This is a genomic window from Methylobacterium soli (assembly GCF_008806385.1).
GTDB classification, from domain to species: Bacteria; Pseudomonadota; Alphaproteobacteria; order Rhizobiales; family Beijerinckiaceae; genus Methylobacterium; species Methylobacterium soli.
This window is the reverse complement of record NZ_VZZK01000010.1, coordinates 54,959-110,549: the sequence shown is the minus strand read 5'-3', so window position 1 is coordinate 110,549 and position 55,591 is coordinate 54,959. Positions and strand designations below refer to the sequence as shown.

Sequence of the window (55,591 nt, the reverse complement as noted above, 5' to 3'; positions counted from 1 at the left end):
CACCTCGCGCCCGAAGATCGTGCCGCTCAGCCAGGCCAATGTCTGCGCCTCGGCCCGCAACATCCGGAACGCCCTCGCCTTCACGGCGCAGGATCGCGGCCTCAACATCATGCCGCTGTTCCACATCCACGGTCTCATCGCCGGCATCCTGGCGCCGCTCTCGGCGGGCGGCCAGGTCTGCTGCACCCCAGGCTTCAGCGCGCTCAAGTTCTTCGGCTGGATGGGCGAGGCGCGGCCGACCTGGTACACGGCGGTGCCGACCATGCATCAGGCGATCCTCGGCCGCGCCGGGCGCAACGCCGAGACCATCGCGGCAAATCCGCTGCGCCTGATCCGCTCGTCCTCCTCCTCCCTGCCGCCGCAGGTGATGGCGGCGCTGGAGGAGGCCTTCGGCGCCCCCGTGATCGAGGCCTACGGCATGACCGAGGCGGCCCACCAGATGGCCTCGAACCCGCTGCCGCCGCGCCCGCATTGTCCCGGCTGCGTCGGCCTCGCCGCCGGCCCCGAGATCGCGGTGGTCGGTCCCGACGGCGAGCCCCTCGCCTCCGGCGAGACCGGCGAGATCGTCATCCGAGGCGACAACGTGATGGCGGGCTACGAGAACAACCCGGCCGCCAATGCCGAGGCCTTCACCCGCCAGGGCTGGTTCCGCACGGGCGACCAGGGCAGCCTCTCGCCCGAGGGCTACCTCACCATCACGGGACGCCTGAAGGAGATCATCAACCGGGGCGGCGAGAAGATCTCCCCGCGCGAGGTCGACGAGATCCTGATGGATCACCCGGCGGTGGCCCAATGCGTCACCTTCGCGGTGCCCCATGACAAGCTCGGCGAGGAGGTCGCGGCCGCGATCGTGCTCCGCGAGGGTGCGGATGCGAGCGAGGCGGAGATCCGGGCCTTCGCGGCGAGCCGCCTCGCGGGCTTCAAGGTTCCGGCCAAGGTCCTGCTCCTCGACGAGATCCCGCAAGGCGCCACCGGCAAGCTCCAGCGCATCGGCCTCGCCCGCAAGCTCGGCCTCGGCTAGGGGCCGGGCATCCCGGCCTCCGCGCGGGCGATCCCGGGCGCGCGTGGCCGCGCCCAGGCCACCCGCGGCCCGCAGGCGCGGTCAGATCTCGATCTCGGTCCCGACCTCGATCACCTGCCGGGTCGGCACGCAGAAGAAGGCGCCGGTGCGCTCGCCGTTGCGCTGCATGAAGGCGAAGAGCTTCTCGCGCCAATCGGACATGCCGCGATGGTCGCTCTTCGGGATGATGGTCTCGTGGCCGATGAAGATCGTCAGATCGTCGATGAAATGCTCGGGCAGGAGCCCGCTGCGGACGGCGCAGGCCAGCCCCTCGGGGATCGAGGCATCCTCCATGAAACCGTAGCGCAGGGTCAGCCGGTAGAAGTCGGGCGCGATCCGGCTGATCTCGGCGCGCTCCGATTGGGGCACGGTCGGGCTCTCCTCGTAGAGGGCCGTCACGATCAGGATCTGCTCGGTGAGCGCGTGGCTGCGCTCGACGAAGCGCGACAGGTGCAGGGGGATGCCGTGGGTCGCCGACGACAGGAAGGCGGCGGTGCCGGGCAGCCGCACCGGCGGGTTCGCCCGCAAGCGTTCGAGGAAGACGTCTTCCGGCAGGCGCAAGGCCACCCGCGCCTCCTCGACCAGGGCCGTGCCCTTCTTCCAGGTCAGCATCATCAGCGCGACGAGGCCGGCGAGCACCAGGGGAAACCAGCCGCCCTCCAGGAGCTTGACGCTGTTGGCGCCGAGGAAGACGAGGTCGATCATCAGGAAGAAGCCGTTCAGCGCCACGACCGCGATGGGGTTGTAGCCCCATTTCAGCGCGATCAGCGCGGCGAGCAGCGTCGTGATGGCCATGAGGAGCGAGACCGCGATGCCGTAGGCGCCCGCCAGCGCATCCGACGAGCCGAAGATCACCACCGCCGTCAGGGTGCCGGCCGCCAGGAGCCAGTTCACCACCGGCACGTAGATCTGGCCGCGCTCGTCCTGCGCGGTCTGGATGATCCGCATGGTCGGCAGGAAGCCGAGCTGGATCGATTGCTGGGTGAGGGAGAACACGCCCGAGATGATCGCCTGCGAGGCGATCACGGTGGCGAGCGTCGCGAGCCCGATCAGCGGGTAATGCGCCCAGTCGGGCGACAGGCGGTAGAACGGGTTCTCGATGGCGTCGGGCTCGGCGAGCAGAACCGCGCCCTGCCCGAAGTAATTGACGACGAGGGCCGGCAGCACGAGGCCGAACCACGCGACCCGGATGGGCTTGGCGCCGAAATGCCCGAGATCGGCATACATCGCCTCGCCGCCCGTGACCGCCAGGAAGGCGGCGCCGAGCATCGCGAAGCTGACATGCCAGCCCGCATGGGTGAGGAAATCCACCGCCCGCCAGGGATTGGCCGCCGCCAGGATCTCCGGATGGTGGACGATGCCGCCGATGCCCAGGAGCGTCAGCACGGCGAACCACACCAGCATCACCGGCCCGAAGATGCGGCCGATGAAGGCGACGCCCTTGCTCTGCACCAAGAACAGCCCGATCAGGATCACGAGGGTGATGGGCACGACGTAGTGGCCGAGCGCCGGCGCATCGACCTTCAGGCCCTCCACCGCCGAGAGCACCGAGATCGCGGGCGTGATCGCGCCGTCGCCGTACAGGAGGGCCGCCCCGACGAGGCCGACGACGAGGAGCAGCGCCTGCCAAGTCCCGGGCCTGGCATGGCGGGCGCCGAGGAGCGCCAGCATCGCCACGATGCCGCCCTCGCCGCGATTGTCCGCCCGCAGGATCAGCACCGCGTATTTCACCGAGACGATGATGATCAGCGCCCAGAGGATCAGCGAGACCGCGCCGACGACCGCGGCCGGCTCGGCGCTCGTCCCGCCGGCGCTCGCCGCCCGCACCGCCTCCTTGAAGGCGTAGAGCGGGCTCGTGCCGATATCGCCGTAGACGACGCCGAGCGCACCGAGCAGCAGCGCCGGCTTGACCCGCCCGGTTCCCTGCGGACCGCCCTCCCCCGCTTGGGGTTCGACATGGCTCACGGGCTGGCACTCCGGTGCGGCGGGCGGCCCCGGCGGGGCGGGCTTGGCCGTTTCTCAGGAAGGTAGAAAGAGGGGAAACGCCGTCCAGGGGCGCCGGACCCTGTCCCCGGCGGATTCAGGCGTCGTCGCCGTCACGGTGACGTGTGCGTCGCCGTCACGGTGACGTGTGCGAGCCCGCCCCTCAGCCCGGGAAGGCCCCGGACCAGTCCGCCCCGCGCCGCAGGCAGGCGACGGCTGCGCCGGTCCGGGACCGGATCGCCTCGGCGACGATCTCGGGGGGCGTCGGCGCCCCGAGACTCTCGCTGACTGCGACCGCCGCGAGGGGGAGCGCGTGCGCCCGCAGGGTCTCGATCGCGGTCAGGGCGTGGCTGATCGCCCCGAGATAGCTGCCGGTGACGAGGACGACCGGCAGGGTCTCCGCGCGCGGGTCGTTCAGGCGCTTGAGCCAGTCGAGCCCGGTGGCCGTCGGCGTGATCGGGCTCATCAGCCCACCGACCCCCTCGATCAGCACGATCTCGTCGGCGGATGCCTCCGCGAGCCGCGCGCGGCACCACGCGACGAGGTCGTCGAGCGCGAGGCTGCGGCCCTCCCGGGCGGCGGCGAGATCGGGCGCCAGGGCGGCGGCGTAGCGCCAGGGCGAGCAGGCCTCGACCGCCTCCGGCGTCAGGGGCAGGTCCTGCGCAGCGAGCAGCCGTCCGGTGTCGCTCTCGGGAAAGGCCGGATCCCCGACAGGCGGCACCCCGCTCGCCAGGGGCTTGAGCGCGCGCACCGCCCTGCCCCCCGCCCGCCGGTGCCGCGCGAGGGCGGCGGTGACGTAGGTCTTGCCGATCTCGGTGCCGGCCCCGGCGACGAACAGCGCCCGCGTCATGGTGTGGACCTGCCTGATGGCTTGCGAGATCCGGATTTGCGAAGCCTGGATCCGGGCTGTGTCTCCCGGATCGCGGGGTTACGCGGGCGTGGGGAAGGCCGGTCCGGCAAGAACGGCGGTAAGGCGCGCCGGCCATGCCGGGCGCGCCCTTGTGGGGACGATGCGTGCCCGCGCTACTTCTCCACGAAGGCCTTCTCGATCACGTAATGGCCGGCCTCGCCATGGTTGCCCTCGACATAGCCGCCATTGGTCAGGAGTTCGCGGGTGTCGCGGATCATCTCCGGGCTGCCGCAGAGCATGAACCGGTCCGCCTCTACCGACATCGCCGGCAGGCCGATATCGGAGAACAGCTTGCCGGAGACCATCAGGTCGGTGATGCGGCCGCTGTTGCGGAAGGGCTCGCGGGTCACGGTCGGGTAGTAGATCAGCCCCTCCCGGATCGCCTCGCCCAGGAATTCGTGGTTGGGCAGGTCCTGGGTGATCGTCTCGCCATAGGCGAGTTCCGAGATCTGCCGGCAGCCATGGACCAGCACCACCTTCTCGAAGCGCTCGTAGGTCTCCGGATCCTTGATGATCGACATGAACGGGGCGAGCCCCGTGCCGGTGCCGAGCAGGTAGAGGTGCCGGCCGGGCAGGAGGTTGTCGAGCACCAGCGTGCCGGTCGGCTTCTTGCCGACCATGATCGGGTCGCCGACCTTGAGGTGCTGCAGCTTCGAGGTGAGCGGGCCGTTCGGGACCTTGATCGAGAAGAACTCGAGTTCCTCCTCGTAATTGGCCGAGACCACGCTGTAGGCCCGGAGCAGGGGCCGGCCCTCGACCTCGATGCCGATCATCGTAAACTCGCCGTTGCGGAAGCGAAACGACGGATCGCGGGTCGTGCGGAAGGAGAACAGCGTGTCGGTCCAGTGGTGGACCGACAGAACGCGCTCCTCGTTGTACTTGCTCATCGGTGAAGGTGTCCCGAATCTCACGGCCTTTTGGGGCGTCTTCTCGCACCTGCGGCATCCCCGTCAAGGCATGGCAGCACCGCAGGCGCAGGATGTCTCTTCTGTCTGGAACAAGTCTTAAATCGAGGGTCGACTGGTCATCGATACTCAGAGCGGCTTCAGCCCGGCCTCGATCTCGGCCCGGCGCGGCTCCAGGAAGGGCGGCAGGGCCAGGCGCTCGCCCAGCGCCTCCAGGGGCTCGTCGGCGGTGAAGCCGGGGCCGTCCGTGGCGATCTCGAACAGGATGCCGTTCGGCTCGCGGAAATAGAGGCTGCGGAAGTAGTAGCGGTCGATCGGCCCGCTCGACGGCATCCGGCGCGCCTTGAGGCGATCGGCCCAGGCGCCGTAATCCGCATCCGGGATCCGGAAGGCGACGTGGTGCACGGCCCCCGCGCCCTGGCGGGCCGGTGCGGAGCGGTCGGCCAGGAGCTGCAGCTCGGCGGCCGGGCCGCCGGTCCCCATGCTGAAGACGCGCACCTCGCCCTCCGGCAGCAGGAAGCTGCGGTCGTGGCGCATCCCGAGCACCTCCGTCAGCACGGCCTCCGTGCGTTCCGGCTGCGCCACCGAGAGGCGGATGGGCCCGAGCCCGCGGATCTGGTGCGCCTCCGGCACGGGGCTCTGCGCCCACGGATGCGCCTCCCCCTGTCCGCCATCGTCGACGAGGCTGAGGCGCTGGCCCTCGCCATCCGCGAAATCGAGGGTGAGGCGCCCGTCCCGCTCGATCGGCGGCGTGTGCGCGATGCCCTGACGTGCCAGGTGCTCGCGCCACCAATCGATCGCTTCAGGGCCGGCGACGCGCAGCCCCGTGCGGGAGATGCTGTTGCTGCCCCGCTGCTCGGGCGGCGCCGGCCAGTCGAAGAAGGTGAGGTCGGTGCCCGGCGCCGCGACCCCGTCGGCGTAGAACAGGTGATAGGCCGAGACGTCGTCCTGGTTCACCGTCTTCTTGACGAGGCGCAGGCCGAGCACCCGGGTGTAGAAGGCGAAATTGTCCGCGGCCCGGGCCGTGATGGCGGTGAGGTGATGGATTCCGGTCAGGTGCATCGCGCGTCTCCGGTCACGGGGCCCGTCCCTCAGATGGGTCGCGGGCACGGAGGCGGAAGGGCCCGGCGCGCCGGGCATCGGCCGGCCCCGGACTCATCCCGGGGCCGCGCCGGCGCCGCCCCGGGATGAGGCCGCGATCGGCCGGACCCGGCAGCCTCAGAAATCCGTCGGCCGGCCGGCGGCGACGACGAGCATCTTGCCGTCCGCGAAGGTGCGGCTCGCCGCGCGCCGGATATCGGCCTGCGTCACCGCCGCCACCATGTCGTTGCGGCGTGCGATGTAATCCATGCCGAGGCCCTCGAAGGCGATCTGCACGAGCTGGTGGGCGATCTTGGTCGAGGTGTCGAAGCCCAGCGCGTAGGATCCGGTGAGGTAGTCCTTGGCCTTCTGCAGTTCCTCGTCGGAGGGGCCATCGCTGATCAGGCGGCCGATCTCGTCGCCGATGACCGCGAGCGCCTCGCCGACGCGCTCGTTCTTGGTGGCGGTGTAGCCCCAGGTCATGGCGGCGGCCCGGTGGCTGACCAGCGAGGTGCCGACCGAGTAGGCGAGGCCGCGCTTCTCGCGGACCTCTTGGAACAGGCGCGAGGTGAAGGCGCCGCCGCCCAGCACGTGGTTCAGCACGTAGGCCGGGATGAAGTCGGGATCGCGCCAGGGCACGCCCGCCATGCCGAAGCGGATCACCGATTGCGGCACGTCGAGATCCACCACGACCCGGCGGCCGAGATCCTGAACGGTGGTGTGGGGCACCGCGCGCAGGGGCCCGGCCTCCGGCAGGGCACCGAAGGAGCGGTTGAGGGCCTCGGTGAGACGCGCGGCGTCGATGGCGCCGACGGCCGCCACCTTCACGGCGCCGCGGCCGAGGATCTGCGCATGCATCGCCACGAGATCGTCGCGCGTGATCGCCGCGATGCTCTCGGTCGTGCCGGAGGAGGGCCGGCCGTAGGGATGGGCCGCGAAGGCCTCCTTGAAGAAGCGGCGCGAGGCCATCACGCCGGGATCGTTCTGCTGGTAGCGCAGGCCCGCGAGGGTCTGGGCCCGCACGCGCTCGACCGAGTCGGGGTCGAAGCGGGGCTTGGCGAGCGCCAGCGCCAGCAGGTCGACGGCCTCGTCGGCATGCTTCAGCAGCATCTTGAGCGAGCCGCCGATGGCGTCGGGCCCGGCATGGAAGCTGAGCTCGATGGCGCGCGCGGCCAGGCGCTCCTGGAAGGCGTCGGAGGGGAGATCGCCCGCCCCCTCATCGAGGAGGCGCGCCAGCATCTGGGCGCAACCGGCCTTGCCCTCCGGGTCCTGGGCCGCGCCGCCCTCGAAGGTGAAGGCCAGCGCGATCATCGGAACGATGGGCGATTCGACGTGCCACGCCTCGATGCCCCCGGTGGTGGCGACGGGTTGCGCCTGGGTCGGGGAGGTCGCGGTGCGGGTGGCAGTCTCGGCCAAGTTCATGGGAACCTCTTTGTTCTTGTGCGGGTCCGCGGCTGACGCCGCGGGCCGGTCATGGCGTCCCGGAGCCGATCACCCCGGATCGCCGCCCCTATTCGGCGGCGAGCGCGCGCGGCGCGTCGGGGTCGCGGGTCTTGATGAGGTAGCCGGTCACCGAGCGGGCGGGCGTCAGGTAACGCTCGGCCGCGGCCGAGAGGCGCTCCTTCGAGACGGCCTCGATGTCGGTCGGCCAGCGGCGCACCTCGTCGATGGTCTCGCCGATGGCGAGCGCCGAGCCGTAGATGCGGGCGAGCGAGGATTGGCTGTCGGAGGAATAGACGGTCTCGGCCACGAGCCGGGTCTTGGCTCGCTCGATCGCCTCGGCATCCAGGGCTTCGGCGGGGGCGCGGCGCAGGATCCGGTCGAGCTCCTCCTCGAGCCGCTCCAGGCTCACGCCCTCGGCCGGCACCGCGTAGACGGAGAAGCGGGTGTCGTCGATGGCCGAGCCCATGTACCAGGCGCCGGCATTCACCGCGATGCCGAGCTCCATCACGAGCTTGCGGTAGAGATAGGAGGTGGCGCCCCCGCCCAGCACCTCGGCCAGCAGTTCCAGGGCGTGGCACTCGCCGTCCCGCGCGGTGATGCAGGAGGGGGTGAGGTAGAGGCGCTGCAGGGTCGGCTGCTCGACCTTCGGGTCCGCGACGCTGAGGCGGCGCAGAGCCTTCGGCTCCGGCTCCCGGGCGCGCAGGCGCAGGGGGCGGGCGCCCTGCGGGGTCACGCGGCCATAGGTGCCCTCGGCCAGGCGCCGCACCGCGTCCGGGGTGACATCGCCGGCCACCACCAGGATGGCGTTCTCGGGCGTGTAGAAGCGCTTGTAATAGGCGAGGGCGTGCTCGCGGTTCAGCTCCTCGATCTCGTGCATCCAGCCGATGATCGGGATGCCGTAGGGATGATGCACGAAGAGCGAGGCCGCCATGGCCTCGGAGAGCTGGGCGGATGGATCGGTCTCGACCCGCATCCGGCGCTCCTCCAGCACCACGTCGCGCTCGGGCGCCACCACGGCGTCGTCGAGGACGAGACCGGTCATGCGGTCGGCCTCGAAGGCCATCATGGTCTCGAGATGGTCGCGGGCGACGCGCTGGAAATAGGCGGTGTAGTCGTAGGAGGTGAAGGCATTCTCCTGGCCGCCGAGCCCCGAGACGGCCTTCGAGAAGGCGCCGACCGGATGCGTCTCGGTGCCCTTGAACATGAGGTGCTCGAGGAAGTGCGCGATGCCCGAGCGGCCGAGCGGATCATCGGCCGAGCCGTTGCGGTACCAGATCATGTGAGTCACGACCGGGGCGCGGTGATCGGGGACGACCACGACGTCGAGGCCGTTGTCGAGGCTGAACGAGGAGACCTCGGGACCGCCGGCCTCGGAACGCCCGAAGGGCGCGGCCTCCAGCCGGCCGGCATGCGCCGTGTGGCCGGTCGGGAAGAGGGCGGGCGTGGCCTTCCTGAAAAGATGCATTCCGTTGTCCTTGGTGCGGCCCTTCGCGTCGAGGACCGTCCGTTTCTGGCCCATGCCCGGGAGCGAGGCTCCGAAGAGCGCTCAGGCCGGGCAAATCTCGTACCGGAGCCGCTCCGCGCGGGGCCGAAGCCCCGGCGTCACTCAGCGACCCTGACCGCGTAGATAGGCACCCGGATCCGCTTCTTCCCGTTCGCGGCTCGCATTGTTGATCGGATCGCTGTTCGTCGTCACGACCTTGCGGGGCGCCTTGCGGTATCCGGTCGGGGGCTGCGTGAGCGTGTCGCGGGTCGGCTCGACCACGGAGGGCTCGGCCTTCGTCTCGCCGACGCCGCGCATCAGCTCCAGCGGGTTGACCCAGAAGGAATCGCGGTTGTTGTCGCCGGGCTTGCGCTCGGGGGCGGTCGGGATCTGCGCGTCGGCGCGGCGGCCGGAGCGCATCTCGTCGATCGTGGCGGTGGCGTTGTTGTCGTTGTAGCGGCCCTGAATCTGGTTGCCGCGGGGCAGGCGGCGCTCGGCGTCGTCGCGCTCGCGCTGCACAACCTCGGGCTCCTTCGGCCATTGCGGCGAGGCGGCCCGGGCCCGCGGGGTCGGCAGGGCCTTGCCGTCGAGCTTGGGCGGCATCACCAGCGGCGGACGCTCGTGGTAATTGATCGCGGGCTGCTCCTTCTCGAGGAGGCCGAGATTGCTCAGCGTATCGCGCATCAATTCGCCGCGCTGCTGGGCCTGGACGGGGCCGGCCATCAGAGCACCGAGGCCGGCGGCGAGAAGGATCTGGCGATACCGGGTCATGGCGCCCCACAGGTTTCAGCCGGGCCCGGGCCTCGCCTTCGAGGTCCCCGGCGATCGCACGCGAGGCGACCTGATCCGACCCTCTCGGCCTGATCCCGGTTTCGGGCGATCGTATGGCGCCTTGACCGCGCTGCACCAGCCGTCCGAGGCGAGAGAGCGCCGATGTGGTTTACGGATCACAGGCGCGAGGCATTATCGGGTCGTGCGTTCTCGGTCGGAACCGTCTCGCCCGGAGGCTCGAGCGGCGCGGCGTCCCGCTCCGGCGTCAAGCTGTCTAGGATCAGCCCGATCACCCCCGCGACGATCGCGGCGTCGGCGATATTGAAGACGTACCAGGACCACCGGCCCGCATGCAGGTGGACGAAGTCGAATACCGCCCCGTAGGCCGCCCGGTCGATGGCATTGCCCAAGGCCCCGCCCGCGATCAGGCCGAGCGCCAGCCCGAGGAGGCGGGTGCCGGCGCGGCGCATCCAGAGACCGAGCCCGAGGGCGGCGGCGAGCGAGAGGGCCACCAGCAGCCAGCGCCCGAGCCCGCCCTCCTGCTGGAACAGCCCGTAGGACACGCCCCGGTTCCAGACGACGACGAACTCCGCGTAGGGACCGAAGCGCCAGGGCTGCGTCAGCACCAGGTCGGTGCCGAGATAAAGCCAGAGCTTGGAGGCCTGATCGAGCGCGAGGGTCGCCACGAGGGCAACGAGGCCGAGGCGGAACGGCGTCATCGGGAGCGCCTCGCTGGACGGGCTTGATCCATGATGCCGCGGCCGCGCCGCGCCTCAATTCCCCGCGCCCCGAGGTGCCGCGCGCGACCGGACGGATCGCGGGCAGACATCACGGGGCGCGGGGCGTTCAGAGGCGTGCGGGCGCGGGGCATCTCACTGCGCGGCGGCGGCCGTGCCCTGCGCCGCGTCCCACTCGCGCAAAGCCCGGGCATCGCGCGGGGTGACGTCGGGATACGCGGCATCCATCCCGACATCCGGGGTGACGCGCCAGGATCTGGCGCATTTGCGGCCGGGCGCCGGGGCCGGCACGACGGCGACGCCGCGCACGTCGTCGAGCCGGAAGGCGTCGGCCGGGCCCTCGCCCGCCTCGACCCGGATCGCCGAGGTGATGCAGATATCGGCGAAGTCGACGCCGTCGAGGGCCCCGAGCAGGTCCGCGTCCGAGACATGGACGGTGGGCGCCGCCTCGAGGCTCGCTCCGATGCGCTTGGCGGCCCGCTCGATCTCGAGGGCCCCGGTGACGACCCGGCGCACCCGGCGGATCTTGTGCCAGCGCTCCGCCAGGGGCTCGTCGCGCCACGTCGCCGGCGTGTCGGGCAGGGTCTGGAGATGGACCGAGCCGGTTTCGGACGGGTAGCGGTCGAGCCAGGCCTCCTCGGCCGTGAAGGCCAGGACCGGGGCCATCCAGATCGTGACGCGCCGGAAGGTCTCGTCGATGACCTGGAGCGCGGCGCGGCGCGCCTTCGAGGAGATCGGGTCGCAGTAGAGCGTGTCCTTGCGGACATCGAAGTAGAAGGCCGAGAGGTCGCCCGTCATGAAGCCGTTGAGGAGCGCCACCACCCGCTTCGTGTCGAAGCTGCGATAGGCCTCGCGGATCTCGCCGTCGAGCTCGGACAGGCGGTGCAGGATGAAGCGTTCCAGCTCCGGCATGTCGGAGACCGGCACGTCCTCGCCGGGCACCCGATGGGCCAGCGAGCCGAGCATCCAGCGCAAGGAGTTGCGCAGCTTCCGGTAGGTCTCCGCGAAGGTCTTGATGATCTCCGGGCCGATGCGCAGGTCGTCGGCATAGTCGGAGGCCGCCACCCAGAGGCGCAGGATGTCGGCGCCCGAATCCTTGATGACGTTCTGGGGCGCCACGACGTTGCCCTTCGACTTCGACATCTTCAGCCCCTTCGGGTCGAGGACGAAGCCGTGCGTGAGCACGATGTCGTAGGGCGCGCGGCCCCGGGTGCCGGCCGATTCGAGCAGCGAGGACTGGAACCAGCCGCGGTGCTGGTCGGAGCCCTCGAGATACATCACCGTGTCGGCACCGCCGTCGCGGCGGCGATGCACGCCGGCCAGCCCCGGGAAGGCCTCCGGGTCGTCGAGCACGAAGGCGTGGGTCGAGCCCGAATCGAACCAGACATCGAGGACGTCCGTGACCTTCTCGTAGGCGGCCGGATCGTAATCGGGCGCGAGGAAGCGGGCGCCGTCGGGGTCGGTGAACCATGCATCCGCGCCCTCATTCCGGAAGGCCTCGACGATGCGGGCATTCACCCGCTCGTCGCGCAGCACCTCGCTGGTGCCCGCCCGGACGAAGACCGTGATGGGCACGCCCCAGGCGCGCTGGCGCGAGACCACCCAGTCCGGCCGGTTGCCGACCATGCCGTTGATGCGGTTCTTGCCCTGCGGCGGCACCCAGCGGGTGTCCTCGATCGCCTGCATGGCGACCTCCCGCAGGGTCCGGTTGCCGAGCGCGTCCACGGGCCGGTCCATGGCGATGAACCATTGCGGCGTGTTGCGGAAGATCACCGGCTTCTTCGAGCGCCAGGAATGCGGGTAGCTGTGGCGCAGCACGCCGCGCGCTACGAGGTTGCGGGCCTCCGTCAGGGCGGCGATCACGGCCTTGTTGGCGTCGCCCTTCTCGCCCTTATGGTTAAGAACCAGTTTTCCCGTGAAACCGGGCGCCTCCGCGGTGAGCGCCCCATCGGCATCCACCGTGTAGGGGATGCGGGTGTCGATGCCGCGCTGGGCGAGCGCCCGGCCATTCGCCATCCAGATCTCGAAATCCTCGCGGCCGTGGCCCGGCGCGGTGTGGACGAAGCCGGTGCCGGCTTCCTCCGTCACGTGCTCGCCGTCGAGGAGCGGCACCGCGAAATCGTAGCCCGGCACGTGGCCGCCGAGGGGGTGCGACAGGGTCAGGCCAGCGAGCGAAGCCGGCGCGACGTCGCGAAGGCGCTCGAAAGCCTCGACGCGGGCGGCCCCGAACACGCCGGCCGCGAGGGCGTCGGCGAGGATAAAGGTGTCGCCGACCTTCGCCCAGTTGTCCTCGGCGGCTTGCGTGACCCGGTAGAGGCCGTAGGCGACCTTCTTCGAATAGGCCACGGCGCGGTTGCCCGGCATGGTCCAGGGCGTCGTGGTCCAGATCACCACGCGCGCGCCGACGAGGTCGTCCTCGGCGCCCTCGCGGATCGGGAAGGCCGCGAAGATGGTGTCGCTGACGTGGTCCTCGTACTCGACCTCGGCCTCGGCCAGCGCCGTCTTTTCGACGACCGACCACATCACGGGCTTCGAGCCGCGATAGAGCTGGCCCGTCATCGCGAAGGTCATGAGCTCGCGCGCGATCGCGGCCTCGGCCGGAAACGCCATGGTGGCGTAGGGGCGGTCCCAGTCGCCGGTGCCGCCGAGGCGCTTGAACTCCGCGCGCTGCACGTCGAGCCAATGGGCCGCGAAGGTCCGGCATTCCTGGCGGAACTCGATGACCGGCACCTCGTCCTTGTTCTTGCCCTTGGCGCGGTACTGCTCCTCGATCTTCCACTCGATCGGCAGGCCGTGGCAGTCCCAGCCCGGCACGTAATTGGCATCGAGGCCCAGCGCGCCCTGGCTGCGGACGATCACGTCCTTGAGGATCTTGTTGAGCGCCGTGCCGATATGGATGTTGCCGTTGGCGTAGGGCGGGCCATCGTGCAGCACGAATTTCGGTCGCCCGGCCGCCGCTTCGCGGATCTGGCCGTAGAGGTCGATGCGGGCCCAGCGCTCGAGGAGCTGCGGCTCGCGCACCGGCAGGCCGGCCCGCATCGGGAATTCGGTGCGCGGCAGGAACAGGGTCTGCGAATAGTCGCGGGCGGCGGGTGCTGCGGCGTCGGTGGTGTCGCTCATGGGGTCAGGCGTCTTGCGCTCGTCTGGGCACCGGATGCGCGGGTCTGGTCGCGGACAGGTGCGAAATCGAAGGGGAATCTCGGTCGGGCCGGTGCGATCGATCCGGCGGGGTTCGCGCTCCCGGCATCCGGAAGGCCCCGCGCAGGCGCGGACCTCACGCGGAGGCCGGGCTCGTAATTCGAAGGCGGCTCAGGCCGCGCGGGAGGCAGGCGGCGCGCATGGAACCGGCTTCTAGCAGCGGCCCGCGCCGGATACCAGCGGGCTCGCACGCACGTGCCGTTGCAAGATCATCTGCAAGGTCATCACGAAGACCGGCCGCGCCTGCGTCGGCTGCCACCTTTTTCAAGCTCGACCGTTGTTGCAGCAACCTCCCGTCGCGGGCCCTCGGGCGCGGACCGAGGAGGTGCCAAGAGATGAGCCAAGAGAAGAATTGAGGAAAACCGACATGAAACGCGTTCTGATCGCCGCCACTCTGGCCCTGTCCGCCCTCACGCTGTCTGGCGCCGCCGAGGCGCAGGGCCTGCCCGGCGGCATCCGCCGCGGCGCGGCCGAGGGCGACCGGGTCGCCGGCCCGGTGGGCGGCATCGTGGGCGGTGCGGTGGGCGGTGCCGTGGGCACCGTCAACGGCGCGCTCGGCATCGATCCGGGCCGGCGCGCCTACCGCACCAACATGCGCTCGCGCCACCACCGCCACCACCGCCGCCATTACCGGTGAGAGGCGGCCCGCGCGCCGGCTGGCGCGTCAGGCGATCCCGGCCGGTCCGCCTCAGGCGGCCGGCCGGTCCGGCGGGCGCAGGCGCTCCTGCGCCAGGAGGTAGAGGCCCGAGGCCACCACGATCGCCGACCCGAGGACGGTGAAGCGATTCGGCACGTCGCCGAAGATCAGGTAGCCGAGGAGCACCGACCAGAGCAGCTGCGTGTAGATGAAGGGCGCCAGCACGTTGGCGGGCGCGCGCGCATGGGCCAGCACCAGGAGCCAGTGCCCGATGGTGCCGAACAGCCCGACCCCGACGAGGAGCGCCCAGACGAGCCAGCTCGCCGGCTGGGTCCAGATCCAGGGCAGCAGCGGGCTCATCAGGGCGCGGCCGGAGAGTCCCGAATAGAACATCGTCGTGGCGGTCGAATCGGTGGCCGCGAGCTTGCGCGTCGTGATGATGTAGAGGGCGTAGCAGAGCATGTTGCCGAGGCTGAACAGCACGGCCGGATGCATGGTGCCGACGCCCGGCCGCACGATCACGAGGACGCCGAGGAACCCGAGCCCGATCGCCGCCATGCGGCGGGGCGAGGACCACTCGCCGAGCAGGGGCCCGGCCAGCAGCGCCACGGCCAGGGGCGCGGCGAACTGGATCGACAGGGTCTCGGCGAGCTGAAGGTGGCGCAGGGCCACGAAGTTCAGGGCCGACGAGCCGAACAGCAGGAGCGAGCGCACCACCTGCAGGCCGAGACGGCGGGTCCGGGCCACGTGGGGCGTGGTGATCGGGTTCACGAAGAGGGAGATCAACCCGACGCTCACCGCGTAGCGCATGAAGGTGGTGAGCAGCGGGTCGACGCCGAGGCGCGCGAGGCTCTTGGCCGAGGCATCGAGGCTGGCGAAGAACAGGACCGTGCTGCACATCAGCCCGATGCCGACGAGGCGCCGCCGGTCCGGCAGACCCGGCGCCCCTTCGGTGACCGCCGCGATCGGCACCCTCCCCTCCCGGTTCGCAACCACGCTCCGTCCCCGCGCCTCAGAGCCGATTCCCGGCCGCCCGTCATAGGCCTTGGCGCCCGGATTTGGGCAGTGGCAGGGCCGCGGGAGCAGGATTGCGCGACAGGTGGGTGCCCGGTGTTCCAGCCCGGGCGCGCCCGAGGCGGCGGCGCGCTCCGATGCGCTCAGAGCGAGCGCAGGACCGCCTCGTCCGGCGCGATGAGGGCGGGTTCCGCCTCGTCGTCCTCGCCGTCGATCTCGGCCTCCGGCTCGTGGCCGGTGACGCCAGCGGCGTCCGCGAGGTTGCGGGCGGCCTTGCGCAGGAGCTTGCGCAGGCGGCGACGCTCCTTGTTGTCGAAGCCGTCGAGGATCTCGGCCTCGACCTCGTCCCACAGGCGCTCGATGGCCTCGGCCTTGGCGAGCCCCGTCTCGGTGAGGCGCACCCGCACGATGCGGCCGTCGCCGGATTCGGCGCGGCGCTCGACGAAGCCGAGGGCGGCGAGGCGCGAGATGGTCTTCGAGGCGGTGGGCGGGCGCACCCGCAGCGTTGCGGCGAGGTCCCCCATCGTCATGGTGCCGGCGGCGGCGAGCGCCTGGACCACCTGCTCCTGGCCGGCGAAGAGATCGAGGGCGGCGAGGCGGTCGCCGATGCGGGAGCGGTGAAGGCGGGCAGCCTGGACCAGCGCCCAGCCGACGCTCTTGGCGCCCGGCGGGCGCATCCGCCGCGCGGCGTCCTTGGCCGACTTGGCGGCTTCCTTGGCCGCTTCCTTGGCCGCTTCCCGGGCGGCGTCCCTGGCCTCCCCGTCGGGATGGCTCTTGCCCGGCTTGCTCTTGCTCTGCTGTGTCTTGCTCTGCGGTATCTTGCCCGGCTGTGTCTTGCCCGGCTGAATCGGGCCGGGCTGGCTCTTGCCGTTCGCGTGCATCAGGACATCGCCGCTCGGTGCAGCCGGAGGGTCCTCAACCGCTGCCATCGCACTCACCCTCTCACGCCGCGTCCAGAACGGAAACCCCGGCGCCCAAGGGAGCGCCGGGCCTCGACCCGGATGGCATGTGACGCGATCGTGTGAAGCTGCGATGACAGCGGCGCCGGTTATGCGCCGGCCCCGGCTCAGCAGGGCAGCAGGCGCTTGAGCTGATCGAGGATGTCCTCGCCGCTGCAGGGGCGGGCGATGAAGCGGGCGCCGGGGGGCATCCGCTCGGGGTCGGGGGCGGCGCGGCCCGAGACGATCACGATGGGGAGCTGCGGGCGCGCCTCCGCGACGGAATTCGCGAGGTCGAAGCCGTTGGTGCGGCCCGAGAGCTCCACGTCGGTCACGAGGCCGCAGATGTCGGGCCGGGCCTGCAGGATGCTGAGGGCGCGCTCGGCCGAGGCGCATTGCACCGTGTCGTAGCCGCCGCCCTCCAGGACGTCACCGAGATCCATGATGGTCAGGGCCTCATCCTCGACGAGGAGAATCACGGGCCGGTCGTCTGAGGGGCTCGGCATCTCGTTCGTCACGATGTGGGTCCTCCAGCGTGCCGGTTCACGGGAGGGATCGGCCCCGGCGCGAACCGCGTCGAATTCCCAACTGTGCAAACGCCGTCCGGGTTGCACCCCTGGCGCGCGGAACGCGCCCGCGGGCCCTCGCCGCGTCAGGCCCCCCATGCCTCCGCGCGCACGCTCGCGACGAGGTGGTCGAGGTCGGCCTCCCCGATGCTGAGGGCCGGCGTCAGGTAGAGGATGTCGCCGAAGGGGCGCACCCAGGTGCCGCGCCGGACCAGCCGGTCCTTCAGGGCGGCGAGGTCGGGTGATCGCCCGAACTGCACCACCCCGATGGCCCCGAGGACGCGCACGTCCCGGATGTTGGGCCGACCACGCAACGGGGCGAGCCCCTCGGCGAGGCGATCCCCGATGGCGCGCGCCTGGCCAAGCCGGGGCTCCCGCTCGAACAGGTCGAGGCTCGCTTGGGCGGCCGCGCAGGCGAGCGGATTGGCCATGAAGGTCGGCCCATGCATCAGGGCGGCGGCGGGATCGTCCGACCAGAATCCCGCGAAGACCTCCCGCGTCGCGATCGTGGCGGCGAGCGCCAGCGTGCCGCCGGTCAGGGCCTTCGACAGGCAGAGGATGTCGGGCACGACCTGCGCCTGCTCGCAGGCGAACATCGTGCCGGTGCGCCCGAAGCCGGTGAAGATCTCGTCGAGGATCAGGGGCAGGCCGTGGCGGCGGGCGAGGCGGGCGATCGTGGCCAGCACCTCGGGCTCGTGCATCCGCATGCCGCCCGCCCCCTGCACCAGGGGCTCGACGATGACGGCGGCGAGCTCGTGGGCGTGGCCGGCGAGCGTCGCCTCGAGCGCGGCCTCCTGCGCCCGGCTCCGCGGCAGGTCGCAGAAGAGCTGGGCCGGCAGGTAGGCGCCGAAGCGCCGGTGCATGCCCTCCTGGGGGTCGCAGACCGACATCGCCCCGAGGGTGTCGCCGTGATAGCCCTCCCGGAAAGCCAGGATCCGGCTGCGCCCGGCGACGCCCCGGTTGAGCCAGAGCTGCACCGCCATCTTGAGGGCGACCTCGACCGCGACCGAACCGGAATCCGTGAAGAAGACGTGGTCGAGATCGCCTGGCGCCAGGGCGGCGAGGCGCCGGGCGAGCCTCTCGGCCGGCGCATGGGTGAGGCCGCCGAACATCACGTGCGGCATGGCGTCGAGCTGGGCCGCGACGGCCGCGCGAATGTGGGGGTGGTTGTAGCCGTGCACCGCCGTCCACCACGAGGCGATGCCGTCCACGAGTTCGCGCCCATCCGCCAGCACGATGCGCGAGCCGTGGGTGCGCACGGCCTCGAGGGGCGGAGCCGCCCCCTTCATCTGCGTGTAGGGCCGCCAGAGATGGCTGTCATGCGCGGGCATCGGCGCGGGATGCGCGCGCGCGGGCGGGAGGTCAAGCCGACGCGCCTCCTCATCCGATCTTAAGCGGACGGCGCGATCCTCCCGCTTGGCCCCGGCAGGCGGCGAAGCGGAGGCGAGGCGTGGAGCGCAGCGGCATCGAGGCGGGTCGGGCGGAGACGCGCAGCCCCGCGCGCGCGGGCACGCTTCCCCTCATCCTGTTTGCAGGCCTCTTCGTCCTGGCGCTCCTGCCGGTGCTCGCTGTGCCGATCCCCGCGATGGCCGACTACCCCAACCATCTCGCCCGGATGTATCTCCTGGTCCGCGACGGGACGCCGGCCGAGAGCCCGATCTATCGGGTCGTCTGGACGCTGGCGCCGAATCTCGCCCTCGATCTCGTGGTGCCCCGCCTCGCCCGCGTCATGAGCGTCGAGGCCGCGACCCGGCTGTTCCTCCTCGCCAGCCAGGTCCTGACGGTGACGGGGGCGGTGGCGATCGAGCTCGCGGTGAAGCGCCGCTTCGCGCTGAGCGGCTTCATCGCCCTGATGGTCCTCTACAGCGTGCCCTTCGCCTGGGGCTTCCTGAATTTCCAGTTCGGCCTCGGGGTCGGGCTCTGGGGCATCGCGGCCTGGCTGGCGCTGCCGGAGCGGGCGCGCCTGCGGCGCTTCGCCCTCCACGCCCTCGTGGTGGGGGTGCTGTTCGCCGCGCACCTCTTCGCCCTCGGGATCTACGGCTTCACCCTCGGCCTGCACGAGCTGTGGCGGGCCTGGAGCCGGCGGGCGCCGCGCGGCGAGAGCGCGCTCCGCTTCGGGACGCTGGCGCTTCCCGCCCTCGCGCTCCTCGGCCTGATGCTGGCCGCGGGGGGCACGGTCGGCGAGGCGGGCAACCGCTGGCATCTCGCCCTCAAGCCGTTCTGGCTGTTCGCCTCGCTCAACGGCTACAGCCTGCCGCTCTCGGCCGCCTGCAGCGCCGCCCTGGCCATCCTGATCTACGCCCTCGCCCGGGCGGGCGCCCTGCGCCTCGCGGAATCCGGCGCCTGGATCCTCGTCGGGCTCGGCCTTCTCTACCTGGCGGTGCCCTCGACCCTGCTCGACACCGCCTTCGTCGACCTGCGCATCCTGGTGGCGGCGGCCCTGATCCTGCCGGCCTTCCTCACCGTGGTCCCGCCGAGCCGGAGGCTCGCCCGCGGCGCGGCGCTCCTCGTCCTGGCGGTCATCCTCGCCAATCTCGGCCTCGCGCTCACGGTCGCGCTCTCCTACCGCGCCACCTACGCGGCGCTGATCGCCGGGTTCGGGCGGCTGGAGAAGGGCGCGCGCGTGCTGATCGCCGAGAGCGGCGAGGGCGGCAATCCGCCGATGGCCGACCTGGCCGCCTATCCGATGTACAACGCGCCGACCCTCGCGGTGCATTACGCCGACGCCTTCGTGCCGACGCTCTTCACCTCGGCGGGCAAGCAGCCCCTCGCCCCGCGCGAGCCCTATCTCCGGCTCGCCGTGCCCTACGGCGCCCCGATCCCGGTGACACGGCTGCGGGACCTCGCCGAGGGGGCGAGCCCGCCGGACGTCCCGGCCTATGCCCGGTTTTGGCAGAGGGATTTCACGGATCTCTACGTCCTCGGCCCGGCCGCGCCGAACCCGATGCCGGACCGCCTGGAGTTCCGCGAGGCGGATCCGCGCTTCACGGTCTACCGGATCCGCAGGGCGGAGGGCCTCGGCCGCTGAGGCCGCCCGCGCTTGACATCGGACCGGGCCTCGGGGCCTTGAGGCTCGATGTCCAGCCTCGACACCTTCGCGCGGCAGAAGCTCGCGGATCTCGACGCCGCCGCCCTGCGCCGCACCCTGCGGCCCACCTTGCGGGGCGCGAACGGGCGCGCCTGGCGCGACGGGCAGGACCTGATCTCGTTCTCCTGCAACGATTACCTCGGCCTGTCCAACGACCCGCGGGTGATCGCGGCGGCGCAGGAGGCGCTGGCGACCTACGGGGCGGGCGCCGGCGGCTCGCGCCTCGTCACCGGCAACCACCCGCTGCTCCCGGCGCTGGAGGCGCGCCTCGCCCGCCACAAGGGCATGCCGGCCGCCCTCGTCTTCGGCAGCGGCTACCTCGCCAATCTCGGCATCACCCCGGCGCTGGTCGGCCCGCGCGACCTGATCCTGGCCGACGCCCTCTCGCATTCCTGCCTCTGGGCGGGGGCCCGGGTCTCGGGCGCCGAGGTCGTGCGGGTGCGCCACAACGATCTCGACGACCTGCGCGCCCTCCTCGACCGGCACCGGGGGCGGCACAGGCGCGCCCTGATCCTGACCGAGCGGGTCTTCAGCATGGACGGCGACCGGGCGCCGCTGCCCGCGCTGCTGGAGATCGCCGAGGCCTTCGACGCCTGGACCCTCGTGGACGACGCCCACGGCCTCGGCGTGGTCGAGGCGGGATGCCGGGCGCCCCTGGAGATGGGCACCCTGTCCAAGAGCCTCGGCTCCTACGGGGGCTATCTCTGCGCGGCGCAATCGGTGGTCGACCTGCTGACGAGCCGGGCCCGCAGCCTCGTCTACACCACCGGCCTGCCCCCGGCCTCCGCGGCGGCGGCCCTCAAGGCCCTCGAGATCCTGGAAGCGGAGCCCGCGCGGGCGGCCCGGCCGCTGGCGCTCGCCCGCCGCTTCACCGCCCGCCTCGGCCTGCCGGAGGCCGAGAGCGCGGTGGTGCCGGTGCTGGTCGGCGCCGCGGAGGCGGCGCTGGCCCTGTCGGCGGCGCTCGAGGCGCGCGGCTTCCTCGTGGTGGCGATCCGTCCGCCGACGGTCCCGGCCGGCACCGCGCGCCTGCGGGTCGCGGTCTCGGCCGCCCACACGGAGGCGCAGGTCGACGCGCTGGCCGATGCCGTGGCGGAGCTGCACCCGCGCCGCTGAGGGCGGCTCACGGCCCCTCCCCTGCGGGCGCGACTCGCAGCACGGTGCCGTCGAGGCCCGTCACCCGCACCCGGGTGCCGGCGGGCAGGTCCGGGCCCGCGACGCGCCAGAGAGTGTCGTCGAGGCGCAGATGCCCCTCCCCCCGCACGATCGGCTCGGCGAGCACGCAGACGCGCCCGATCAGGCCGCGATCGGCCCGGTTGAGGACCGACAGGGGCCGGCGCATCAGCCGGCTCGCGAGGGCGACGCTGACGACCGCGAGGCCGGCGAAGATCAGCACCTGCGCCTGCCAGGGCAGCGGCAGGCCGGCGCTAGGAAACCCGTCAGGAGAGCGGCGAGCCCGAACCAGACCAGGAACATGCCGGGCGCGGCGAGCTCGGCGCCCATCAGCACGAGCCCGGCGAGAATCCAGATCCAGGCCGACCCGATCTCGGCCGCGAGCCCCGACAGCATCGCCTCAGGCCTTCGGGACCGGGGCCGCGCCGCCCCAGGGCGTGCCGCCCGTGCCCGCCCCTGCGCCGGACGCGATCCCGCCCGAGCCCGGCCCGGCGCTCGGCGGCAGGCCCGATCGGGTGCGCGGCGGTCCGCCCTCCCCGAACACGCTGCGGGTGATCTCCGCGATGCCGCCGAGCGTCCCGGCCAAAGCCGCCGCCTCGATCGGCACCACGACGACGCGCTGGTTCGGCGCGGTCGCGATGGCCCGCACCGCCTCGATATACTTCTCGGCCACCAGGAAGTTCGCGGCCGCGAGATCGCCCTTGCCAATCGCCTCGCTCACCAGGGCGGTCGCCCGCGCCTCGGCCTCGGCGCCGCGCTCGCGCGCCTCCGCATCGCGAAACGCCGCCTCCCGGCGCCCCTCCGCTTCGAGGATCGCCGATTGCTTGCGCCCCTCCGCCCGCAGGATCTCGGCCTGGCGCGCGCCCTCCGCCTCCAGCACCGAGGCGCGCTTCTCGCGCTCGGCCTTCATCTGGCGCGCCATGGCGCCGGCGAGGTCGGCGGGCGGCACGATGTCCTTGATCTCGATGCGGGTCATCTTGACGCCCCAGGGCGAGGCGGCGGCATCCATCACCCGGAGCAGGCGCTCGTTGATCTCATCCCGGTGCGAGAGCAGCTGGTCGAGGTCCATCGAGCCGACCACGGTGCGGATATTCGTCATGGTCAGGGTCATCATGGCGACTTCGAGGTTCGAGACCTCGTAGGAGGCGCGGGCCGGGTCGAGCACCTGATAGAACACCACCGCGTCGATGGTGACGCCGGCATTGTCCCGCGTGAAGGCCTGCTGGCTCGGCACGTCGATGACCTGCTCCATCACGTTCACCCGCCGGCCGATGCGCTCGACATACGGCACGATCAGCCCGAGCCCGGATTCGAGGCTGCGCGCGTAGCGGCCGAAGCGCTCGACCGTATAGACGTGGCCTTGCGGCACGATGTTGATGCCGATCGCCAGCGTGACGACGACGAGCACGGCGAGCGCCACCGCGAAGGCGCTCAGGCCGATCGAGAGATCCATCTTTCGCCCCCAGAGGCGCGCAGCCGCGCCCCCGCCATTGAGGCGAAGCCTCGCGTCATGCGCAAGGGGGAGGCGCGGCTTGGCAAAAAGGCCGGCCGCGCGGCGCGGCTTGGCAAGTAGGCCGGCCGCGCGGCGCGGCTTGGCGCAAGGAAGCCGTCAGCGCTTCCAGACGCCGAGGCGCTCGGTGCGGGCGTGGTCCTCGGCGGCCACGAGATCCGGGGTGGCCTCGGGCGAGGCCCGGCCGCCGCCGTTGAACAGCACGACCTCGGAGAGGTCGCGGCCATCCACCTGGCAGAGCACGTTCTGGCTGCCGGTGACCGACTGGCAGATCACGACCCGGCCGGCGAGGTACTTGGTCAGCTCCTCGGCCTGGCCCCCCCGCACCCACTCGACGCCGAACAGGTGCACGAGCCGGCCCCCGACCCGCAGGGTCGCGGTGTCGATCACCTCGACCGCGCCGGTGATCTCGTTCGGGTTGGCGGCGGGCGCCGGGTTCGGCGCGGCGCTCTCGGGCGAGGGCTTGCCCTCGGACGAGGACTTGGCCTCGAGCGGGGACTTGGCCTCGGGCGGGGACTTGGCCTCGGGCGACGGCTTTGCGTCGGGCGAGGGCTTTACCTCGGGCGAGGCTTTGGCGTCGCGCTCCGTGGCCGGCGCCTCGGTGGAGGCAACCGGATTCTGCGGGGCCGACCCGACCCCGGTGGGCGCGCGACCGGCCGTCACCAGGGCGGCCGCCCCGATGGCCAGGATGGCGGCCGCGATGCCGCCGGCGAGCCAGCGCCGACGCAGGCCCTCGCCGCTGTCCTGGCCCGTCCGCTCGCGCAGCCGCTCGGCGAGACCCGACAGGCCGCCGGCCCAGAGCCGGCCGGTGCCGCGCAGCGCGTCGGCCATCCCGGGCCGGGGCGAAGCATCCGTGGCGGGGTCGGGGCGCGTTGCAGCCCGGGCGCTCCGGAGCCGCTCCCGCAGGCCCGCCACGGTTCCGGCCGCCGAGGCGGCGAAGGCCCGGCCGCGGGCGGCGGAATCCGCCGCGAGGGACTTTGCCAGGACGGATTGGGTCTCGACGAACCGGGCCGTCGCAGCGCGGACCTCGGCACCCGTGCCCGTCTCCGGGGGCGTGCCGTCGGGGGCCGTCACGGCGGACCCGGGCTGCGAGGCCGGGTCGGATGTTGGGCCGGATGTTTGGCCGGCTCGGCGCCCGGTCCCCTTCCCGAACCCGAAACCCTTGCGCGCGTCCCTGCGCGCCTCCTCGGCGGCCGGCGCGGGCTCCGGGGCGGGCGGAGGCTCCGGCGGCAGGAACAGGGCCGGGTGGCGGCCCTCGATCTCGTCGACGAGGTCGGCCAGCGTCATCGGCACCGGCGCCCCGGAATCCGGCTGGCGCAGGCGCGGCGCTCCGGTCCGGTCGATGACGCGGTAGCCGGGCTCGACGGCCAGGGGCTCGGTCGCGGCCTCGGCGAGGAGTTGCAGCGTGCGCAACGCCACGGCCCGCGGGCGGCGACGGGCGATCTCGGCCCGGATCCGCTCCCGCAGCCGCTCGCGCTCGTCGGCGGTGGGCGCGCTCGAAGCGATCTCGGGCACCCGGCGCTCGTCCAAGGGGTCTGCGTCTCCCGACAATGTCATGGGACCGATCTAGGGATCATCCCGCGCCAAGTCACATGGTTTCGGCACGTCACATCGTCTCGCCAAGTTGAGTCGCCTCGCCAAATCCCACGGTCTCGCCAAATCCCACGGTCTCGCCAAGTCCCTCGGCCTCGCAAAGTCCCACGGTCTCGCCAGGTTGAGTCGCCTCGGCAAGTCACGAAGATCGTCGTCGCGCGGGTCGGCATGGGCAATGCGTCGCTCCGTCCGCTCAGGCGCCGCGCCCGGGCGCCGCCGCCGCGCTCACGGCGCCGTCCCGGCGCAGGACCCGGCTCCTCTCGGACACGATCACGGGGCGGCCTCCGGCGAAGCTCAATTCCAGCTGCAGCTCGGCGATGCCCTGCGAGCGGGCACCGGTGGCCGGGTTGCGGGCCCGGAAATCGTAGAGGGTGTAGACGACGCAGCTTGCCATCGCGCCGTTGCAGGCGGTGCGGATGCTGCCCCCTTGCGCCTCGTAGCGGCGGTCCGGCCAGCGCCGAGCGAAGTTGCGCTTCTCCGCCATGATGGCGCGCAGGGACAGGGTGCGGCCGTGGAAGCGCACGGATTCGGCGTAGAGGCGGGGCACGGAGCCGACCATGACGTCGCCCGGCGCCGAGACGCTCTCCAGGTAATCCTCGACGAAGCGCTGGGAGGCGCGGGCCCAATCGGCGACGCGGCCGTCGGAGGCCGTCGGCGGGGCAGGAGGCGGGGCGGCCTGGGGCACGGGAGCCGGCGCGGCCGCGGGGACGTCGGCGAGGCGGCGCGGGCTCCGGCGGGCGCCGCGCTCGTGCCGGCTCTCCGCCTGGCGGCCCGTTCGCGACGGGCGGGCGCGCTCGGCGCGTCGCCGCGGCGGCGCCTCCGCGGCCTCCTCGGGCGCCTCCGGGGTGGCGGCCTGGGGCTTCGGCGCGGGCTCGCGCTGCTGAGGCGGCGGGGCGGCCTGGCCCTGCGCCGATCCGCGGGCCGGCGGATCGACCCAGCCGGGCTGCGCCTGGGCGCTTGCCGGGCCGATACTCAGGATCGTGCCGAGGAGAGCGGCGGCGGACACGGAGACGAGAAGGCGCATGGAATCCACCGGTTCGCGGCCGGGACGGGGCGGTTCGGGCCGGCCGGATTGCCGCGGCCGACCGGGTGAAACGCCCTCGCCCGGGCGGGGGGTTCCATCCGGGCTTGCCGCCCCTTGTGCATGGCATGCCACGCGTTCCGAACCGGGGGCAAGGGCGCGCCGGAACCGTGCCCGCTATCCAAGGGATTCAGAGGCCCGCGAGCGTGCCCTTACCGCGATCCCCCCACGAGTCCGGGGCGCGCGAACGGGGATTTGAAGGCGGGCCGGGGTTGAGATCGCCGGGCGAACCCCCAAGTTCGGCTCACCCCGGGTCCGGGCCCCTCTGGCGATCGAGGCGTCGATCGTGATGTCGGACCCCTTCCCTGCCTTTGCGCTGACGCGGCGCGAACGCACCGGAGGGCTTGTCCCCGTGTCCGACCATCTCCCCCGTCCCCGCGCCGCGGAGGGCGCACGATGAAGGCCGGGTCGGCGCCCCGCCGGGCGCTCCTTCTGGCCAACCCGAAGGCCCGCAACGGCGGCTTCTCCCTCGATGCGGTGCGCGACATCCTGGGCCGCGGCGGCATCACGCCGGTCGAGCCCCCGGGCGAGGCCGACTGCACCGCCGTGATCAAGCGCCACGCCGATGCGTGCGACCTCGTGATCCTGGGCGGCGGCGACGGCACCCTGAACGCGGCGGCGCCGGCCTTGGTCGAGACCGGCCTGCCGCTCGGCATCCTGCCGCTCGGCACGGCGAACGACCTCGCGCGCTCCCTCGCCATCCCGCTCGATCCCCTGGCCGCGGCCGAGCTCATCACCACGGCCGAGGCGCAGCCCGCCGATCTCGGCTGGGTCAATGGCCACTATTACTTCAACGTGGCGAGCATCGGCTTCTCGGCCGAACTCGCCGGCGACCTCACGGCCGAGTCCAAGAAGAAATGGGGCACCCTCGGCTACGCCATCGCGGCGGTGCGGGTGCTGCGCCGGGTGCGTCCCTTCACGGTGACGATCGAGCATGACGGCACCACCGAGAAGGTGGTGACGATCCAGGCCTCGGTCGGCAACGGGCGCCATTACGGCGGCGGCATGACGGTGGAGGAAGGGGCTTCGGTCGATGACGGCAAGCTCGATTTCTACAGCCTCGAAGTGGCCCATTGGTGGCGCCTGATCGCGCTGCTGCCGGCGCTCCGGCGCGGCACGCACGGGCAATCCGACGACGTGCGCGCCTTCAAGACCACCGAGATCAGGCTCACGACGCGCCGGCCCCGCCCCGTCAACACCGATGGCGAGTTGACCACGCACACGCCGGCTCATTTCAAGGTCGTGCCGAAGGCGGTGCGGATCTACGCGCCGGCGCCGGCCGAGCGGCCGAGCGCCGCCGGCGGCAGCCGCCTCCTGTCCCTCTAAGCGTAGGCCTCGACGCGCCGTGGATCACCTGCTTCAACTCGCCGCCGACCCCACCGTCTGGGCCGCGCTCGCCACCCTCATCGTGATGGAGGTGGTGCTCGGGATCGACAACCTGATCTTCATCTCGATCCTGACGAACAAGCTGCCGCCGGAGCACCAGCAGAAGGCCCGCCGCATCGGCATCGGCCTCGCCCTGATCCTGCGGCTCGGCCTGCTCGGCACCGTCGCCTTCATCGTGCACCTCACCGAGCCCGTCATCGCGGTCTTCGGCAAGGGCTTCTCCTGGCGCGACATGATCCTGATCGGGGGCGGCCTGTTCCTGCTCTGGAAGGCCACCAAGGAGATCCACGAGAGCGTCGACCCGCACGACGCCGACGCGGAGAAGCCGGGCGCGAGCCTCGGCTTCGCGGCGGCGATCGGCCAGATCCTGCTCCTCGACCTCGTCTTCTCGATCGACAGCATCATCACGGCGGTGGGCATGACGGACCACGTGCCCGTCATGATGATCGCCGTGATCGTCGCCGTCGTGGTGATGCTGATCGCCGCCGACCCGCTCTCCCGCTTCATCGCGGCGAACCCGACGGTGGTGATGCTGGCGCTCGGCTTCCTCATCATGATCGGCATGACGCTGATCGCGGAGGGCTTCGGGGCGCACGTGCCCAAGGGCTACATCTACACCGCCATGGCCTTCTCGGCGGGCGTCGAGGGCCTCAACATGCTGGCCCGCCGGCGCAAGCGCGCCAAGCGGGGGGCGCCGGTCAGCGCGGCGCCGGGCAAAGGGGCGCCGGGCAGCACGAGGCCCGGACAGGCCCTGCCGGTGCAGCGCCGGGCCAAGGTCTGACGCCCGCCCGGGCGGGGGCCCGCTGCCTCAGTAGAGCGGTTCCAGCTGCACGTTCGGGATCGGGAAGGGACCGAGGCTCAGGCGGCCCTCCGCGAGGCGCAGGGGCGGCAGGGCCTTGAGGGGCGCCTCGCCCGGGGCGGCGTCGGGCTGCGGCGGCTGGCGCCGGCCGCCGCCCAGGAGCTGGCCGACGAGGTTGCCGATCAGGGCACCCCGATCGGCGCCGAAGCGCTGGCCCATGACCTGGCCGACGAGGGATTCGAGGCCCGCCGCGCGCAGATCGAGCTGGCCGGCGAGGCGGTGGGACTCGTCGAGATCGAGGCTGCCATGGGCCTGGAGCCGGCGGTCGCCCTTGGCGATCGACAGGAGCGCGATGTCGAGGCTGCCGCCGGCCCGGCGCCACGCCTCCAGCTCTTGCGGCACGGGGCCGGTGCGGAAGGTCGTGGCGCGGTTGACGCTGGCATCGAGGGCGAGGTCGGCCGGTGCCGCGGCGCCCACGAAGGCATCGAGCATCGGCACCGCGGCCTGGGCCACCCGCAGGCTGACATCGACGGCGCCGTCGCTGTCGAAGCGGCCGGGCGTCGGGCGGGCATGGAGCTCCAGATGCTTCACGTCGAAATCGATCGGCGCCAGCATCGCGCCCTTGACGCTGCCCTTCGGCGCGTCGACCACCAGGGAGGCACGCACGAAGCCGTCCGCGGCGCCGTGGAAGCTGCCCTCCAGAGATTTCCAGGTGACGTCGCCGGTGAGGCCGCCCTGCTCGACGTGGAACGGGCCGGCGGCCTGCAGCAGGCCGTGGCGCGGCTGGTAGACCTGCACCAGGGCGGTGATCGGCCCGAGGGTGAAGCTGCCATCCTGGCGCGCGAGCTTGAGGCTGGCGCAGCGCAGTTCGAGGCGGAAGGGATAGCCGGTGATCGCGCGGTCCGCGCAGGTCCAGCTTCGCCCTGCCGCGGCCTCGCGGGCGAGCCAGCCGTCGATCTCCCGGGTCGCCCGGTCGCGGATATAGAACCAGCCCGCCGTCCACAGAGCCGCGACGACGAGGAGCAGGATGAAGGGAAGGAACAGCCCGAGGCGCCCGCGGCGCTTGGGCGCGCCGGCCCGCGGCAGGCCGGCCTGGGGCGGTTCGATGTTGGACGGGTCGATCCGCCCGGTGTCACGCGCCATCTCGTCCGCTCCCTCAGCTCACGCCGGCCCTGGCGGGGCCGCCCGATTCCCGCGGGATCATGGTCCCGCAAAAGGCATGGGGGCCACCCGGCGGGCGGGCAAGGGAATGGCGGGCATTAAGGGGCGAAAGCATGGCGGCCGGGCGCCGGGCCCGGTGCCGCTCAGGCGCGGGCGGGGTCCGCCGTCTCGATGCGCAGGTCGGTCACGATCGCCTTGCGCTCACTGGTGGTGCCGGCCAGCCGGTGCACGTGCATCTCGCTGGCGCCGGCCTCGCGCGCGCGCGCGAGCCAGGCGGGAGACGGATCCGCGCCGATCCCGGCCGTTGCCACGGCCACGAGTTCGGCAAGACCGCTCTCGTCCCGGCGCACCGCCATGACGACGGCCTCGCCCACCTCGTCGAGATCGGTCTCGCTCAAGGCATGGACGCCCACCACGTAGCGCTTGCCGGACCGGCCGCGCCACGCGCTCAGCGCCAAAGCCGGCGCGCCGCCGAGGCCGGAGGCGGTCCTCAGGCGTTCCTCGCGCACGTCCTGCCTCCGTGACCGGTCGTCCTTGAGGTCGCGCAGGGCGGCCGACCAGGACAATGCTCTCTTGTTCGCCATTTGTTCTATACTACCCCGGGCGATTCCGCAGCGTCAAGGACGCCGCCTTCCGTCCCTCAAGATGGGGATTTGCAGGGTTATCCACAAGCCGCGGCCCCGATTTCGAGCCTTCCCACAGGGATGCGAACCGGCGCGGATTGCCGCAGCCGGGCGGGCTCAGGCGATGCGGGAGCGCTCGGGGTCGGAGGCCTCGGAATCGGTGGCCGGCAGGGCATGGCCGCGCGCGGCGAGCTCCGCCCGGCCGCTCGCCAGGAGCGCGTTCGAGGCGGCCTCGATCCGGGCTTCCACGAGTTCGAGGAACGGCGCGCGGCCGAGCCCGTGCGGGATCGGGGGCAGGAACTCGATCACCGCCGTGCCGGGGCGGCGGCTCAGGCTGCGGCGGGGCCAGTACAGGCCGGTATTGAGGGCGACCGGCAGGCAGGGCACGCCGAGCGCCGCGTAGAGGTGGGTCAGGCCGAGCTTGTAGGCGGGCACCGCGCCGGGGGGCCGCCGGGTGCCCTCGGGGAAGATGATGAGCTGGCGCCCGTCCCGGATCGCGCCCGCCGCCGCCTGGTTCATCAGCGCCATGGCGCGGGTGCCCTTGGTGCGGTCGATCGCCACCATGCCGCTGCGCGACAGGTACCAGCCGATCAGCGGGATCCAGAGCAGCTCGCGCTTCAGGATATAGGCGAAATCGTCGAACCGGGTGACGAGGGCGAGGGTCTCCAGGGCCGATTGATGCTTGGCCGCGATCAGGAGCGGGCCCGGCGGCACGTGCTCGAGGCCCCGGAACTCCACGGAGAGGCCGCCCACCACCCGCAGCAGCCACAGGGTCGCCCCGGCCCAGGTCTGCGCCAGCCGGATCACCCAGCGCTGCGACAGGAGGGTCGGCAGCGCGCCCACGGCCAGCACGGTGGTGAGAAGATAGAAGCAGATGTTGAAGGCGATCGAGCGGAGGGCGAGCATGAGGAACCTGGGTCCGGCGCGGCGGCGCCTCCTTTAGCCTGCCACCGCGCCCCGCTCCAAGCGCAAGCCTCAATCGCCGACGGCCAGGGTCCCGCGCTGGCGCGGATCGGCGGCGCCCGCCAGGAGCCCGTCCACGCGCATCACGGAATTGGCCGAGCCCGAACTCGCCCCGACCCGGACCGTGTGACCGCGCGCCCGCAGCAGCGCCAGGGTGTCGGGCGAGATCCCCTCCTCGGTGAAGAGAACGTCCGGCCGCCACTGGTGGTGGATGCGGGGCGCCGCCACCGCCTCGGCGAGGTTCAGGTGAAAGTCGAGGACGTTCACGATGACCTGCAGCACCGTCGAGATGATGCGGCTGCCCCCCGGGCTGCCGGTGACGAGGAGGAGGCGTCCGTCCCGGAACACCAGGGTCGGGGTCATCGAGGAGAGGGGCCGGGCGCCGGGCGCCACGAGATTGGCCTTGCCGCCCACCAGCCCGTAGGCGTTCTGGGCGCCGATCTTGGCGGCGAAATCGTCCATCTCGTTGTTGAGGATCACCCCCGTCCCCTCCGCCACGAGGCCGATCCCGTAGGAGAAGTTGAGGGTCGTCGTGGTGGCGACCGCGTTCCCGGCCGCGTCGACCACGGAGTAATGGGTGGTCTGGTCGGATTCGAAGGGCAGCGGATCGCCGGCCTTGACCTCGGCGGCGGGCCGCGCCCGGTTCGGGTCGATCTGCGCCCGCAGCCGCTCCGCGTAGGGCTTGGCGATCAGGCCTTCGAGCGGCACCCGCGACCGGCTCGGATCGCCGAGCCAGGTGGCGCGGTCGGCATAGGCCGGCTTCATGGCCTCGGCCAGGATGTGGAGGGCCTCGGCGCTCCCCGCCCCCATCCTGGCGAGGTCGAAGCCCTCCAGCACGTTCAGGATCTCGATCAGGTGGATGCCGCCCGAGCTCGGCGGCGGCATCGAGACGATCTCGGCGCCCCGGTAGCGCCCGCGCACGGGCTCGCGGATCTCGGGCCGGTAGGCGGCGAGGTCGGCCACCGTCAGGAGGCCGCCCGCGCCCTGGACCGCGCCCGCGATGCGCTCGGCGATGGCGCCGGTGTAGAACGCGTCCGGGCCCCCCTCGGCGATGGCCCGCAGGGTGTCGGCGAGGTCGGTCTGCACCAGGGTCTCGCCGCGGGCGAGGGTCCGGTCGCCTCGGAAGAAGATCGTGCGGCTCGACGGCCAGCGCCCGAGGAGGCCAGCCGCGCGGGGCAGCGAATCGGCGAGCCCCGCCTCGACCGGGATCCCCGCGCGAGCCATCCGCTCGGCCGGGGCGATCAGCTCCGCGAGGCTGAGGCGCCCCGAGCCGTAGAGGCGGTGCGCCTCGGCCATGCCCCGCACGCTGCCCGGCACGCCCACCGCCTTGCCGCTCCGGACCGAGGCGGCGCGGTCGGGCTCGCCGTCGGGGCCGAGGAACATGTCGGCGGTCGCGGCACCCGGCGCGGTCTCGCGGAAATCGAGCGCCACGGTCGCGTTGCGCTCGGCCAGGTGCACCAGCATGAAGCCGCCGCCGCCGAGATTGCCCGCCCGCGGCAGGGTCACGGCGAGCGCGAACCCCACCGCCACCGCCGCGTCGACCGCGTTGCCGCCCCGGCGCAGGATCTCGACCCCGACCTCCGCCGCCCGCGCCTCCTGGGCCGCCACCATCCCGTGCGCGGCCAGGACCGGCAGCATCCGGGCATCGTCCGCCTGGATCGGCGGGGATTCAGGCGAGGGCTGAGCAGAGGGCTGGGCCGGGGGCTCGGCAAGGATCTGGGCAAGCATCTGAGCCGGCGCGGGCCCCGCGAGGGCGAGCGTCAGGATCGTGACGAGGGCAGCACGTCGAAAACCTGTCATCCCCGCACAGATAGGGCATCGCCGCGCCCCGGTCTCGCTCGCCTTGGGGTTCGTCCGGTCTGCGCGTCGGCCCGGCGATGCCTGCTCCGGCGGTCGGGAGCGTGGCGTCCCTCAGGCGCCGGGCGCCCCGCGGGGCGGCTGCGCCGCGCTGCGCCCCGCGACGAGCCAGTAGACGAGGCCCGCCGTCGCGCCCGTCAGGAACAGGATGGCGCTGAGATGCCCCTCCGCCGCGAGGCGCTCCGCCCCGCCCGGCCGAACGGCGCCGCGCGCCAGCCAGGGCAGCGCCGCGGTCAGGAGGCCGGCGGCGCCCGCGTACCACGCCAGCGCGCGCAGCCGCAGGGTCTCGCCCACGAGGGCGACGAGGACGGGCGGCGCGACGAGGAGCACCGACAGCGCCTGCGCCAGCCCGGCCAGCGCCAGCAGCATGGTCTCGGGGGCCATCCCGGCTGCGAGATCCGACAGGGTCGCGTCGAGTCCGGCAAGCGCGCCGCCCGCGAGCCAGGCCTGCGCCGCCGGATCGAGCACTAGGACGAGGACCAGCGTCAGGGCGCCCGCCGGGACGGCCAGCAGGAGAGCGAGGCTGAGGATCAGAAGACGGCCGAGAACGCGCATCCCCCCGTCATAGCCGGGCAGGCGCGGATTTGCGCAACTCCCCGGTCGATGCCGGCGCGGCAGGCCCCCTCTCCCGTGCGGGAGAAGGTTGGGGTGAGGGATGAGCGCCTTCAGGATGGAGCATGCGGTCGTATCGCCGACCGGGCGCCGATCGGGCGCACCTCGTTCTGAAAGGTCTCGACCCTCACCCTGTCCCTCTCCCGCACGGGAGAGGGGATCCGCGCCCGCTTCGGCACGGGCGCGGCCAACGGTCCCGTCGCAACGCGATCGGGAACAGCTCTAGCTGGGTCTGAAGCTGAGATCCTGCTCCGCATCCACGTCGAACGCCCCCAAGAACTCCGGGCAATCATCCTTCAGCGATGGCTCTGAGATGCGTGAGGGGCGCGTCCTGCCTCGGGTAGCCTCGTCGGTCTCCCAAGGGTCGTGGATGAGGATGCGGCCTGTTCTGGAACGGCAGACTTTGACATGGGTCATGCCGCCGGTGTCTATGCCGAGGTCCAGCCCTGTCGTGCCAGCGCCTTCCTGCTCCACCGTGAGGCTGCGGTCGTATTCTGCCAGGAAGGGGTGCGCGAACCGGCGATCCAGCGTCAGGCTCAAGCCCGGCAGCTGCGCCGTTGCCTTGTCGTGGAACTGCCCAGACCGACGATCAGGCCCGAGGACGATCCAAACCATGAAGGGAACGGCCCGCTCAGAGCAGCGGCTCCTTGGCGGCGGCCTGCTCGCGGGCGCAGATGGTCTGGTCCGGCGCCGTGCCGCCGGCCGCCAGCGCCTTGGCGAGGTCCTGCCGGGCCCGGTCGAGATCGGCCCGGAACCCCGCATCGCCCTGCAGGGCCGCCACGATGGCGGCGCCGTTGGTGCGGCCGGCCTCGATGTCGCTCAACCAATGCACGCCGCAGATCACCCGGCTCTCGCCATAGGCCCGGCCGCGGGTGAGGATCGCGGTGGCCTTCTCGGGCACGAGGCTCGCCATGATCAGGGCGTAGGCCCAGCCCTGGGTGGCGTGGCCGGACGGGTAGCTGAAGCTGTCGGCCAGGGCCTGCGAGCGCTGCACGCAGATCGGCGCCTCGTTGCCCACGAAGGGGCGCAGGCGCCGGTAATGCACCTTGGGGCCGCGGGTGGCGCGGGCGATGTCGAGGCGGGACCGCTCCAGCAGGGTGATCAGGGCCGGCACCCGGGCCTGGTCGAGGCGGGTGCCGAGCACGCAGGCGAAATTGTCCAGGATCGCGCTCGCGCCCTCGGCGACGTCGGCGGTGGCGAGGTCCCAGCGCGGGCTGCCCTTGATCGCCCGGGTGGCGTTGAACGCGACCTTGTCGGCGTTCTCGGCGGCCGAGTGGCTAGCGGGCGGGGCGGGCAGGATCGCGACCGTATCCGGCATCAGGGCGTCGGCGAGGTAGGGCTTGGGCGCGGGCTGGCCCGGCTTCAGCGATTCGGCGCCGACCGAGGGGGCCGAGCGCTCGCTGCCCATGCTGCCGGGCCCGAGATCGCCCTGTCCCGGTGTCGCCCGGGCGGGTCCCGCGCCTTGCGTCGTTGCGCCTTGGGGCGCCGAACCTTGCGGCGCCGCCAGGACCGGGCCGGCGGCCAGGAGCAGCGCGAGGGTGGAGCGAGCGAGGGTCGGGATCAGGCGGGGCATCGGGTCTCGAACCTTCGGGAGCGGCTGCGGAATGCGGCCCGGTGGCCGGGCGGGGGGCCTCAGGCGGCGGCGCGGATCGCGGCCGCGACCTCGCCGGCATATTCCTCGTGCGGGCTGAGCGCGCCCGGAATCGTCTCCTTGACGACCCGTCCGGTGGCCACGAGGGCATCCATCTCGGCCCCGGAGCGGCGGGGCGCCCGCTCCGGCCGCAGCACCCGGATCGGCGGCAAGGCGCCGGTGAACAGGTCGAGGAAGGCCTCGCGCGTCGAGACCGGGTCGAGGCCGCCGGTGACGAAGGCCGCGGTGCCGAAGCGGCCGCCGGGCTGGCGCGTGATGGCGTGCTTGTCGGCGATGACGCCCGGGGTCACGTGGGCCGGGTCGGCGTAGACATGGGCGCGCATCATCCGGCCGATCACCGGCGGGCTGATGTTGATGCGGTAGAGCACGTCGCCGAGGAACGGCGCCTCGACGGCGCGGCGCAGGGCCCGGAACAGGCCCTGGCGCTCCGGCCCCAGGGCGGTGGGGAGCGGCCCGCGCCAGGTCGGGGCGATCAGGATCAGGCGGCCGAAGCGGCGGGGGTCCTTGCGGGCGGCCGCCACGAGATAGCCGGCGGCGTGGCCCGCCGCGATGCCGAGGGCGTAGGGCCCGGGGGCGGCGGCCAGCAGCGCGTCCAGGAAGGCGTGGAGCGTGCCCGGATTCATGGGCACCCGGGCGCGGGGCTGGTCGCCGAAGCCCGGCCAATCGGGCACGAGGCAGCGGTGATCGTGCCCGAGATCCTTGGCGAGCGCCCGCATCTCGGAGCGGGCCGAGATCGAGGACAGGGCCGGCAGCAGCAGCGCCTCCGGCCCGTGGCCCACCACGTCGCAGGGGGTGGGCACCCGGCGGCCCGCGACGTCGAGGTTCAGGGTCCGGGTGGCATGCGCCGGCTCGACCATCTCTCGCGTCCCCCTCCCCTCGCGCCGCGGCCCGAGCCGCATGCCCCGTGCGCCGTGCCCCGAGCCCCATGCCCCGAGCCTCATGCCCCGAGCCTCATGCCCTGGGCGCCCGGCTCGCGGGCGCCCCCGATGATGTAGCGCGTTCCGGGGCGTTCCGGCTGCGCGACACGTCGTTCCGGGGCCTTCAGGTCCGCAGCAGCTCGTTGATGGCGGTCTTGGCGCGGGTGCCGGCATCGACGCGCTTGACGATCACCGCGCAGTAGAGCCCCGGCCCGGGGCTGCCGTCGGGGAGGGGCTTGCCCGGCATCGTGCCGGAGACCACCACCGAGTAGGGCGGCACCCGGCCGTACATGACCTCGCCGGTGGTGCGGTCCACGATCTTGGTGGAGGCGCCGATATAGACGCCCATGGAGAGGACGCTGCCCTCCCCGATGATCACGCCCTCGGCCACCTCGGCGCGGGCGCCCACGAAGCAATTGTCCTCGATGATGACCGGGTTGGCCTGCAGCGGCTCGAGCACGCCCGCGATGCCGGCGCCGCCCGAGATGTGGCAATTCTCGCCGACCTGGGCGCAGGAGCCGATGGTCACCCAGGTGTCCACCATGGTGCCCTTGCCCACATGCGCCCCGAGATTGATGAAGGAGGGCATCAGCACCGCGCCCGGCGCGATGAAGGAGCCGCGGCGCACGAAGCAGCCCGGCACCGCCCGGAAGCCGGCGCCCCGGAACTCGGCCTCGCCCCAGCCCGCGAATTTCGACGGCACCTTGTCCCACCAGGGCGCGCCGTCGGGGCCGCCCGCGATCGGCGCCATGTCGTTGAGGCGGAAGGAGAGCAGCACCGCCTTCTTGAGCCACTGGTTCACCTGCCAGTCGCCGCCGACCTTCTCGGCGACGCGCGCGCGGCCCGAATCGAGGAGGTTCAGGGCCTCGTCGACGGCCTCGCGCACAGGGCCGCGGGTGGCCGTGTCGATGCCGGCGCGCTCCTCCCAGGCGGTCTCGATGGTGCTGGCGAGGTCGGCGTGGGACATGGCGCTTTCCGTTCAGGTCGGTCGAGGAATCGGCCCCGTGCTTACAAAAGCCCGCCCAGCCTGTCACCTCGCCTGTGGAACCCGGCCCGTCAGCCGGCCTCGAACATCCCCCGCACCCGGTCGAGCCCCCGGCTCAGCCCCGCGAGGTCGTCGGCCAGGACGTCGTGGATCGCCGAGGCCGCGTCGGGAAACTCCTCCAGCACGCGGCGCATCAGGGTCGGGGTGATGCGCATCACCTCGGCGGGGGCGGTCGCGCGGGCATCCGAGGGGCGCTCGCCGCGCAGGAACAGGGCGAGCTGGCCGATCAGGGCCGAGCGGCCGGCCCGCACGGGCTGGGCCCCGGCCACGCGCGGGGCGAGCTCGATCGTGCCCGAGAGCACCACGAAGCCGCCATCGGAGCGCTCGCCGCGGGCAAACAGCAGGTCGCCGGGCGCGAGGCTGCGCCGCTCGGCCGCGAAGGTAAGGAGCCGCAGGGCGTCCCGGCCCATCAGCCCGAACAGGGGCGCGGCGGCCAGGACCGCAATGTCGTCGTCGAGCCCCAAGCCCAGCCCCTGCGCGCCCGGTATTGCGGGGCGCCTGTTTAGCCGAAGCCCGGCGCGGGCACCATCGTGGCGACGCTCGCCGGGCTCACGTCGTGGCGACGCTCGCGGGGCTTGCGCCATTCAGGGCAGCAGCTTGTAGCCGCCGCCCTCGGTGACCAGGATCGCCGCGGTGGCGGGGTTCGGCTCGATCTTCTGGCGCAGGCGGTAGATATGGGTCTCGAGGGTGTGGGTGGTGACATGGGCGTTGTAGCCCCAGACCTCGGCGAGCAGCGTGTCGCGGCCCACCACCTCGCGGCCGGCCCGGTAGAGGAAGCGCAGGATCGCGGTCTCCTTCTCGGTGAGCTTCAGCTTCGAGCCGCGCTCGCCGACGAGGAGCTTGGCGCCCGGCCGGAAGGTGTAGGGGCCGATCTGGAAGATCGCGTCCTCGCTCGCCTCGTGCTGGCGCAGATGCGCCCGGATGCGGGCGAGCAGCACCGCGAACTTGAAGGGCTTGGTGACGTAGTCGTTGGCGCCCGCCTCCAGGCCCTCGACGGTGTCCTCCTCCGAATCCTGGGCCGTCAGCATGATCACGGGCCCGCGGAAGCCGTTGCGGCGCATCACCCGCACCGCCTCGCGCCCGTCGATGTCGGGCAGGCCCACATCCATCACGGCGAGATCGATGCGCTCATCGGCGACGCGGTTGATCGCGGTGGCGCCATCGGGGTCGCTCACCACGATGAACTCGTCGTAGAGGTCGAGCTGTTCCGTCAGCGTCTCGCGCAGGGTCGCGTCGTCGTCGCAGATCAGGAGGCGATGGGGATTCGACATCGTCCGAGGGACTCTCAACAAGGCACACGCACGGTCGGGCGGCCAGTGCGTCGGCTCCGGCCCGAACGATCCGGGACGGCGGCCGGCGGCAGGGGCGGGCGGCCTATCCGCCTGCTCGCCGCGACGCGACGCGATCCGGGCATACGCACCAAAGTACCGGTGTTCTCATGCCTGCGAAATCGCTTGTGCGCAATCAGAAAGGGAATGTCATCAACCATGGCCGCATCCCGGGCTGTCGGCGACATAGGGATCCCCCGCCGATCGCGCGGCGGCCGACCGGGACCGAATCGGCCGCTCCCGAATCCTGCCCGACTCCCGGACCATACCCTGCAAAGCATGAAGCCCAATCGATGAAACGCACGACCCTGAACCTCCTGCGGGTGCGCGCCCGCGTGGGCGACCGCAGCCGCGGCCAAGTCCTGGCCGGCCCCGTCATCATCCCCTGCGCGCTCGGCCGCTCCGGGATCACCCCGGTGAAGCGCGAGGGCGACGGCGCCTCCCCGCGCGGGCGCCTCCGCCTGCGCGGGGGCGTCTACCGCCCGGACCATTTCGGCGCCCGCCCGGCCACGCGCCTGTCGTTGCGGCCGACGAAGCCCCGCGACGGCTGGTGCGACGAGCCCCGCGACCGCCGCTACAATCGGCCGATTCTCCTCCCGGCCCCGGGCATCAGCGCCGAGGCGATGTGGCGCGAGGACGGCCTCTACGACCTCGTCGTCGATCTCGACTACAATCGCGGCCCGATCCGCCCCGGACGCGGCTCGGCGATCTTCCTCCACGTGGCCCGTCCCGGCTACGGCCCGACCGAGGGCTGCGTGGCGCTCAAGCGCCCCGATCTGGTGCGGCTGTTGCGCCGCTTGGGGCCGCGCACCAGGATGCTGATCGGATAATCGATAAGCCGGCTATTCATTCTGTCTTTAGATCGACTTACCAAGATTCCTGGCGGCGCATCGCATCGGAGCCGATATCCGCCGACCTACTCCTGTAGCCGGCAATTCTTCTCGGCTCGCAGCACCGGTTTCGTCGTGTCTCGTTCCGGTGCGCCTGTCGGAGCACCCACCCGTCGGCGGCGGCAACAAAGCCCGTCCGTCGTGGTGGGGTGTTCCGAAGCCCCGTCCTCGCCACCTTGGCCTTTACAGAACCCATTCCATGCGATCTGTGGATGCATGTTGGGAGAATTCGGCAAGATGGAAGCGCTCGCGGCCACGCCCTGTCACTGCCTCGCGGTCCGGCAGGCGGCGCGGCAGGTGACGCAGCTCTACGACCGCTGCCTCGCCGAGGTCGGCCTGCGCGCGACGCAATATTCCGTCCTGGCGGTGCTGGGGCGGCTCGGGCCGGTGGCGGTGCACGAACTCGCCCTGAACCTCGTCATGGACCGGACCACCACGGGCCGGGCCCTGCGGCCGCTGGAGCGGGACGGCCTCGTCCATATCGGGCCGGGGCGCGATGCCCGCACCCGTGCCCTCAACCTGACACCGAAGGGCCGCGCGCTGCTGGAGACCGCGCGCCCGCTCTGGAGCCGGGCGCAAGCCGCCTTCGAGGCCGATTACGGCGCGTCGGAGGCCGAGCGGCTGCGCCTTGCCCTGGCGCGGGTGGTCGGCCGCGCCTGAGCCCCCGTCGCGCGATCAATCCTTGCGCGCGCGGGCGCCGAAGATCGCGGTGCCGACCCGGACATGCGTCGCGCCCATCTGGATCGCCGCCGGGTAATCCGCGCTCATCCCCATCGAGAGGATCGGCAGGTTATGCGTCCGGGCGATCCGGGCCAGCAGGGCGAAATGCGCCGAGGGCGGGTCCTCGGCCGGCGGGATGCACATCAGGCCGTTGATGGCGAGCCCATGGGTGTCGCGGCACTCGGCCAGGAGCGTGTCGAGTTGCGCGGGCGAGATGCCGCCCTTCTGCGGCTCGTCGCCGGTATTGACCTGGATCAGGAGCGTCGGATTCCGGCCGCTGCGGGCGATCTCCTTGGCGAGGGCGGCCGCCAGCGAGAGCCGGTCGAGGGAGTGGATCACGTCGAACAGCTCCACCGCCTCGCGGGCCTTGTTCGATTGCAGCGGACCGACAAGGTGCAGTTCCACGTCCGGATAGCGCGCCTTGAGGTCCGGCCATTTGGCCTTCGATTCCTGCACGTAGTTCTCGCCGAACAGGCGCTGCCCCGCCTCCAGCGCCGGCAGGATCGCGTCGGCCGGCACGGTCTTGGAAACCGCGATCAGGTGGACGTCGCCGGGCGCCCGCTCGCAATCCTCGGCGGCCCGGCGGATGCCGGCGCGGACCTCGGCCAGCCCCGCCGCCACGTCGGCCACGCCCACCGGCGCAGCGCCCCCAGTCGCGCCGGCCTGGGGCGCGCCGGCCTGGGGCGCAACGGCCGCCGGCAAGGTCTCGGTCTCGCTCGGAGTCTCGGACATGGCTGGTCTCTTCGGGTGTCTCGGGCTTGGGCTGGCGCCAGCGGAGTATCACCGAGAACGCGCGCGGCAAATCGGGGCTCCCGTTTGGATTCGCGCCATCCCCTCCCCTGCCCCGCCGGCCTGCCCGGCGCCCGCCCGCGCACCATCGCATTTGTTGACGGAGGCCGGCTCTCCTGTGGTAGTCCGGCCTCGCAGCGGCGTCGAACCGAAGGTCCGGCAAGGATCCGGCGCCGCACCGTTCCTCCCGACACACGATCTCGGCCCGGGTCCGCCCAGCCCCTGTGGTGACTTGACCATGACGAATGCCGCCGCCCCGAACGCCGCCCTCGAGCGCTACAACGCCAAGGATGCCGAGCCGCGCTGGCAGCAGGCCTGGTCGGAGGCTGGAATCTTCACCACGCCGAACGACGATCCGCGCCCGAAATACTACGTGCTGGAGATGTTCCCCTACCCGTCGGGGCGCATCCATATGGGCCATGTGCGCAACTACGCCATGGGCGATGTGGTCGCGCGCTACAAGCGGGCGCGCGGTTTCAACGTGCTGCACCCGATGGGCTGGGACGCCTTCGGGCTGCCGGCCGAGAACGCCGCGATGGAACGCAAGGTCAATCCGCGCGACTGGACCTACGCCAACATCGCCACCATGCGCGGCCAGCTGCAATCCATGGGCCTGTCCCTCGATTGGAGCCGCGAGATCGCGACCTGCGATCCCGCCTATTACAAGCACCAGCAGCGCATGTTCCTGGAATTCCTGAAGGCCGGCCTCGTCACGAGACGGACCGCTAAGGTTAACTGGGATCCGGTCGACCACACGGTTCTGGCCAACGAGCAGGTGATCGACGGGCGCGGCTGGCGCTCGGGCGCCCTCGTGGAGAGCCGCGAGCTGACCCAGTGGTTCTTCAAGATCACCGATTTCGCGCAGGATCTCTCGGACGCGCTCGGCGGCCTGGAGCGCTGGCCCGAGAAGGTCCGGCTGATGCAGCGCAACTGGATCGGCCGCTCGGAGGGCCTGGAAGTGCGCTTCGCCCTCGACCATCCCGTCGGCACGCAGGATCTCATCGAGACGATCAAGGTCTACACCACCCGGCCCGACACCCTGTTCGGCGCGAAGTTCCTGGCGATCGCGGCCGACCATCCGGTCGCGGCGGCGCTCGCGGGCCATGATGCGCGGCTGCAGGCCTTCATCGAGGAATGCCGCCGCACCGGCACTGCGCAGGCCGCGATCGACACCGCGGAGAAGCTCGGCCACGATACTGGCCTGCGGGTGCGCCACCCCCTCGACCCATCCTGGCTGCTGCCCGTCTACGTGGCGAATTTCGTCCTGATGGAATACGGCACCGGCGCCGTCTTCGGCTGCCCGGCCCACGACCAGCGCGACCTCGACTTTTCCAACAAGTACGGCCTCGGCAACACGCCCGTGGTCTGCCCCGAGGACCAGGATGCCGCGAGCTTCCTGATCACCGACACGGCCTATGACGGCGACGGGCGCATGATCAACTCGCGCTTCCTCGACGACATGACCACCGAGGAGGCCTTCCGGGCGGTGGCCGACCGGCTGGAGGAGGAACGCCTCGGCGGTGCGCCGGTGGCGGCCCGCAAAGTGCAGTTCCGCCTGCGCGACTGGGGCGTCTCGCGCCAGCGCTACTGGGGCTGCCCGATCCCGATCATCCATTGCGCCGATTGCGGCGCCGTGCCGGTCCCGGTCGCCGACCTGCCCGTGACCCTGCCGGAGGAGGTGTCCTTCGACGTGCCCGGCAACCCGCTGGAGCGCGATCATGCCTGGCGCAACGTCCCCTGCCCCGCCTGCGGCAAGCCGGCCCGGCGCGAGACCGACACCATGGACACCTTCGTGGATTCGTCCTGGTACTACGCCCGCTTCACCGCGCCCTGGCTGCAGGATGCCCCGACGGACCGCGCCGCCGTCGATCACTGGCTCGCGGTCGATCAATATATCGGCGGCATCGAGCACGCGATCCTGCACCTGCTCTACGCGCGCTTCTTCATGCGGGCCATGAAGGAGACCGGCTGGTCCGGGGTGGCGGAGCCCTTCGCGGGCCTGTTCACCCAGGGCATGGTGGTGCACGAGACCTACAAGGATGCGGCCGGCGCCTGGGTGCAGCCGAGCGAGGTGCGGATCGAGGCGCAAGGAGCGGAGCGGCAGGCATTTCACGTGAAAACGCAGGCGCCGATCAGCATCGGCGCCATTGAGAAGATGTCGAAGTCGAAGAAGAACGTGGTCGACCCCGACGACATCATCGCGAGCTACGGGGCCGACACCGCGCGCTGGTTCATGCTCTCCGATTCCCCCCCGGAACGCGACGTGATCTGGACCGAGGAGGGCGTGCAGGGTGCCGCCCGCTTCGTGCAGCGCGTCTGGCGCCTCGTCGCGACGGCGGCGGGCGCCAACGGGAGCGACGCCGCGGCCGGCGCGGCGCTCCGCAAGGCCGCCCACAAGGCGCTGGCCTCGGTCGAGGAGGATGTCGAGCGCCTGCGCTTCAACCGATGCGTCGCCCATATCTACACCCTGGCCAACGCCCTCGAAGAGGCCTTGCGCAACGGGGTCCCGGCCAAGGCGGCCGGGGAGGCGGCCGGCATCCTGGTGCAGCTCATCGCCCCGATGATGCCGCACCTGTCCGAGGAATGCTGGCGCGCGCTCGGTCGAACCGGCCTCGTGGCGCAGGCGCCCTGGCCGCAGGCGGACCGGGCGCTCCTGATCGAGGACGAGGTCACCCTCCCGGTCCAGATCAACGGCAAGAAGCGCGCGGACGTGACCGTGCCGCGCGAGGCCGGCGCCGCCGCGGTCGAGGCCGCGGTGCTGGCGCTGGAGCCGGTGCAGCGGGCACTCGAGGGCAGGACGCCCCGCAAGGTGATCGTGGTGCCGGGCCGGATCGTGAATCTCGTGGTCTGACGGCGCCCCCTGCCCCGGTCCTGCCCAGAAGAGCGCTCAGGAATCGGTAAGCTTGATCGTTCAGACTGATGACCGGGGCCGGTCCTGCCCTTAAAGGACATGAGACGGAGTCGGGGATTGCGGCGGACCATGATGCGGATGGCAGTGCAAAAGGGTGGCCGGCCGGTCGCCCGCGCGGCGAAGCTCGCGCTGATCGCTGCCCTGGCGGTCAACCTCTCCGCCTGCTTCCGTCCCCTCTACGGTCCCACCGCCTCGGGCGAGCCGATGGCGGCCCTCCTCGCCGGGATTCAGGTCGACGACATCAACATGGCGCAGGGCCAGGAGCGCCTCGGCCATTACCTGCGCAGCGAGCTGATCTTCGACCTCGACGGCTCCGGCCAGCCCTCGCCCAAGCGCTACAAGCTGAAGATGGAGGGCAGCGAGTCCCTGCAGACCCCGATCGTCTCCTCGCAGACCGGGCGCGCCGAGGCCGGCACCATCGTGGCGAACATCCGCTACAGGCTGGAGAATCTCGAAGGCACCAAGATCATCACCGAGGGCGTCGCCACCTCGACGGCGACCTATGACCGCTCGGTGCAGCGCTTCGCCTCGCTCCGCGCGGCCCGCGATGCCGAGATCCGCCTCTCCAAGGTCCTGGCCGAGCAGATCAAGACCCGCATTGCCTCCGTGCTGGTGACGAAGCCGTGAGCATCAGGACAGCGTGAGGCCATGACGGCGGTCAAGGCCGGCGACGTCGAGGGGCTGATCCGGCGCGGGCCCGATCCGCGCATCCCCGTCATCCTCGTCTACGGGCCCGATACCGGCCTCGTGGTCGAGCGCGCCAAGAGCTTGGCCGAGGGCTTCGTCAAGGATCCGGACGATCCTTTCGCGCTGGTGAAGATCGACGGCGACGTCTTGGCGGCCGATCCCGGGCGCCTCGCCGACGAGGCCGGCACGGTCGGGCTGTTCGGGGGCGAGCGCACCATCTGGATCCGCCCCGGCAGCCGCAACTACGCGCCCGCCATCGACCTCGTCCTCAAGAGCGAGATCGCCGGCACCCGCATCGTGGTGGAGGCGGGGGATCTCGGCAAATCCGCCCCCCTGCGCACTCTCTGCGAGCGCTCGCCGAAGGCGCTCGCCCTGCCCTGCTACCCGGATGATGAGCGCGCGCTCGCCGATCTCGTCGACCGCACCCTGCAGGGCCACGGCCTGCGCATCGACCGGGAGGCGCGCGAGGTGCTGGTCGCGAGCCTCGGCGGCGACCGGCGCGCCAGCCTGTCGGAGATCGAGAAGCTCGCCCTCTATGCGCGCGGTTCCGGCAGCGTCGGCCTCGACGCGGTCGACGCGGTGGTGAGCGACGTTGCCGGCAGCGTACTCAACACCCTGATCGACGCCGCCTTCGCGGGCCGCGCCTCGGATGTCGAGCGCGATTATCGCCGCTTCCGGCACGAGGGCCTCGACCCCTCCGTGATGCTGGGCTCATGCCTGCGCCATGCCCTGACCCTGCTGTCGACCCGCCTCGACGGGGAGGGCAAGAGCCCGAGCCTGATGGTGGCGAACTGGCGCGGACTGCATTTTCGCCGCAAGGCCATCGTGGAGACGCAGCTCGCCCGCTGGTCGCCCGCTTCCCTGCGGCAGGCCATCCAGATCCTGCAGGAGGCGGTGCTGGCCTGCCGCCGCTCCGGGCCGGACCTCGCCCAGGCCCATGCCCTCGCGACCCTGCTGCGGATCGCCGGCGAGGCGGCCCGCCGGCGCGGATAGGGCCGGCGCGGAACTCGGCGTCAGGCCGGCCGCGCGATCCGTTGCGGCAACGCGCTTATCCGGCGTTCAGCCGGCGGCACAGGGCCTCCAGCTCCTCGGCGCTGCCGTAGCGGATCCGGATCTCGCCGACGCCGGTGGCCTTCGCCTTCACGGCGACGCCGAGGCCGAGCGCCTGGGCGAGGCTCTGCTCCAGGGTGCGGATCTCCGCGTCCTTCTCGGGGCCGCGCCGGGGGCGGCCGGGGCGGGGGCCTTCGCTGTCGGGAAGCTCGGCGGAGGCCAGGGCCTCGACCTCGCGGACCGAGAGCCCCTCCTCCACGATGCGGCGGGCCACGGTCTCGGGGTCGCGCACGGCGAGCAGAGCCCGGGCGTGGCCCGCGGTGATCTCGCCCGCGATCACTCGCTCCTGGATCGGCGGGCTGAGCTGCAGCAGCCGCAGCGTGTTAGCGAGGTGGCTGCGGCTCTTGCCCAGGATCTCGGCGAGCTCGCTCTGGCTGTAGCGGAACTCGCTCATCAGCCGCTCGTAGCCCGCCGCCTCCTCGATGGCGTTGAGGTCGCTGCGCTGGACATTCTCCAGGATGGCGAATTCGAGCGAGGTGCGGTCGTCGATCTCGACGGTGACGACCGGCAACTCGGTGAGCCCGGCCCGCTGCGCCGCGCGCCAGCGGCGCTCGCCCGCCACGATCTCGTAGGTGTCCGGCACGTTGGCGAGCGCCCGCACCACGATGGGCTGAATCACCCCGCGCAGCTTGATCGAGGCCGCGAGCTCGTCGAGTTCCGGATCGTTGAAGCGGCGACGCGGGTTGCGCGGGTTCGGCCGCAGGAACTCCACCGCGACCTTGCGCTGGGCCTGCGAGGTGGATGGCCCCGCATCGTTGCCGAAATCGCCGATCAGGGCCGCGAGGCCGCGCCCGAGCCGCGGCCGTGCCGCATCATCCGCCATCGCCGCCACTCGCTCAAACTCCTGTACGCTCACGCTACTCGATCTGTCACGTTTGTCGAACCCGCCCGCGGCGCCCGATCGATCTGGGCAGGGCCGGCAGGGGGAGGGGACTCGGGAACCGGTGCCGGTTCAGGCCGAACCGGTGACGGTTCAGGCCGCCACCGGCATGCGCCCCTCGCGCTGGATCACCTCGGAGGCGAGGCGCAGATAGGCCTGGGAGCCGGCGCATTTGAGGTCGTAGAGCAGCACCGGCTTGCCGTGCGAGGGGGCCTCCGAGACCCGGACATTGCGGGGGATCATGGTCTCGTAGACCTTCTCGCCCATGAAGCTGCGCACATCCGCCACCACCTGCGCCGAGAGGTTGTTGCGCGGATCGAACATCGTCAGGACGATGCCCTGGATGGTGAGGCGCGGGTTGAGGGCGCCGCGCACCTGTTCGACCGTGCGCAGGAGCTGGCTCAAGCCCTCCAGCGCGAAGAACTCGCATTGCAGCGGCACCAGCACGGCGTCGGCCGCCGCGAGGGCGTTGATGGTGAGCAGGTTCAACGAGGGCGGGCAATCGATCAGCACGTAGGTGACCCCCTCCGTCGCCGTGCCGGCCTCGCCGATGCCCTTGAGAACGTTGCGCAGGCGGTAGGCCCGGTCGGAGGAGCTCGCCATCTCCAGTTCCAGCCCGAGCAGGTCCATGGTGGAGGGCGCCACCGACAGGCGCGGCACCGCCGTCGGAACCACCGCCTGCGCCAGGCCCGCATCGCCGGAGAGCACGTGATAGGTGGAGACCCGGCGCTGGCGGCGATCGATGCCCAGCCCCGTCGAGGCGTTGCCCTGCGGGTCGAGATCGAACACCAGCACGCGCTCCCCGATCGCGGCGAGCGCCGTGCCGAGGTTGATGGCGGTCGTGGTCTTGCCGACGCCGCCCTTCTGGTTGGCGAGGGCCAAAATCCGCAGCGGCCGCTCGGGCTGAGCGGGAAGGGGAGTGGGATCGCTGGTCATGAATCCACGCGGGAAAGGTCGGTGACGCGCACGATGCGCGCGGCCGAGTCGGTGCGGCTCGGGTGGAGATCGTAAACGAATCTCCACCGTTGCGCAGCTTGGGTCAATTCAGCCTCGACGTCCCGTCCCTTCGGAAACAGCCCGGTGGTGCCCATTTTCAACAGCGGCTCGGTCCACGCGAGAAGCTGGTCGAGATTCGCCAGCGCCCGGGCGCAGATGACCTCAGCCCCGGTGAACCCCGCGATGACGTCCTCGATGCGGACATTGTGCACCCGGACGGGGGCCCCAGTCAGGCGGGCGCTCTCGAGCAGGAAGGCGCATTTGCGCGCGTTGCTTTCCACGAGATCGACGTGGAAACCGGGCCGCTCCGCCCCCGCGATGGCGAGGATCAACCCCGGAATGCCGGCCCCGGAGCCGAGATCGAGCCACCGCGTCGCCTCAGGGGCCAGGGCGAGAAGCTGCAGCGCATCGGCCACATGGCGAGTCCAGACCTCCGCGAGGGTCGCGGGACCGACAAGATTCTTCACGCTCTGCCAGCGTCGCAGCTGCTCCACGTAGAGATCGAGCTTGGCCGCTGTTTCACGTGAAACAGCGGCCTGCGCCAGCACGCGATCGCGATCCGCGGCCATCAGGCGCTCGCGCCTTTCGAGAGGTCGAGGCGGAGCGCGGCCGGCTCGCATCCCCGCCCGTTCGCGAGGCCCTTACCCTCTCCCGTCCGGGAGAGGGTAAGGGTGAGGGGTGTGACCTCGCCGGAAAGGTCGCATCCCTCACCCGGTCCGCGTGCCGCGGACTCGACCTCTCCCGGACGGGAGAGGTGAGGCGCTCCGTCGTCCGCTCCAAGCGACTGGTCCAGGGCACTGGCGCATGTGTCAGAATGAGCGTGAGCACCGCGACGAGCCCCCTCTCCCATCCGGGAGAGGGTAGGGGTGAGGGGTGCGACCTCGCCGGAACCGTCGCACCCCTCACCCGGTCCGCGTGCCGCGGACTCGACCTCTCCCGGACGGGAGAGGTGACGCGCTCCGCCGTCGGTTTCGAGCGGCTGGTCCAGGGCACTGGCGCGCGTGTCAGAATGGGCGCGGGCACCGCGACGAGCCCCCTCTCCCGTCCGGGAGAGGGTTGGGGTGAAGGATGCGACCACCCCGGAAAGACCACCCCCCCCATCCGGTGAAGCGAGCGACCTGCCGCGCCGCGCATGGGCCGCCAGGAGCGTCAGGGCTGCCGGCGTTACGCCCTCGATGCGGGCGGCCTGCCCCAACGTATCAGGGCGTACAGTCTCGAGCTTCAGCCGCATCTCGGTCGAGAGACCCGCGATCGCGGCGTAGTCGAGGGCAGGGGGCAGCCGCACCGCCTCGTCCCGGCGGAAGGCCGCGATGTCGGCCTGCTGGCGGTCGAGATAGACCGCGTAGGTGGCATCCGTCCGCAGCCGCTCGGCGATGCGCGGCGAGACCGTGGCGAGGTCGGGCCAGATCGCCGCGAGGCGCGGCCAGTCGAGGTCCGGATAGGACAGGAGCTGGAAGCCGGTGCGGCGGATGCCGTCCTGGTTCAGCGCGATGCCGGACGCCTGCGCCTCCGTCGGCGTGAGGCTGAGCGCGTCGAGGCGGGCGCGGGCGGCCAGCAACTCCGCCTGGGACGCCGCGAAGTGGGCTGCCCGCTGGGCACTGATGCAGCCGAGGGCGAGGCCCCGGGGGGTCAGGCGCTCGTCGGCATTGTCGACCCGCAGGGACAACCGGTATTCCGACCGGGAGGTGAACATCCGGTAGGGCTCGCTGACCCCGTGGGTGACGAGGTCGTCGATCATCACCCCGAGATAGGATTCGGCCCGGTCGAAGACGGCCGGCGCCTGCCCGCCGGCGCGGCGCGCGGCGTTGAGGCCGGCCACCAGGCCCTGGCCCGCCGCCTCCTCGTACCCGGTCGTGCCGTTGATCTGGCCGGCCAGGAACAGGCCGGGCAGGCGCTTGACCTGCAGGCTGGCATCGAGCTCGCGCGGGTCGACGTAATCGTACTCGATGGCGTAGCCGGGCCGGACGATCTCGGCCCGCTCCAGGCCCGGGATCAACGCGACGAGGGCGCGCTGGACCGCCGCCGGGAGGGCGGTCGAGATGCCGTTCGGGTAGACGAGGGGATCGTCGAGCCCTTCGGGTTCGAGGAAGATCTGGTGGCCGTCGCGGTCGCCGAAGCGCACCACCTTGTCCTCGATCGAGGGGCAGTAGCGCGGGCCGCGGCTGGCGATCCCGCCCGAATACATCGGCGAGAGATGGAGGTTCTCGCGGATCAGGTCATGGACCGCGCGGGTGGTGCGGGTGATGCCGCAGCGGATCTGCGGGACGGTGATGCGCTCGGTCAGGGCCGAGAACGGCACCGGCTCCGCGTCGGCCTCCTGCATCTCTAGGCCCGACCAGTCGATCGTGCGCCCGTCGAGGCGGGGCGGCGTGCCGGTCTTCAGCCGCCCAAGCCGCAGGCCGAGCCGGTCCAGGGTCTCGGCAAGGCCGAGGGCCGGGGCCTCGCCGACGCGGCCCGCCGGCACCTGCTCCCCCCCGATATGGATCAGGCCACGCAGGAAGGTGCCGGTGGTGAGCACCACGGCCGGCGCCGACAGGCGCGCGCCATCGCCGAGCACGAGGCCGGCGACCCGCCCGTCCCGCAGGATCAGATCCTCGCAGCTCCCCTCGACGACCCGCAGGCCCGCGGTCTCGGCGACCGCCGCCTGCATCGCCTGCGCGTAGAGCTTGCGGTCGGCCTGGGTGCGAGGGCCGCGCACGGCCGGACCCTTGCGCCGGTTGAGCAGGCGAAACTGGATGCCGCTGGCATCGGCCACACGCCCCATCAGCCCGTCGAGGGCATCGACCTCGCGCACGAGGTGGCCCTTGCCGAGCCCCCCGATGGCGGGGTTGCAGGACATGGCGCCGATCGTCGCGGCATTGTGGGTCACGAGCGCCGTGCGGGCGCCGCAGCGCGCGGCCGCTGCCGCCGCCTCGACGCCAGCATGGCCGCCGCCGACGACGATCACGTCGAAGGATGAGGAATGTGTCTCGGGCATGGGGTGATTACGCGCCGGCGCGGCGCAGCGTCAATTCACCCGGGCGCATCCTGGCCGCGACCGGCGATTCGGCCGAGGCTGGCGCGCCGCCGCGCAGCCCCTGCACGCGGTTTGGGCGGCCGCCGCAGGATGTATTCAGTATTCGCAGCATGGAACAAATCCATCACCCCAGAACCGCCTTAACCCGGCAGATCGTTCATGATTTCTTCCATGTTTCGCCCGCTTCCGGACCGCGTTCTGCAGTCTACGGGTGCAGCCTGGCCTTGGCATCCAGCTTGCTTAACGAAAGGTGAACGCGCACAATCCGCGCGTCTTCCCGCATTCTGTCCGGGCGGTCAGGGAGCCGGCGCAGCGACCATCGGAGGTTGCATTGGGCACAGTCGCCATCGGGGTGGGAGCAGCCTGCTGCGCAGGCGGTGCCATCGCGCATTTCCTCGACCGGACCCGCCGAAAGGAAGGCGCCTTCGGGCTCGCGGGGTTCTGCTTCCTGCTCGCCGGGATGTTCCTGAGCCGGTCCTGACGCCGGAATCGGCCTGCGACCCGGGCACATCCAGCCCGCGTCATTTGCCGATGCAGAAGCCCGCAAACAGGCGATCGAGCATCTCCTCGACGCCGACATGGCCGCCGACTTCGCCGAGCGCCCGCACGGCGAGGCGCAGGTCCTCGGCCACCAGTTCCGGCAGGGCCTGCTCCTCACCCCGCACCACCCGGTCGAGATGGGCGACGCAGCGCGTCAGCGCCTCCCGGTGCCGCTCGCGGGTCACGAGGGCGTCGCCTTGCCCGAACGCGGCCTGCGCCTCCGCCTGGATGGCCTCGAGGAGCCGGTCGAGCCCGGCTCCGGTGAGGCCTGAGACGCTCAGGCCATCGCTCGTCTGCGCGACCAGATCCGCCTTGGTCCGCACCGACAGCACCCGGCCCGACGGCTCGGACGGCGCCCCCTCGCCGCCCTCCGGCGGCGTCAGCCGGAGCACGAGGTCGGCGCTGCCCATGCGGGCCCGCGTCCGGGCGATCCCCTCCGCCTCGACGGCGTCGGCGGTCTCGCGCAGGCCCGCCGTGTCCACCAGCAGGACGGGCAACCCGCCGAGGTCGCAGCGCACCTCGATCATGTCCCGGGTCGTCCCCGGCACCGCCGAGACGATCGCGGCATCGCGCCGGCTGAGGGCGTTGAGAAGGGTCGACTTGCCGGCATTGGGGGGGCCGGCGATCACCACCGTGAAGCCCTCGCGCAGGCGCTCGCCCCGGCGCCCATCCGCGAGGGCGGCCGCGATCTCGTCCCGCAAGTCCTTGGCCTGCTGGAATAAAGCGGACCCGAGGGCCGCCTCGTCGACATCGCCCTCATCGGAGAAATCGAGGGCGGCCTCCGTCGCCGCGAGGACATCGATGGCCCGCGCGCGCCAGGCCGCCACCTGCCGGCCGAGGGCGCCTTCGAGCTGCCGCAGGGCCTGGCGGCGCTGCGCCTCGGTCTCGGCATCGATGAGGTCGGCGATGCCCTCGGCCTCGGTGAGATCCAACCGTCCGTTGAGGACGGCCCGCCGGCTGAAGGCCCCGGGCCCCGCCGCCCGGCATCCCGGGAAGGCCGTCAGGACCCGGATGATTCCCGCCCGCACCGCCAGCCCGCCATGGAGGTGAAGCTCGGCCATGTCCTCCCCCGTGACGGTGCCGGGCCCCGGCATCCAGGCCACCAGGGCCTGGTCCAGCACCGTGCCGTCCGCCGGGTCGCGCAGCCGCCGCAGGGACAGGCGCCGCGGCGGCGGCAGCGGGCCGCCGAGCGCGGCGAGGAGGGGCGCGCAGGCCGGTCCGCTGATGCGGATCACGCTGATCGCCGCGCGTCCGAAGCCGCTCGCGGGGGCGAAGATGGTGGTCTGGGTCGTCATGCGCCGGATACTTGCGAGCCGTCTCGGCCAAAAACGACAGCGCCGGAGCTTGAAGCCCCGGCGCTGTCCCGTCGTCGTCCTGAGGGTCGGGCCGTCAGGTATTCATCGAATCGAAGAAGTCGCCGTTGCTCTTGGTCTGGCGCAGCTTGTCCATCAGGAACTCGATCGCGTCGGTGACGCCCATCGGGTTGAGGATGCGGCGCAGCACGTAGGTCTTCTTGAGCGCGTCCGGCGGGACCAGCAATTCTTCCTTGCGGGTGCCCGAGCGCGTGATGTCGATCGCCGGGAAGATGCGCTTGTCCGAGACTTTGCGGTCCAGGATGATCTCGGAATTGCCGGTGCCCTTGAACTCCTCGAAGATCACCTCGTCCATGCGCGAGCCGGTATCGATCAGCGCGGTGGCAATGATGGAGAGCGAGCCGCCCTCCTCGATGTTGCGGGCCGCGCCGAAGAAGCGCTTCGGGCGCTGCAGCGCGTTCGCGTCGACGCCGCCGGTCAGGACCTTGCCGGAGGACGGCACCACGGTGTTGTAGGCGCGCCCGAGGCGGGTGATGGAATCGAGCAGGATGACCACGTCGCGGCCGTGCTCGACCAGGCGCTTGGCCTTCTCGATCACCATCTCGGCGACCTGCACGTGGCGGGAGGCCGGCTCGTCGAAGGTGGAGGCGATGACCTCGCCCTTCACGGAGCGGATCATGTCGGTGACCTCCTCCGGGCGCTCGTCGATGAGCAGCACGATGAGGTAGCATTCGGGGTGGTTGATCGTGATCGACTGCGCGATGTTCTGCATCAGCACGGTCTTGCCGGTGCGCGGCGGCGCCACGATCAGGGCGCGCTGGCCTTTGCCGATCGGCGCGACGATGTCGATGATCCGGGGCGAGAAATCCTTCTTGGGCGGATTGTCCAGCTCAAGCTTGAACCGCTTCGTGGGGAAGAGCGGCGTCAGGTTGTCGAAATGGACCTTGTGCTTGATCTTCTCCGGATTCTCGAAGTTGATCGTGTTTACTTTGAGCAGCGCGAAATAGCGCTCGCCGTCCTTGGGTCCGCGGATCGGTCCCTCGACGGTGTCGCCGGTCCGCAGGCCGAACCGGCGGATCTGCGTCGGCGAGATGTAGATGTCGTCCGGGCCGGGCAGGTAATTCGAGTCGTTCGAGCGCAGGAAGCCGAAGCCGTCCTGAAGCACCTCGACGGTGCCCGAACCGATGATCTCGACCTCCTTGGCAGCGAGCTGCTTCAGGATCGCGAACATCAGCTCCTGCTTGCGCATCGTGGAGGCGTTCTCGACCTCGACCTCCTCCGCGAAGGCGATCAGATCGGTCGGCGTCTTGGCCTTGAGGTCCTGGAGCTTGACCTCGCGCATGCCGTCGAGATCGGCGGCGACGATGGTACCCTCGATCGGCTGATCCGCGGGGGCCAGGGCATCGTTGTGTGACGTCATGGGGAGTGTGAGACCAACGAGGAACGAAGGTGGACGGGACGGGGAAGCTTGTGCGGCGCCGGGCGCCCTGAGGCACCTGGGATCGGGTCACGCGTGGTTGGCGGACCCGTGCATCGTCTTGGCTGAGCCCTCACGGCTCACGGATGCAATACGGCGCTAATAGGAGGGCAGTGCGTGCATACCGCGTTTCCCGGCCCGGCTCAAGTCCCGGAGCGGGCCACGGGCGGTGGCGCGGGCCGCGCGCCCCGGCCTGGAAAGGCTCAGCGCCGCCGCAACCGCACGTAGAGCGCGCCGGAGCCGCCGTGATGGCGCGCGGCCTCCTCGAAACCGATCACGACACCGCGAAGATCCGGCGCGCGCAGCCAGTGCGGCACGCTGCGCCGAAGGACGCCGCGCTCCGAGAAGGCATCGTCGAAGCTCGGTCCGCCCTTGCCGGTGACCACCAGCACATGCGCATGCCCCGCCGCCCGCGCCCGCATCAGGAACCCGACCAGCGCCGCATGCGCCTCCGCCTGATACATCCCGTGCAGGTCGATGCGCGCCTCGACGCGTAGGCTGCCACGGCGGAGCGCGAGGCGGGCGCGCCGCTCCAGCCCGCTCGGCGGCTGGGACGGCGCCTGCGCCGGGGCCCGGTACGGCATCGCTGCCGCGGTCAGGACCGGCATGGCCCTGGAGGCCCGCTTTCCGGGCGGCTTCGGCGGCCCGGGCGGGGGTGGGGGAGGCGCCCCGGCGGCCTTGGTGGCGGCCTTCCCGGGTTTGACCGCCGCGTTCGGGGCGATCGATTTGGCAGGGGCCGGCGTCGGTGCCGGGGCAGGTTGAGCACGACTCCGCAACGGCGTCACGAGACGCGCGATCTCGGCCCAGAGGCGTGCCTCCTCGCCGGAGAGCGGACGCGATCGGCGCGGCGGCCTCACGGATCCCTCCTCATCGCGCATCACCCGGGCGCGGCTCGGCGCGCGGCTCGGCGCGCGATTTGGGGAGCAGGACGACGAAGCCGACGGCATCGCGCAGGTTGCCGGCCGCAATTCCCGCCTGCGGGCCGGTCCCGAGATAGAGATCGCCCCGCGCCGGTCCGACGATGGCCGAGCCCGTGTCGGCGGCGATCACGAGCCGGCCGCTCTCCGCCGCACCCGCACCGGGAAGGCGTCCCTCGAGCCAGAACGGGAGGCCGTAGCGCCAGAGATTGGCATCGACCGCGAGGCTGCGGCCGGGCGTCAGGGCGACACCGGCGGCGCCCGGCGGTCCGAGTGCGGGATCGTCGATCTCGGCACGGCGAAAGAAGATGTAGGAGGCATTCAGCCGCATGAGGCGGCGCGCTTCGGACGGATGCGCCCGCAGCCACCCGGTCCAGCGCGCGAGCGTCAGACCTTCGAGCGGCAGGTGCCCCTCGGTGACGATGAGCTTGCCGATCGACGTGTAGGGACGCCCGTTGCGCCCGTCATAGAGCACGCGCACCGCGCGCCCGTCCGGGAGCCGAACCCGGCCGGAGCCCTGCACCTGCAGGACGAACAAATCGACCGCATCGCGCAGGTAGAGAATGGGCTTGGCCCTGTCTCCCAGCGCGCCGTCCTCGATCGCGGCCCGGTCGGGATAGGGCTCGATGACGCCGCCCGCGACGCGCGCCGCCCGTAAGGACGGATCGAGGCCGGGTCGTGTCTCGCCGGGGCCGAAGGTCACGAGGTCATCCGGCCGGGCAAGCACCGGGGCCGTGAAACCGGGTCCGGGCTCCAGGGCGCCCTCCAGTTCCGGCTCGAAGTAACCGGTCAGGAAGCCGTTGCGGCGCTCAGGGTTCGGTCCGTCGGCGGGGCGCACCACCCGGTAGGCGTCGAAGGCCGCGCGGAAGAAGCCAGGCGCCTCGTCGGGCCCAATGCCCGCGGCCGCCTTGCAGGCCGCCGCGAGATCCTCGGCCGATCCCGCAACGGTTGCAGCAGCGGGCGGCGGGGACGCCGCACAGCTGCGCCGAAAGGCATCGAGCGCCCCAGCGGGGTCGCGGCCCGGAAAGCCCGGCAGGGAAGAGAAGGAGACCGGCTCCAGCACGGCCTCGCCGACGCGAAAAGGCTCGGCCGCGCGAGCGACCGAGCCGGGCAGAAACAGCGAGAGGACCAGGAGGGCGGCCGTGAACCCGGCCGCGCCTGCATGAACAGTCAGAATCGGCACAACACGATGTTCAGTTGCCGGCCTCGGTGGCGACGAGTTGCCAGTTCGGATCCCGGCTGCCGAGGGTCCGCGCGAACGTCCAGACATCGGGCACCTCGACCACGGTCTCGGCGCTGCCGTCGACCACCACTCCCTCGGCGTTGCGGGTGGCGGTGATGAGGTTCGAGAGGAACCGGACCGTGATCTGCGCCACGCGGTTGCGCACATCGACGGACACGATCTCCGCCTTGTCGATCGACACGAAGGTGGTCTCCACGCTCTGGCGCGCCTTCTCCCGTTCGCTGATCGCCCGCTCGAAGCCTTCCCCGACCTCGCGCGACAGGAGCGTCCGGAGCGTCTTGCGATCACCCTTGGCGAACGCGATCACGATGGTCTCGTAGGCGCCCTTCGCACCTTCGATGAAGGCGCGCGGGTCGAAGGCGGGCTCGACCTGCACGATCGCCTCGAGCCCTCGGATAACGGGCGAGCCGGGCTCGGCAATGCCGCGCCAGTCGCGCGCCTCGGCCACGGTCGCGGCCTGTGCACGATCGGGCGCCGGAGCCCGCTCGGCACCGGGCAGGCGCACGACGTTGTCGCCGTCGGTGCGCCCGGCAGGCGGCTCGGTACGGCTGCGATCGACCGGCTTGAAGGGAGAACGCTCCGCCCCGGTTTTC

At 71.9% G+C, this 55,591-nt stretch carries 50 protein-coding genes and 1 pseudogene (2 of these 51 cut by a window edge); 12 read left to right on the top strand and 39 right to left on the bottom strand.

The features are described 5' to 3' along the window. A protein-coding gene (locus F6X53_RS12095; protein WP_151000273.1) for an acyl--CoA ligase crosses the window boundary here: on the top strand, positions 1-1,021 show its 3' portion. Its footprint begins 515 nt before the window's first position; only the last 1,021 of its 1,536 coding nucleotides appear in the window; the start codon falls outside the window, past its left edge; its stop codon occupies positions 1,019-1,021. An 81-nt stretch (positions 1,022-1,102) separates the two neighbouring features. Here F6X53_RS12095 and F6X53_RS12090 read toward each other — a convergent pair whose 3' ends face one another. From F6X53_RS12090 to ileS, 9 genes are all read right to left on the bottom strand, one after another. Further along, positions 1,103-2,959, bottom strand: coding sequence for a potassium transporter Kup (locus F6X53_RS12090; protein WP_191970812.1), 1,857 nt, complete (start codon positions 2,957-2,959; stop codon positions 1,103-1,105). Between the two features lie 247 nt (positions 2,960-3,206). After that, on the bottom strand, positions 3,207-3,893 hold the full coding sequence (gene bioD / locus F6X53_RS12085; protein WP_151000271.1) for a dethiobiotin synthase: 687 nt from the start codon (positions 3,891-3,893) through the stop codon (positions 3,207-3,209). A gap of 173 nt (positions 3,894-4,066) precedes the next feature. Further along, positions 4,067-4,840: a ferredoxin--NADP reductase gene (locus tag F6X53_RS12080; RefSeq protein ID WP_151000270.1), complete on the bottom strand. Its 774-nt coding sequence runs from the start codon at positions 4,838-4,840 to the stop codon at positions 4,067-4,069. Positions 4,841-4,987: 147 nt separating this feature from the next. Further along, complete coding sequence (locus F6X53_RS12075) at positions 4,988-5,920, bottom strand: ring-cleaving dioxygenase (protein WP_151000269.1); 933 nt, start codon at positions 5,918-5,920, stop codon at positions 4,988-4,990. A 156-nt stretch (positions 5,921-6,076) separates the two neighbouring features. Next, positions 6,077-7,360, bottom strand: coding sequence for a M16 family metallopeptidase (locus F6X53_RS12070; protein WP_151000268.1), 1,284 nt, complete (start codon positions 7,358-7,360; stop codon positions 6,077-6,079). Between the two features lie 88 nt (positions 7,361-7,448). Continuing rightward, complete coding sequence (locus F6X53_RS12065; RefSeq protein WP_151000345.1) at positions 7,449-8,846, bottom strand: M16 family metallopeptidase; 1,398 nt, start codon at positions 8,844-8,846, stop codon at positions 7,449-7,451. A 141-nt stretch (positions 8,847-8,987) separates the two neighbouring features. Then, positions 8,988-9,635, bottom strand: coding sequence for a hypothetical protein (locus F6X53_RS12060; RefSeq protein ID WP_151000267.1), 648 nt, complete (start codon positions 9,633-9,635; stop codon positions 8,988-8,990). 176 nt (positions 9,636-9,811) lie between these two features. Next, positions 9,812-10,354 (bottom strand): signal peptidase II, encoded by a 543-nt coding sequence (gene lspA / locus F6X53_RS12055; protein ID WP_151000266.1) that lies wholly within the window; start codon positions 10,352-10,354, stop codon positions 9,812-9,814. A gap of 153 nt (positions 10,355-10,507) precedes the next feature. Further along, positions 10,508-13,492, bottom strand: coding sequence for an isoleucine--tRNA ligase (ileS, locus tag F6X53_RS12050; protein WP_151000265.1), 2,985 nt, complete (start codon positions 13,490-13,492; stop codon positions 10,508-10,510). A gap of 445 nt (positions 13,493-13,937) precedes the next feature. Here ileS and F6X53_RS12045 point away from each other — a divergent pair, with 445 nt between their 5' ends. Further along, on the top strand, positions 13,938-14,207 hold the full coding sequence (locus F6X53_RS12045) for a hypothetical protein (RefSeq protein WP_151000264.1): 270 nt from the start codon (positions 13,938-13,940) through the stop codon (positions 14,205-14,207). 51 nt (positions 14,208-14,258) lie between these two features. Here the strand turns inward: F6X53_RS12045 and F6X53_RS12040 are convergent, their stop codons facing one another. The 4 genes from F6X53_RS12040 to F6X53_RS12025 all read right to left on the bottom strand — a co-directional run bounded on the left by F6X53_RS12040 (position 14,259) and on the right by F6X53_RS12025 (position 18,056). Then, on the bottom strand, positions 14,259-15,179 hold the full coding sequence (locus tag F6X53_RS12040; protein ID WP_238297257.1) for a DMT family transporter: 921 nt from the start codon (positions 15,177-15,179) through the stop codon (positions 14,259-14,261). A 185-nt stretch (positions 15,180-15,364) separates the two neighbouring features. Next, the gene (locus F6X53_RS12035) at positions 15,365-16,039 is read right to left on the bottom strand and encodes a MarR family winged helix-turn-helix transcriptional regulator (protein WP_238297266.1); all 675 of its coding nucleotides are present in this window, start codon (positions 16,037-16,039) and stop codon (positions 15,365-15,367) included. A 248-nt stretch (positions 16,040-16,287) separates the two neighbouring features. Next, complete coding sequence (locus F6X53_RS12030) at positions 16,288-16,665, bottom strand: response regulator (protein WP_151000342.1); 378 nt, start codon at positions 16,663-16,665, stop codon at positions 16,288-16,290. Between the two features lie 146 nt (positions 16,666-16,811). After that, entirely contained in the window at positions 16,812-18,056 is a 1,245-nt protein-coding gene (locus tag F6X53_RS12025) for an adenosylmethionine--8-amino-7-oxononanoate transaminase (RefSeq protein WP_151000263.1), read from the bottom strand. Positions 18,057-18,175: 119 nt separating this feature from the next. Here F6X53_RS12025 and F6X53_RS12020 point away from each other — a divergent pair, with 119 nt between their 5' ends. Together F6X53_RS12020 and F6X53_RS12015 are read left to right on the top strand one after the other, a co-directional pair. Then, a complete protein-coding gene (locus tag F6X53_RS12020; RefSeq protein ID WP_238297255.1) occupies positions 18,176-19,753 on the top strand; it encodes a hypothetical protein in 1,578 nt (525 codons plus the stop codon). 48 nt (positions 19,754-19,801) lie between these two features. Then, complete coding sequence (locus F6X53_RS12015) at positions 19,802-20,926, top strand: aminotransferase class I/II-fold pyridoxal phosphate-dependent enzyme (protein WP_151000262.1); 1,125 nt, start codon at positions 19,802-19,804, stop codon at positions 20,924-20,926. A 7-nt stretch (positions 20,927-20,933) separates the two neighbouring features. On the opposite strand, the gene F6X53_RS33850 is transcribed toward F6X53_RS12015, so the two are convergent. From F6X53_RS33850 to F6X53_RS11995, 5 genes are all read right to left on the bottom strand, one after another. Continuing rightward, the gene (locus tag F6X53_RS33850; protein ID WP_342353994.1) at positions 20,934-21,206 is read right to left on the bottom strand and encodes an NfeD family protein; all 273 of its coding nucleotides are present in this window, start codon (positions 21,204-21,206) and stop codon (positions 20,934-20,936) included. After that, on the bottom strand, positions 21,200-21,379 hold the full coding sequence (locus F6X53_RS33845) for an NfeD family protein (protein WP_238298956.1): 180 nt from the start codon (positions 21,377-21,379) through the stop codon (positions 21,200-21,202). The genes F6X53_RS33850 and F6X53_RS33845 overlap by 7 nt, the downstream gene beginning before the upstream one ends. Positions 21,380-21,383: 4 nt before the next feature. Further along, on the bottom strand, positions 21,384-22,436 hold the full coding sequence (locus F6X53_RS12005) for an SPFH domain-containing protein (protein ID WP_151000261.1): 1,053 nt from the start codon (positions 22,434-22,436) through the stop codon (positions 21,384-21,386). Positions 22,437-22,592: 156 nt separating this feature from the next. Then, positions 22,593-24,008 (bottom strand): nuclease, encoded by a 1,416-nt coding sequence (locus F6X53_RS12000; protein ID WP_151000260.1) that lies wholly within the window; start codon positions 24,006-24,008, stop codon positions 22,593-22,595. Between the two features lie 271 nt (positions 24,009-24,279). Then, the gene (locus F6X53_RS11995; protein WP_151000259.1) at positions 24,280-25,110 is read right to left on the bottom strand and encodes a hypothetical protein; all 831 of its coding nucleotides are present in this window, start codon (positions 25,108-25,110) and stop codon (positions 24,280-24,282) included. 453 nt (positions 25,111-25,563) lie between these two features. Here F6X53_RS11995 and F6X53_RS11990 point away from each other — a divergent pair, with 453 nt between their 5' ends. Both F6X53_RS11990 and F6X53_RS11985 read left to right on the top strand, forming a co-directional pair. Then, positions 25,564-26,493, top strand: a complete 930-nt coding sequence (locus F6X53_RS11990; protein WP_151000258.1) for a lipid kinase — start codon at positions 25,564-25,566, stop codon at positions 26,491-26,493. 19 nt (positions 26,494-26,512) lie between these two features. Continuing rightward, on the top strand, positions 26,513-27,334 hold the full coding sequence (locus F6X53_RS11985) for a TerC family protein (protein WP_151000257.1): 822 nt from the start codon (positions 26,513-26,515) through the stop codon (positions 27,332-27,334). 27 nt (positions 27,335-27,361) lie between these two features. Here the strand turns inward: F6X53_RS11985 and F6X53_RS11980 are convergent, their stop codons facing one another. The 11 genes from F6X53_RS11980 to F6X53_RS11930 form a co-directional block, all read right to left on the bottom strand. Then, entirely contained in the window at positions 27,362-28,495 is a 1,134-nt protein-coding gene (locus F6X53_RS11980; protein WP_151000256.1) for a DUF2125 domain-containing protein, read from the bottom strand. Positions 28,496-28,656: 161 nt separating this feature from the next. After that, entirely contained in the window at positions 28,657-29,097 is a 441-nt protein-coding gene (locus F6X53_RS11975) for a hypothetical protein (protein WP_151000255.1), read from the bottom strand. 156 nt (positions 29,098-29,253) lie between these two features. Further along, positions 29,254-30,042, bottom strand: a complete 789-nt coding sequence (locus F6X53_RS11970) for a lysophospholipid acyltransferase family protein (protein ID WP_151000254.1) — start codon at positions 30,040-30,042, stop codon at positions 29,254-29,256. A 69-nt stretch (positions 30,043-30,111) separates the two neighbouring features. Then, entirely contained in the window at positions 30,112-31,899 is a 1,788-nt protein-coding gene (ggt, locus tag F6X53_RS11965; protein WP_151000253.1) for a gamma-glutamyltransferase, read from the bottom strand. Between the two features lie 111 nt (positions 31,900-32,010). Continuing rightward, positions 32,011-32,511, bottom strand: a complete 501-nt coding sequence (locus tag F6X53_RS11960; protein WP_151000252.1) for a hypothetical protein — start codon at positions 32,509-32,511, stop codon at positions 32,011-32,013. Positions 32,512-32,790: 279 nt separating this feature from the next. Continuing rightward, positions 32,791-33,183 (bottom strand): hypothetical protein, encoded by a 393-nt coding sequence (locus F6X53_RS11955; protein WP_151000251.1) that lies wholly within the window; start codon positions 33,181-33,183, stop codon positions 32,791-32,793. 16 nt (positions 33,184-33,199) lie between these two features. Further along, positions 33,200-34,141, bottom strand: a complete 942-nt coding sequence (locus F6X53_RS11950; protein ID WP_151000250.1) for an acid phosphatase — start codon at positions 34,139-34,141, stop codon at positions 33,200-33,202. Positions 34,142-34,200: 59 nt separating this feature from the next. Beyond that, positions 34,201-35,076, bottom strand: a complete 876-nt coding sequence (locus tag F6X53_RS11945) for an alpha/beta fold hydrolase (RefSeq protein WP_151000249.1) — start codon at positions 35,074-35,076, stop codon at positions 34,201-34,203. 184 nt (positions 35,077-35,260) lie between these two features. Beyond that, positions 35,261-36,103: a 2,3,4,5-tetrahydropyridine-2,6-dicarboxylate N-succinyltransferase gene (dapD, locus tag F6X53_RS11940; protein ID WP_151000248.1), complete on the bottom strand. Its 843-nt coding sequence runs from the start codon at positions 36,101-36,103 to the stop codon at positions 35,261-35,263. A gap of 89 nt (positions 36,104-36,192) precedes the next feature. Beyond that, on the bottom strand, positions 36,193-36,645 hold the full coding sequence (locus tag F6X53_RS11935; RefSeq protein ID WP_151000247.1) for a cyclic nucleotide-binding domain-containing protein: 453 nt from the start codon (positions 36,643-36,645) through the stop codon (positions 36,193-36,195). A 120-nt stretch (positions 36,646-36,765) separates the two neighbouring features. After that, a complete protein-coding gene (locus tag F6X53_RS11930; RefSeq protein WP_151000246.1) occupies positions 36,766-37,452 on the bottom strand; it encodes a response regulator transcription factor in 687 nt (228 codons plus the stop codon). Positions 37,453-37,802: 350 nt separating this feature from the next. Here F6X53_RS11930 and F6X53_RS11925 point away from each other — a divergent pair, with 350 nt between their 5' ends. Further along, the gene (locus F6X53_RS11925; protein WP_151000245.1) at positions 37,803-38,339 is read left to right on the top strand and encodes a L,D-transpeptidase family protein; all 537 of its coding nucleotides are present in this window, start codon (positions 37,803-37,805) and stop codon (positions 38,337-38,339) included. A 276-nt stretch (positions 38,340-38,615) separates the two neighbouring features. Further along, positions 38,616-39,059, top strand: a complete 444-nt coding sequence (locus F6X53_RS11920; protein ID WP_238297924.1) for a MarR family winged helix-turn-helix transcriptional regulator — start codon at positions 38,616-38,618, stop codon at positions 39,057-39,059. A gap of 15 nt (positions 39,060-39,074) precedes the next feature. On the opposite strand, the gene F6X53_RS11915 is transcribed toward F6X53_RS11920, so the two are convergent. After that, positions 39,075-39,851 carry a YggS family pyridoxal phosphate-dependent enzyme gene (locus F6X53_RS11915; RefSeq protein ID WP_151000244.1) on the bottom strand — a complete coding sequence of 259 codons (777 nt, stop codon included), beginning with the start codon at positions 39,849-39,851 and terminating at the stop codon, positions 39,075-39,077. A 295-nt stretch (positions 39,852-40,146) separates the two neighbouring features. On the opposite strand from F6X53_RS11915, the gene leuS reads away from it, so the two are divergent. The 3 genes from leuS (at position 40,147) to holA (ending at position 44,499) form a co-directional block, all read left to right on the top strand. After that, positions 40,147-42,759, top strand: a complete 2,613-nt coding sequence (leuS, locus tag F6X53_RS11910) for a leucine--tRNA ligase (RefSeq protein WP_151000243.1) — start codon at positions 40,147-40,149, stop codon at positions 42,757-42,759. Positions 42,760-42,897: 138 nt separating this feature from the next. Then, positions 42,898-43,446 (top strand): LPS assembly lipoprotein LptE, encoded by a 549-nt coding sequence (gene lptE, locus F6X53_RS11905; protein WP_373875852.1) that lies wholly within the window; start codon positions 42,898-42,900, stop codon positions 43,444-43,446. 21 nt (positions 43,447-43,467) lie between these two features. Then, entirely contained in the window at positions 43,468-44,499 is a 1,032-nt protein-coding gene (gene holA, locus F6X53_RS11900; RefSeq protein WP_151000241.1) for a DNA polymerase III subunit delta, read from the top strand. Between the two features lie 55 nt (positions 44,500-44,554). Here the strand turns inward: holA and F6X53_RS11895 are convergent, their stop codons facing one another. From F6X53_RS11895 to mnmG, 4 genes and pseudogenes are all read right to left on the bottom strand, one after another. Beyond that, positions 44,555-45,439: a ParB/RepB/Spo0J family partition protein gene (locus F6X53_RS11895; protein ID WP_151000240.1), complete on the bottom strand. Its 885-nt coding sequence runs from the start codon at positions 45,437-45,439 to the stop codon at positions 44,555-44,557. A gap of 150 nt (positions 45,440-45,589) precedes the next feature. Beyond that, positions 45,590-46,432, bottom strand: a complete 843-nt coding sequence (locus F6X53_RS11890) for a ParA family protein (RefSeq protein WP_151000239.1) — start codon at positions 46,430-46,432, stop codon at positions 45,590-45,592. Further along, positions 46,429-47,061, bottom strand: coding sequence for a 16S rRNA (guanine(527)-N(7))-methyltransferase RsmG (gene rsmG, locus F6X53_RS11885; protein ID WP_151000238.1), 633 nt, complete (start codon positions 47,059-47,061; stop codon positions 46,429-46,431). Before rsmG ends, F6X53_RS11890 begins: the two co-directional genes overlap by 4 nt. 536 nt (positions 47,062-47,597) lie before the next feature. Further along, a pseudogene (gene mnmG, locus F6X53_RS11880) lies at positions 47,598-49,469 on the bottom strand (tRNA uridine-5-carboxymethylaminomethyl(34) synthesis enzyme MnmG); the annotation flags it as partial. Between the two features lie 370 nt (positions 49,470-49,839). On the opposite strand from mnmG, the gene F6X53_RS32350 reads away from it, so the two are divergent. Continuing rightward, positions 49,840-49,989 (top strand): hypothetical protein, encoded by a 150-nt coding sequence (locus F6X53_RS32350; RefSeq protein WP_191970808.1) that lies wholly within the window; start codon positions 49,840-49,842, stop codon positions 49,987-49,989. Positions 49,990-50,029: 40 nt separating this feature from the next. Here the strand turns inward: F6X53_RS32350 and mnmE are convergent, their stop codons facing one another. The 5 genes from mnmE to F6X53_RS11855 all read right to left on the bottom strand — a co-directional run. Continuing rightward, positions 50,030-51,343 (bottom strand): tRNA uridine-5-carboxymethylaminomethyl(34) synthesis GTPase MnmE, encoded by a 1,314-nt coding sequence (mnmE, locus tag F6X53_RS11875; protein WP_151000237.1) that lies wholly within the window; start codon positions 51,341-51,343, stop codon positions 50,030-50,032. Between the two features lie 94 nt (positions 51,344-51,437). Continuing rightward, entirely contained in the window at positions 51,438-52,781 is a 1,344-nt protein-coding gene (gene rho / locus F6X53_RS11870; protein WP_151000236.1) for a transcription termination factor Rho, read from the bottom strand. Between the two features lie 260 nt (positions 52,782-53,041). Further along, on the bottom strand, positions 53,042-53,716 hold the full coding sequence (locus tag F6X53_RS11865; RefSeq protein ID WP_151000235.1) for a Smr/MutS family protein: 675 nt from the start codon (positions 53,714-53,716) through the stop codon (positions 53,042-53,044). Further along, the gene (gene mltA, locus F6X53_RS11860) at positions 53,706-54,938 is read right to left on the bottom strand and encodes a murein transglycosylase A (RefSeq protein WP_373875917.1); all 1,233 of its coding nucleotides are present in this window, start codon (positions 54,936-54,938) and stop codon (positions 53,706-53,708) included. Before mltA ends, F6X53_RS11865 begins: the two co-directional genes overlap by 11 nt. Positions 54,939-54,948: 10 nt before the next feature. Further along, positions 54,949-55,591 carry the 3' portion of a Tim44/TimA family putative adaptor protein gene (locus tag F6X53_RS11855; protein WP_151000233.1) on the bottom strand. The gene runs 86 nt beyond the window's last position, so 643 of the gene's 729 nt are visible here — the last part of the coding sequence; its start codon lies beyond the right edge, outside the window — the gene reads right to left on this strand; it ends in the stop codon at positions 54,949-54,951.

What these genes read in the sequence shown, in the direction of transcription:
- bioD (WP_151000271.1), bottom strand. Translation starts at nt 3,893, where the DNA reads ATGACGCGGGCGCTGTTCGTCGCCGGGGCCGGCACCGAGATCGGCAAG.
- F6X53_RS12080 (WP_151000270.1), bottom strand. Translation starts at nt 4,840, where the DNA reads ATGAGCAAGTACAACGAGGAGCGCGTTCTGTCGGTCCACCACTGGACC.
- F6X53_RS12075 (WP_151000269.1), bottom strand. Translation starts at nt 5,920, where the DNA reads ATGCACCTGACCGGAATCCATCACCTCACCGCCATCACGGCCCGGGCC.
- F6X53_RS12070 (WP_151000268.1), bottom strand. Translation starts at nt 7,360, where the DNA reads ATGAACTTGGCCGAGACTGCCACCCGCACCGCGACCTCCCCGACCCAG.
- F6X53_RS12065 (WP_151000345.1), bottom strand. Translation starts at nt 8,846, where the DNA reads ATGCATCTTTTCAGGAAGGCCACGCCCGCCCTCTTCCCGACCGGCCAC.
- F6X53_RS12060 (WP_151000267.1), bottom strand. Translation starts at nt 9,635, where the DNA reads ATGACCCGGTATCGCCAGATCCTTCTCGCCGCCGGCCTCGGTGCTCTG.
- lspA (WP_151000266.1), bottom strand. Translation starts at nt 10,354, where the DNA reads ATGACGCCGTTCCGCCTCGGCCTCGTTGCCCTCGTGGCGACCCTCGCG.
- ileS (WP_151000265.1), bottom strand. Translation starts at nt 13,492, where the DNA reads ATGAGCGACACCACCGACGCCGCAGCACCCGCCGCCCGCGACTATTCG.
- F6X53_RS12045 (WP_151000264.1), top strand. Translation starts at nt 13,938, where the DNA reads ATGAAACGCGTTCTGATCGCCGCCACTCTGGCCCTGTCCGCCCTCACG.
- F6X53_RS12030 (WP_151000342.1), bottom strand. Translation starts at nt 16,665, where the DNA reads ATGCCGAGCCCCTCAGACGACCGGCCCGTGATTCTCCTCGTCGAGGAT.
- F6X53_RS12025 (WP_151000263.1), bottom strand. Translation starts at nt 18,056, where the DNA reads ATGCCCGCGCATGACAGCCATCTCTGGCGGCCCTACACGCAGATGAAG.
- F6X53_RS12015 (WP_151000262.1), top strand. Translation starts at nt 19,802, where the DNA reads ATGTCCAGCCTCGACACCTTCGCGCGGCAGAAGCTCGCGGATCTCGAC.
- F6X53_RS33845 (WP_238298956.1), bottom strand. Translation starts at nt 21,379, where the DNA reads ATGCTGTCGGGGCTCGCGGCCGAGATCGGGTCGGCCTGGATCTGGATT.
- F6X53_RS12005 (WP_151000261.1), bottom strand. Translation starts at nt 22,436, where the DNA reads ATGGATCTCTCGATCGGCCTGAGCGCCTTCGCGGTGGCGCTCGCCGTG.
- F6X53_RS11995 (WP_151000259.1), bottom strand. Translation starts at nt 25,110, where the DNA reads ATGCGCCTTCTCGTCTCCGTGTCCGCCGCCGCTCTCCTCGGCACGATC.
- F6X53_RS11990 (WP_151000258.1), top strand. Translation starts at nt 25,564, where the DNA reads ATGAAGGCCGGGTCGGCGCCCCGCCGGGCGCTCCTTCTGGCCAACCCG.
- F6X53_RS11980 (WP_151000256.1), bottom strand. Translation starts at nt 28,495, where the DNA reads ATGGCGCGTGACACCGGGCGGATCGACCCGTCCAACATCGAACCGCCC.
- F6X53_RS11975 (WP_151000255.1), bottom strand. Translation starts at nt 29,097, where the DNA reads ATGGCGAACAAGAGAGCATTGTCCTGGTCGGCCGCCCTGCGCGACCTC.
- F6X53_RS11970 (WP_151000254.1), bottom strand. Translation starts at nt 30,042, where the DNA reads ATGCTCGCCCTCCGCTCGATCGCCTTCAACATCTGCTTCTATCTTCTC.
- ggt (WP_151000253.1), bottom strand. Translation starts at nt 31,899, where the DNA reads ATGACAGGTTTTCGACGTGCTGCCCTCGTCACGATCCTGACGCTCGCC.
- F6X53_RS11960 (WP_151000252.1), bottom strand. Translation starts at nt 32,511, where the DNA reads ATGCGCGTTCTCGGCCGTCTTCTGATCCTCAGCCTCGCTCTCCTGCTG.
- F6X53_RS11955 (WP_151000251.1), bottom strand. Translation starts at nt 33,183, where the DNA reads ATGGTTTGGATCGTCCTCGGGCCTGATCGTCGGTCTGGGCAGTTCCAC.
- F6X53_RS11950 (WP_151000250.1), bottom strand. Translation starts at nt 34,141, where the DNA reads ATGCCCCGCCTGATCCCGACCCTCGCTCGCTCCACCCTCGCGCTGCTC.
- F6X53_RS11945 (WP_151000249.1), bottom strand. Translation starts at nt 35,076, where the DNA reads ATGGTCGAGCCGGCGCATGCCACCCGGACCCTGAACCTCGACGTCGCG.
- dapD (WP_151000248.1), bottom strand. Translation starts at nt 36,103, where the DNA reads ATGTCCCACGCCGACCTCGCCAGCACCATCGAGACCGCCTGGGAGGAG.
- F6X53_RS11930 (WP_151000246.1), bottom strand. Translation starts at nt 37,452, where the DNA reads ATGTCGAATCCCCATCGCCTCCTGATCTGCGACGACGACGCGACCCTG.
- F6X53_RS11925 (WP_151000245.1), top strand. Translation starts at nt 37,803, where the DNA reads ATGAAACGCACGACCCTGAACCTCCTGCGGGTGCGCGCCCGCGTGGGC.
- F6X53_RS11920 (WP_238297924.1), top strand. Translation starts at nt 38,616, where the DNA reads ATGTTGGGAGAATTCGGCAAGATGGAAGCGCTCGCGGCCACGCCCTGT.
- F6X53_RS11915 (WP_151000244.1), bottom strand. Translation starts at nt 39,851, where the DNA reads ATGTCCGAGACTCCGAGCGAGACCGAGACCTTGCCGGCGGCCGTTGCG.
- leuS (WP_151000243.1), top strand. Translation starts at nt 40,147, where the DNA reads ATGACGAATGCCGCCGCCCCGAACGCCGCCCTCGAGCGCTACAACGCC.
- lptE (WP_373875852.1), top strand. Translation starts at nt 42,898, where the DNA reads ATGGCAGTGCAAAAGGGTGGCCGGCCGGTCGCCCGCGCGGCGAAGCTC.
- holA (WP_151000241.1), top strand. Translation starts at nt 43,468, where the DNA reads ATGACGGCGGTCAAGGCCGGCGACGTCGAGGGGCTGATCCGGCGCGGG.
- F6X53_RS11895 (WP_151000240.1), bottom strand. Translation starts at nt 45,439, where the DNA reads ATGGCGGATGATGCGGCACGGCCGCGGCTCGGGCGCGGCCTCGCGGCC.
- F6X53_RS11890 (WP_151000239.1), bottom strand. Translation starts at nt 46,432, where the DNA reads ATGACCAGCGATCCCACTCCCCTTCCCGCTCAGCCCGAGCGGCCGCTG.
- rsmG (WP_151000238.1), bottom strand. Translation starts at nt 47,061, where the DNA reads ATGGCCGCGGATCGCGATCGCGTGCTGGCGCAGGCCGCTGTTTCACGT.
- mnmE (WP_151000237.1), bottom strand. Translation starts at nt 51,343, where the DNA reads ATGACGACCCAGACCACCATCTTCGCCCCCGCGAGCGGCTTCGGACGC.
- rho (WP_151000236.1), bottom strand. Translation starts at nt 52,781, where the DNA reads ATGACGTCACACAACGATGCCCTGGCCCCCGCGGATCAGCCGATCGAG.
- F6X53_RS11865 (WP_151000235.1), bottom strand. Translation starts at nt 53,716, where the DNA reads ATGCGCGATGAGGAGGGATCCGTGAGGCCGCCGCGCCGATCGCGTCCG.